Annotated in this window: 47 protein-coding genes and 1 tRNA gene (1 of these 48 running past the window's edge); 34 read left to right on the top strand and 14 right to left on the bottom strand. The window is 57.7% G+C overall.

Translation table 11 applies throughout. The features are described from left to right. The 13 genes from ABIQ96_RS02540 to ABIQ96_RS02480 all read left to right on the top strand — a co-directional run. Positions 1-21, top strand: partial view of an outer membrane lipoprotein-sorting protein gene (locus ABIQ96_RS02540; protein ID WP_348212968.1) — the 3' portion only. It extends 735 nt beyond the left edge of the window; 21 of the gene's 756 nt are visible here — the last part of the coding sequence; the start codon falls outside the window, past its left edge; the stop codon is at positions 19-21. 156 nt (positions 22-177) lie between these two features. Beyond that, a complete protein-coding gene (locus ABIQ96_RS02535) occupies positions 178-1,158 on the top strand; it encodes a hypothetical protein (RefSeq protein ID WP_348212967.1) in 981 nt (326 codons plus the stop codon). 57 nt (positions 1,159-1,215) lie between these two features. Further along, positions 1,216-2,049: an aldo/keto reductase gene (locus ABIQ96_RS02530; protein WP_348212966.1), complete on the top strand. Its 834-nt coding sequence runs from the start codon at positions 1,216-1,218 to the stop codon at positions 2,047-2,049. Continuing rightward, positions 2,046-2,198 (top strand): hypothetical protein, encoded by a 153-nt coding sequence (locus tag ABIQ96_RS02525; protein WP_348212965.1) that lies wholly within the window; start codon positions 2,046-2,048, stop codon positions 2,196-2,198. Before ABIQ96_RS02530 ends, ABIQ96_RS02525 begins: the two co-directional genes overlap by 4 nt. A gap of 69 nt (positions 2,199-2,267) precedes the next feature. Continuing rightward, positions 2,268-2,687 (top strand): preQ(1) synthase, encoded by a 420-nt coding sequence (gene queF, locus ABIQ96_RS02520; protein WP_348212964.1) that lies wholly within the window; start codon positions 2,268-2,270, stop codon positions 2,685-2,687. Continuing rightward, on the top strand, positions 2,684-3,364 hold the full coding sequence (queC, locus tag ABIQ96_RS02515) for a 7-cyano-7-deazaguanine synthase QueC (RefSeq protein ID WP_348212963.1): 681 nt from the start codon (positions 2,684-2,686) through the stop codon (positions 3,362-3,364). Before queF ends, queC begins: the two co-directional genes overlap by 4 nt. A gap of 96 nt (positions 3,365-3,460) precedes the next feature. Then, the gene (locus tag ABIQ96_RS02510; RefSeq protein ID WP_348212962.1) at positions 3,461-3,922 is read left to right on the top strand and encodes a 6-carboxytetrahydropterin synthase; all 462 of its coding nucleotides are present in this window, start codon (positions 3,461-3,463) and stop codon (positions 3,920-3,922) included. Between the two features lie 3 nt (positions 3,923-3,925). Next, the gene (gene folE2 / locus ABIQ96_RS02505; protein ID WP_348212961.1) at positions 3,926-4,729 is read left to right on the top strand and encodes a GTP cyclohydrolase FolE2; all 804 of its coding nucleotides are present in this window, start codon (positions 3,926-3,928) and stop codon (positions 4,727-4,729) included. A 61-nt stretch (positions 4,730-4,790) separates the two neighbouring features. Continuing rightward, positions 4,791-5,360 (top strand): leucyl/phenylalanyl-tRNA--protein transferase, encoded by a 570-nt coding sequence (gene aat / locus ABIQ96_RS02500; RefSeq protein WP_348212960.1) that lies wholly within the window; start codon positions 4,791-4,793, stop codon positions 5,358-5,360. A gap of 80 nt (positions 5,361-5,440) precedes the next feature. Further along, positions 5,441-5,515, top strand: a tRNA-Thr gene (locus tag ABIQ96_RS02495). A gap of 986 nt (positions 5,516-6,501) precedes the next feature. Next, positions 6,502-12,063 carry an autotransporter-associated beta strand repeat-containing protein gene (locus tag ABIQ96_RS02490; protein ID WP_348212959.1) on the top strand — a complete coding sequence of 1,854 codons (5,562 nt, stop codon included), beginning with the start codon at positions 6,502-6,504 and terminating at the stop codon, positions 12,061-12,063. An 826-nt stretch (positions 12,064-12,889) separates the two neighbouring features. After that, on the top strand, positions 12,890-13,594 hold the full coding sequence (locus ABIQ96_RS02485; RefSeq protein ID WP_348212958.1) for a hypothetical protein: 705 nt from the start codon (positions 12,890-12,892) through the stop codon (positions 13,592-13,594). A 152-nt stretch (positions 13,595-13,746) separates the two neighbouring features. Further along, positions 13,747-14,004 carry a hypothetical protein gene (locus ABIQ96_RS02480; RefSeq protein ID WP_348212957.1) on the top strand — a complete coding sequence of 86 codons (258 nt, stop codon included), beginning with the start codon at positions 13,747-13,749 and terminating at the stop codon, positions 14,002-14,004. Between the two features lie 24 nt (positions 14,005-14,028). Here the strand turns inward: ABIQ96_RS02480 and ABIQ96_RS02475 are convergent, their stop codons facing one another. From ABIQ96_RS02475 to ABIQ96_RS02455, 5 genes are all read right to left on the bottom strand, one after another. After that, a complete protein-coding gene (locus tag ABIQ96_RS02475) occupies positions 14,029-14,631 on the bottom strand; it encodes a hypothetical protein (RefSeq protein WP_348212956.1) in 603 nt (200 codons plus the stop codon). Positions 14,632-15,097: 466 nt separating this feature from the next. Continuing rightward, positions 15,098-15,241: a hypothetical protein gene (locus tag ABIQ96_RS02470; RefSeq protein ID WP_348212955.1), complete on the bottom strand. Its 144-nt coding sequence runs from the start codon at positions 15,239-15,241 to the stop codon at positions 15,098-15,100. Positions 15,242-15,266: 25 nt separating this feature from the next. Further along, a complete protein-coding gene (locus tag ABIQ96_RS02465; RefSeq protein WP_348212954.1) occupies positions 15,267-16,715 on the bottom strand; it encodes a hypothetical protein in 1,449 nt (482 codons plus the stop codon). A 169-nt stretch (positions 16,716-16,884) separates the two neighbouring features. Beyond that, the gene (locus ABIQ96_RS02460; RefSeq protein WP_348212953.1) at positions 16,885-18,333 is read right to left on the bottom strand and encodes a hypothetical protein; all 1,449 of its coding nucleotides are present in this window, start codon (positions 18,331-18,333) and stop codon (positions 16,885-16,887) included. Between the two features lie 71 nt (positions 18,334-18,404). Beyond that, a complete protein-coding gene (locus tag ABIQ96_RS02455; protein ID WP_348212952.1) occupies positions 18,405-18,764 on the bottom strand; it encodes a hypothetical protein in 360 nt (119 codons plus the stop codon). 488 nt (positions 18,765-19,252) lie between these two features. Here ABIQ96_RS02455 and ABIQ96_RS02450 point away from each other — a divergent pair, with 488 nt between their 5' ends. From ABIQ96_RS02450 to ABIQ96_RS02385, 14 genes are all read left to right on the top strand, one after another. Continuing rightward, positions 19,253-19,615: an iron-sulfur cluster assembly accessory protein gene (locus tag ABIQ96_RS02450; RefSeq protein WP_348212980.1), complete on the top strand. Its 363-nt coding sequence runs from the start codon at positions 19,253-19,255 to the stop codon at positions 19,613-19,615. 49 nt (positions 19,616-19,664) lie between these two features. Beyond that, positions 19,665-22,355 (top strand): hypothetical protein, encoded by a 2,691-nt coding sequence (locus ABIQ96_RS02445; protein ID WP_348212951.1) that lies wholly within the window; start codon positions 19,665-19,667, stop codon positions 22,353-22,355. A gap of 76 nt (positions 22,356-22,431) precedes the next feature. Beyond that, the gene (locus ABIQ96_RS02440; RefSeq protein ID WP_348212950.1) at positions 22,432-23,628 is read left to right on the top strand and encodes a phosphoglycerate kinase; all 1,197 of its coding nucleotides are present in this window, start codon (positions 22,432-22,434) and stop codon (positions 23,626-23,628) included. A gap of 36 nt (positions 23,629-23,664) precedes the next feature. Next, positions 23,665-24,453, top strand: coding sequence for a triose-phosphate isomerase (gene tpiA / locus ABIQ96_RS02435; protein ID WP_348212949.1), 789 nt, complete (start codon positions 23,665-23,667; stop codon positions 24,451-24,453). A gap of 108 nt (positions 24,454-24,561) precedes the next feature. Then, complete coding sequence (locus ABIQ96_RS02430) at positions 24,562-25,245, top strand: hypothetical protein (RefSeq protein WP_348212948.1); 684 nt, start codon at positions 24,562-24,564, stop codon at positions 25,243-25,245. A gap of 28 nt (positions 25,246-25,273) precedes the next feature. After that, positions 25,274-26,284: a biotin synthase BioB gene (gene bioB, locus ABIQ96_RS02425; RefSeq protein ID WP_348212947.1), complete on the top strand. Its 1,011-nt coding sequence runs from the start codon at positions 25,274-25,276 to the stop codon at positions 26,282-26,284. A 104-nt stretch (positions 26,285-26,388) separates the two neighbouring features. Further along, positions 26,389-26,652, top strand: a complete 264-nt coding sequence (locus tag ABIQ96_RS02420; protein ID WP_348212946.1) for a type II toxin-antitoxin system HicB family antitoxin — start codon at positions 26,389-26,391, stop codon at positions 26,650-26,652. A 15-nt stretch (positions 26,653-26,667) separates the two neighbouring features. Continuing rightward, positions 26,668-26,874, top strand: a complete 207-nt coding sequence (locus tag ABIQ96_RS02415) for a type II toxin-antitoxin system HicA family toxin (RefSeq protein WP_348212945.1) — start codon at positions 26,668-26,670, stop codon at positions 26,872-26,874. A 466-nt stretch (positions 26,875-27,340) separates the two neighbouring features. Then, positions 27,341-29,500 (top strand): SUMF1/EgtB/PvdO family nonheme iron enzyme, encoded by a 2,160-nt coding sequence (locus tag ABIQ96_RS02410; RefSeq protein WP_348212944.1) that lies wholly within the window; start codon positions 27,341-27,343, stop codon positions 29,498-29,500. Positions 29,501-29,542: 42 nt separating this feature from the next. Next, positions 29,543-29,743, top strand: a complete 201-nt coding sequence (locus tag ABIQ96_RS02405; RefSeq protein ID WP_348212943.1) for a hypothetical protein — start codon at positions 29,543-29,545, stop codon at positions 29,741-29,743. Between the two features lie 35 nt (positions 29,744-29,778). Next, the gene (locus tag ABIQ96_RS02400; protein WP_348212942.1) at positions 29,779-30,093 is read left to right on the top strand and encodes a transposase; all 315 of its coding nucleotides are present in this window, start codon (positions 29,779-29,781) and stop codon (positions 30,091-30,093) included. Continuing rightward, positions 30,090-30,464 (top strand): hypothetical protein, encoded by a 375-nt coding sequence (locus ABIQ96_RS02395; RefSeq protein WP_348212941.1) that lies wholly within the window; start codon positions 30,090-30,092, stop codon positions 30,462-30,464. The genes ABIQ96_RS02400 and ABIQ96_RS02395 overlap by 4 nt, the downstream gene beginning before the upstream one ends. Before the next feature lie 88 nt (positions 30,465-30,552). Next, on the top strand, positions 30,553-31,485 hold the full coding sequence (locus ABIQ96_RS02390) for a peptidylprolyl isomerase (protein ID WP_348212940.1): 933 nt from the start codon (positions 30,553-30,555) through the stop codon (positions 31,483-31,485). 210 nt (positions 31,486-31,695) lie between these two features. Continuing rightward, on the top strand, positions 31,696-32,568 hold the full coding sequence (locus ABIQ96_RS02385) for an FKBP-type peptidyl-prolyl cis-trans isomerase N-terminal domain-containing protein (RefSeq protein ID WP_348212939.1): 873 nt from the start codon (positions 31,696-31,698) through the stop codon (positions 32,566-32,568). Positions 32,569-32,645: 77 nt separating this feature from the next. Here the strand turns inward: ABIQ96_RS02385 and ABIQ96_RS02380 are convergent, their stop codons facing one another. Further along, positions 32,646-33,311, bottom strand: a complete 666-nt coding sequence (locus tag ABIQ96_RS02380) for a DR2241 family protein (protein WP_348212938.1) — start codon at positions 33,309-33,311, stop codon at positions 32,646-32,648. A gap of 32 nt (positions 33,312-33,343) precedes the next feature. Then, the gene (locus ABIQ96_RS02375; protein WP_348212937.1) at positions 33,344-34,171 is read right to left on the bottom strand and encodes a CbiX/SirB N-terminal domain-containing protein; all 828 of its coding nucleotides are present in this window, start codon (positions 34,169-34,171) and stop codon (positions 33,344-33,346) included. A gap of 369 nt (positions 34,172-34,540) precedes the next feature. Between ABIQ96_RS02375 and ABIQ96_RS02370 the strand changes: the two genes are divergently transcribed. The 6 genes from ABIQ96_RS02370 (at position 34,541) to ABIQ96_RS02345 (ending at position 44,073) form a co-directional block, all read left to right on the top strand. Next, a complete protein-coding gene (locus ABIQ96_RS02370) occupies positions 34,541-34,939 on the top strand; it encodes a hypothetical protein (RefSeq protein WP_348212936.1) in 399 nt (132 codons plus the stop codon). A 381-nt stretch (positions 34,940-35,320) separates the two neighbouring features. Further along, positions 35,321-36,484: a PAS domain S-box protein gene (locus ABIQ96_RS02365; protein WP_348212935.1), complete on the top strand. Its 1,164-nt coding sequence runs from the start codon at positions 35,321-35,323 to the stop codon at positions 36,482-36,484. After that, the gene (locus ABIQ96_RS02360; protein ID WP_348212934.1) at positions 36,441-36,893 is read left to right on the top strand and encodes a response regulator; all 453 of its coding nucleotides are present in this window, start codon (positions 36,441-36,443) and stop codon (positions 36,891-36,893) included. The genes ABIQ96_RS02365 and ABIQ96_RS02360 overlap by 44 nt, the downstream gene beginning before the upstream one ends. Then, entirely contained in the window at positions 36,890-41,647 is a 4,758-nt protein-coding gene (locus ABIQ96_RS02355; protein ID WP_348212933.1) for a GAF domain-containing protein, read from the top strand. Before ABIQ96_RS02360 ends, ABIQ96_RS02355 begins: the two co-directional genes overlap by 4 nt. 92 nt (positions 41,648-41,739) lie before the next feature. Continuing rightward, positions 41,740-43,089 carry a sigma-54 dependent transcriptional regulator gene (locus ABIQ96_RS02350; protein ID WP_348212932.1) on the top strand — a complete coding sequence of 450 codons (1,350 nt, stop codon included), beginning with the start codon at positions 41,740-41,742 and terminating at the stop codon, positions 43,087-43,089. Between the two features lie 72 nt (positions 43,090-43,161). Further along, the gene (locus tag ABIQ96_RS02345; protein ID WP_348212931.1) at positions 43,162-44,073 is read left to right on the top strand and encodes a hypothetical protein; all 912 of its coding nucleotides are present in this window, start codon (positions 43,162-43,164) and stop codon (positions 44,071-44,073) included. 12 nt (positions 44,074-44,085) lie between these two features. On the opposite strand, the gene ABIQ96_RS02340 is transcribed toward ABIQ96_RS02345, so the two are convergent. The 4 genes from ABIQ96_RS02340 to ABIQ96_RS02325 all read right to left on the bottom strand — a co-directional run bounded on the left by ABIQ96_RS02340 (position 44,086) and on the right by ABIQ96_RS02325 (position 50,328). Further along, positions 44,086-46,296, bottom strand: a complete 2,211-nt coding sequence (locus ABIQ96_RS02340; protein ID WP_348212930.1) for a nitrate reductase — start codon at positions 46,294-46,296, stop codon at positions 44,086-44,088. Positions 46,297-46,422: 126 nt separating this feature from the next. Next, positions 46,423-47,868, bottom strand: coding sequence for an SGNH/GDSL hydrolase family protein (locus tag ABIQ96_RS02335; RefSeq protein ID WP_348212929.1), 1,446 nt, complete (start codon positions 47,866-47,868; stop codon positions 46,423-46,425). Between the two features lie 109 nt (positions 47,869-47,977). Further along, positions 47,978-48,187: a DUF4870 domain-containing protein gene (locus ABIQ96_RS02330; protein ID WP_348212928.1), complete on the bottom strand. Its 210-nt coding sequence runs from the start codon at positions 48,185-48,187 to the stop codon at positions 47,978-47,980. A 212-nt stretch (positions 48,188-48,399) separates the two neighbouring features. Beyond that, on the bottom strand, positions 48,400-50,328 hold the full coding sequence (locus ABIQ96_RS02325) for a choice-of-anchor tandem repeat GloVer-containing protein (RefSeq protein ID WP_348212927.1): 1,929 nt from the start codon (positions 50,326-50,328) through the stop codon (positions 48,400-48,402). 684 nt (positions 50,329-51,012) lie between these two features. Here ABIQ96_RS02325 and ABIQ96_RS02320 point away from each other — a divergent pair. Beyond that, positions 51,013-51,240 (top strand): hypothetical protein, encoded by a 228-nt coding sequence (locus ABIQ96_RS02320; protein ID WP_348212926.1) that lies wholly within the window; start codon positions 51,013-51,015, stop codon positions 51,238-51,240. Positions 51,241-51,565: 325 nt separating this feature from the next. On the opposite strand, the gene xdhB is transcribed toward ABIQ96_RS02320, so the two are convergent. The 3 genes from xdhB to allB form a co-directional block, all read right to left on the bottom strand. After that, entirely contained in the window at positions 51,566-55,231 is a 3,666-nt protein-coding gene (gene xdhB, locus ABIQ96_RS02315) for a xanthine dehydrogenase molybdopterin binding subunit (protein WP_348212925.1), read from the bottom strand. Next, positions 55,212-55,949 carry a (S)-ureidoglycine aminohydrolase gene (gene allE / locus ABIQ96_RS02310; RefSeq protein ID WP_348212924.1) on the bottom strand — a complete coding sequence of 246 codons (738 nt, stop codon included), beginning with the start codon at positions 55,947-55,949 and terminating at the stop codon, positions 55,212-55,214. Before allE ends, xdhB begins: the two co-directional genes overlap by 20 nt. 97 nt (positions 55,950-56,046) lie before the next feature. Then, positions 56,047-57,327, bottom strand: coding sequence for an allantoinase AllB (allB, locus tag ABIQ96_RS02305; RefSeq protein ID WP_348212923.1), 1,281 nt, complete (start codon positions 57,325-57,327; stop codon positions 56,047-56,049). Positions 57,328-57,671 lie beyond the last annotated feature (344 nt).

The raw sequence follows: 57,671 nt of genomic DNA, 5'->3' as shown, positions 1-57,671 counted from the left end.
AATATCAACCCGCCGGGCTGATCGGCCGGGGGCCGTTCGCTCCGACATGAGAATCCGGTAATCCGGCCGGGGGGATTGTAAAATTGAATTGCGCACGCGGTCTGTGGAAGAGAGGATGCCGCCCGATCCGATAGAGAATTCGGTGCTGTCGCATTCCCAATCCAAACCACGATTGTCATGAACGATTATTCCGCGCAAACTCATCCCGTTGCTGAAATTCCGAAGCCCGCGAGGCCGCTGGCCGTTCGGTGCGTCCCTCCCGTTGCCCGGATTTTCCTGGCGGGTGTTCTGTTCCTCGCCCTGTCGTTCGTGGCCCAGGCCGGTTTGTTTGATAAACCGAATGCCGATTTCACAAACTACGAGGTGCCTCTCTATCAGCAGATCACCAACCACATCAAAGTCAAGATCCTGGCCCGCCTCGGGGAAGGGAAGAATACTCGGGATCGGTATTTCATCATTCCTTTTGCCTATCAGAACAAGGGCAATGACCCGGGCTACTCGCACTCGTTCATGACGGTGATCCGGGTGCTTGCCGACAACAAACAACCCAAGCTGATCGCAGGGATCAAGACGCGGACCTACAAGGACCGGGAATTCCAGGCGTTCACCATCAGCTGGCTGCCAGCTGATTTCTCGGCCAATCCCAATCTCTGCGTTTTCAAGGGTTTCGGGGCCCGCATTTTTCCGACTTGGAACCAGTGTCCTATGGTGACTGGGAGAAGCTTCACATTGGAGGAAACGATCAAGTTGGCCGTCAATGTGAAAAACGCGGTGTGCATGTGGGGACCTTATGAGATCAGCAAGGACGGATTTGACCTGGCCGTGAAGCGCCTGCGCCTGCTCGAAGGGGGGACCCTGAAATATCGGGCCGACGACCGGCTGACGCGGGAGAATCATACCGCTATCAATTGCTTCCACGCCATGGCGGGCCTGACCAATCTTTTTCCCAAAGGCGGAATCTTCGGAACAGGATTTAACATGTGGGGAATCAACGGAACTTCGAGGGTTTTGCTAGAGTATAACGAAACCGCGCACATCAAGGGTGTCCTGTTGGAGCCGGTCGATGACAAAAAGGACCGCTTCGGATTTGTTTACGCGCCGACACGGGAAGGCAAGTACTACGACCCGTTCAAAACCGCGTCAGCCTACCAACGATAATTTGTAAAGCGGGCGGCGTGCGCCGCCGCCTCACCCGTCTTCCCAGTAGGATATCCAATGAACACGCGCGACTTCGCAGGCACAGGCATTCAGGTTTCGGAAATCGGTCTTGGCTGCTGGCAGCTCGGTGGTGCCGACTGGGGAGCCATCGATGATCGCGCATGTTTCGATATTCTAACCGCCGCCATCGACGCGGGCGTGGATTTCTTCGACACGGCGGATGTCTACGGCTCCGGCCGTAGCGAGGAACTCATCGGCAGGTTTCTCAAACAGACGGACCGTGGGATTTTTGTCGCCACCAAGCTCGGGCGCACCGGTGATCTCTATCCGGACAAATACAGCGAGGCAACCGTGCGCTCCGCCACTGAAGCATCGCTTAAGCGTCTTGGTGTGGAGACCATTGATCTCACCCAGCTCCACTGCGTGCCCATGGAAATTCTCCGCCGCGGCGATATTTTCGAATGGCTGGGGAAACTTCGGGATGAAGGAAAGATCCGCCACTTCGGTGCCAGCGTTGAGTCGATGGAGGAAGCGCTGTTATGTTTGAATCAGCCCGGGCTCTCTTCGTTGCAGATCATTTTCAATCTCTTCCGTCAGAAGCCGATCGAGGAATTGTTTCCACAAGCCTTGGCGAAAAACGTCTCGCTCATTGTGCGACTGCCGCTAGCCAGTGGCGTGCTTGCTGGAAATTTTTCCACCCGCACCACGTTCCCGGAAAGCGATCACCGGAACTACAATCGCGACGCCAGGCCTTCAATGTCGGTGAGACTTTCGCCGGGATTCCCTACGAGAAGGCCGTCGTGCTCGCCGACGCCCTCAAGCCCCTTTTGCCCCCCGGACTCACGATGGCGCAGATGGCGCAGCGCTGGATTCTCGATCATCCGGCCGTGACCACCGTCATCACCGGTGCCAGCCGTCCGTCGCAAGTCACCGCGAATGCCGGAGTTTCCTCGCTTCCTGTTCTTTCTCCCGAGCTCCACGCGACCTTGCGCGAATTTTACCAAAGCGAGGTCCGGGCGCATATTCGCGGTCCCTATTGAGAAATCCGCGGCGTCGGATTCCGGGGAAAAAGGAATCGACCTTTCGTGCTGGAGTTTCAGAATCCGGCCATGCCCGGTCGCGAAGATCTTGAGAAATTGTCCCTGCTTGGGAAGGAAAGCCGCCTGCCCGCAAGCCCGGATGAGGCGAAGTTGGAAATTTTCCCCAATCAGCGTCCCGGCCGGAAGTATTGGATCACGCTCAACACTTCGGAATTCTCCTCGCTGTGCCCGGTGACCGGCCAACCGGACAGTGCGAAAATCGAGATCCGCTATGTGCCGGGCGAGACGATCGTGGAAACGAAGAGCCTGAAATACTACCTCGCCTCGTTCCGCAACCAACCGTCCTTCAACGAGGAAATCGTCAACCGCATCCTTGACGATCTGGTGGCCGCGCTGAAGCCGCGGCAGCTCATCGTGCGCGGTGAATTCGCACCGCGCGGCGGCATCCAGCTCACGACCGAGGCGACTTACCCGGAAGAAAGTCCATGAAAGTCTGCGTGCTCTTGAGCGGCGGGATGGATTCGGTCGCCGCTTTTTACGAAGTGCTCGGGACGCACGAGGTGGTGGCTTGCCTGTCTTTCGACTACGGTTCCAAGCACAATGCGAAGGAAATCCCGTTCGCAAAACTGCATGCTGATAGAAACGGCATCCCACATCATGTGATCCCGCTGGATTTCATGAACACGCTCTTCAAATCCGACCTTCTCAAATCCGGCGGCGACATCCCGGACGGCCACTACGCCGAGCTGACAATGAAGCAAACCGTCGTCCCGTTCCGCAACGGCATCATGCTCGCCATCGCCGCCGGCTACGCGGAAAGCGTCGAAGCGGAAGGTCTGGTCATCGCCGCGCACTCCGGCGACCACGCGATCTATCCGGACTGCCGCGAGCCTTTCATGCGAGCCATGGCCACCGCGATGGGCGAGGGGACTTACGCGAAAATCCAACTCCTCCGCCCGTTCATCGATACCGACAAAACCGGCATCGCCAAACGCGGCGTCGAGCTCGGCATCGATTTTTCCGAAACCTGGTCCTGCTACAAAGGCGGCGAAATCCACTGCGGCGTCTGCGGCACCTGCGTCGAGCGCCGCGAGGCATTCATGCTGGCCGGCTTGCCGGATCCCACGAAGTATGAGCAGACTCCGGAACTTCCGACATTGAGTTGAGAGTTGAAAGTTGAGTGTTGAGAGACGGAAAAGACTTTCGCATTCAGCCATTTCTCTAACTCTCAACACTCAACCAGCCACTCTCAACTTCTTACCATGCCCTACCGAATCTGCAAATCCCTCGAAGTGGAAAACGGCCACATGCTCACCAAGCATCCGGACAAGTGCCGGTTTCCGCATGGCCATACCCGCAAGGTGGAATTCGTCATCGAGGCGGACGAGCTCGATTCGCACCAGATGGTTTGTGATTTCAAGATCATCAAGGACGCCGTCGGCGATTGGCTCGATACCTTCGATCACGCGCTGTGCATGAACACCGCGGACCCTGCCTATCAGGAGTTCAAGTCGCGTTACGGCGACCGCGTCATCGGTTTCGAAAACCAGGATCCGACCACCGAGCTGATGGCCCGCACGATTTTCGACCACACGGAGAAAGCCCTTGCCGCCTATGCCGCTCGGACCGATACCCGCTACCTCCTTGCTCCCGGCGTGCGGCTTGTCCGCGTCCGTGTTTGGGAAACGTCCTCCTCATGGGCGGAATACGAAAAAAATCTCTAACTCATGCCCAAGAAATCCACATTGCCCGACATCCAGGCGACCCCGGACACGCGGGGTCTCGACATCGACCAGGTCGGCGTCTCCGATCTCCGTTACCCGATCCAGGTGCTCGATCAGGACGGCAAACCGTTTCCCACCGTGGCCAAGATCTCGATGTCCGTGCATCTGCCGCATCATTTCAAAGGCACGCACATGAGCCGTTTCCTTGAAGTGCTGAGCAAGCACGAAGGCGAGGTGACCATGCGCACACTGCCGGACATCCTGCATGATTTGAAAAAACGCCTCGATGCCGAGGAAGCGCACATCGAAGTGGCGTTCACCTACTTCGTGACGAAGAAGGCACCCGTTTCCGGCGCACCTGCCAAGGTCGGCTGCGATGTCGTTTTTAAAGGAACTTCTAACGGTAAGGTCGATGACTTCGTGCTTTGTGTGGTCGTCCCCGTCACCACGCTCTGCCCGTGCAGCAAGGAAATCAGCGAATACGGCGCGCACAACCAGCGCGGCTACGTCACGCTCGAAGTCCGCCCGAAGGCGAAAAAGGGTGGATGGGAACTCATCCTCATCGAAGATCTGATCGCGGTCGCCGAGAAATCCGGCTCCGCGCCGCTTTACGCCCTGCTCAAGCGCACCGACGAACGCTTCGTCACCATGCAGGCCTACGACAATCCCGTCTTCGTCGAAGATGTTGTTAGAAATGCCGCGGCCCTGCTGCGCGCCGACAAGCGCGTCGCCTCCTTCACCGTGAAAGCGGTGAACCACGAGAGCATTCACGACCACAACGCCTTCGCCACCATCATCAGCAGATAAGGAGGGTGGGACTTCGGCCCACCCGGGTCGGCTGAAATCCGACCCTCCTCACTCAATCCGCATGAAGATCATCCCGCCGGAAATTCTGTTGGAAGCTTACGCGCGCGGGGTGTTTCCCATGGCGGAGAAGGGCGAAATCCTCTGGTTTTCCCCCGAGCATCGTGGGCTGATTCCTCTCGATGATCGGTTCCACATCCCGCACGGACTTACGAAAAGCCTGAAGCGCAAGCCTTTTGAAATCCGCTGGAATACCGCCTTTCGCGAAGTCATGTTAGGTTGTGCCGCGCGCGAGGAAACGTGGATCGACGAAGTCATTCTAGAAAGCTACTGCACCCTCCACGACCTCGGCCACGCCCACTCGGTCGAGTGCTGGGACGCGGACGGCCTGCAAGGTGGGCTTTATGGGGTATCGTTGCCGGGCGCCTTCTTCGGTGAGAGCATGTTTTCGCGAAAAACGGATGCCTCAAAGATTGCGCTCGTCACCTTGGTCGATCGCCTGCGTGAACAAGGCGTCACCTTGCTCGACACCCAGTGGATGACCGATCACCTGACTCAATTCGGTGGCTACGAACTCTCGCGCAAGGACTACCACGTGGCGCTCCAGAAGGCTCTTGCCAGCCGGGTGGAATAAATTCCGCGCTCCAGTTGAAATTTACGCTTTCCGCCGCCGCCTGAATGAGAATACTCCGCCCCGAGGCCGCAAGGTTTCCGGCCGGCTTAGCTCAGTGGTAGAGCAACTGATTTGTAATCAGTAGGTCGCCAGTTCGACCCTGGCAGCCGGCTCCATTGTAAATTCTGGGTTTTATGGGTTTCTGGGCAGTTGTGAGGTTCTGTCAAGAAATGGTGATTCCGCCGCGATGCGCTCATATCCGGAATAACGGTGTATTTTTGGCAACTGAACTGGCCGTTTCTCGATTCGGCATGCCTCGATCATCAGAAAACAAGCATGTGTCCACCGACCATGGGTTTGTGGTTAGAGCCCCTGTAATTTCACGCCGGAGTTGGCGGCTTCCATCGGCATCTATGTTAGATTGTTCTGTGAAAGTTCACATTTTATCAATATGACTTCAAGGAGCCGAAATCATTTGCCGGAAATTGAGCTATCCCAATCGTGTCGACAATGAAGGTGGTGGGGTTGCTTGTGGGTTAGGCTATGGAGGCCCGTTGCGGTGCGGGCGGAGCATCCGAAAGGTGGGTTTGTCACAGACCGGGTGATTGCCGGCTCGTTCGTTCACCCCACGCTAAAAGTGCGATGGGCAGGGCTGCCAAGCGGTTCGGGAAATCGCCGCGGACCAGGCGGTGTCGTGGAACCGTGAGCAGGAATGGAGTGAACAACCGAAAAAAAGGCATCCGCGAAAAAACGATGTCGGTATCCGGCCGGAAATCTCGTTTGTCGGGATAAGGGGGCTTCGGTTGCGACTCGATCCTCTCCAAACCCACCATGTATCCGCATCGCTCCGCTCGACTTCGCCCTCCTCAAAAAAAGCATTCGCAGCGGAAGAAAACTTGTCGGTTTTACACCCGCTTTCTCGCGGAGAGATATGAAAGCCCCCGTACCGCACTCCGGTCCGCTCGAAAACCCACCGCATCCAAACTCTTTTCCATGCCGTCCCGGCCGCATCTTTTCCGAATCTCGCCAGGAGCCCGCATTTAGAGGACTCCCGCGAGAATCGATCACCCATCGCAGAAAAATCAGGTTGGAGCCGAAAACACACGGCTCAACCACCCCTAAAAACCCACATCCAGTCCAACCCAAGCCCTCGATCTACCTTATGAAAGCCAAATTCCGCTCCAATCCATTCCTTCGCTCCGCCAGCCAGATCCATTCCCGTTTGAACTCCGCGACGGGTTTGTGCCTCACACTTTGCATCGCGGGACTGGCTCCGTCCGCCCTGGCGGACTCCGCGACTTGGAATATCGCTTCCGGCACCAACCTCGATTGGAGCACTGTCGCCAACTGGACGCCAAACACGACTTTCCCCAACGGGGTCGGTGAAACCGCGACCGTCACCAAAGACCTGACCGCTGCCGCAGGCATCAATCTGAGCCAGGGCATTACGGTTGGAACGCTGCTGCTGGGTGACACGGCCAGTTCAGCCTCCTACACGATCGGGTCCACCGGAGCCTTTACGTTGACCTTCGATAACACCGGAAGCACCAACGCCGTAATTAACGACTCCCCCGTGAGCGGCACGACGAGGCAGGATACGATTTCCACCAACTGCGTCCTGAACGACTCCCTCGACGTGACGGTTGGGCTCAATTCCCTTCTGCTCAGCGGGATCATCTCCGACGGCGGGTTGGGGAAAAGTCTGAGCAAAACGGGCACCGGCATGTTGATACTCTCGGGCGTAAACACCTACACAGGAACGACCTCGATCGAGAGTGGAATTCTTAGAATGACGGGACCTTCACCTTCAATCCTCGGCACTGCGACCACACCCCTCGCCTTGGGCACTGCGACTTCGATCGGTTCCAACCTCAGCCCGACACTCCAGCTCAATACGGATCTTACGAATCCCGTCACACGCGATATCACCGTGGGTGCCAGCAATTCCGCCACCACCGGCGTCTATACGATTAATACCAACAACGGTGCCACCGGCGTAAGCATGTCGGGTATCATCACTCTGAACCAGAACCTGACCGTTTCCGGTAACGATGGGGGTGGATTCAACCTTTCCGGTAACATCACCACAGGTTCTTCCGACGCTCGGGCATTGACGGTTTCAGGCAGCTCCCCTGGCATATTCACGGCTTCGGGCGTGATCGGCGGAGGCACCGGCACCATCGCTCTGGTCAAAGCCGGTTCGTCCCTGCTAACGCTCTCGGGCCCCAATACCTTCACCGGCGGCACCTCCTTCGGTGGAGGAACCGTGAACATCAATGCCGATGCCGCTCTCGGAACGGCACCAGCCAGCCCGGCCACCAATCTCACCTTCACCGCCACCAGTACGCTGCGGGGTGACGCCGCGGTCAGCGCCGTTTCCCTCAATGCGAACCGGAACATCGTGATCAACACCGGCATCACCGCCGCCTTCAATGCGGGTGCCGCGGCCAACGTCCTGACGATCAACGGCGTGGTGTCCAACCAATCCAACACCGGCATTCTCAATCTGTCGACCTCGGCAAATGCCTTCACCACGGGGACGGTGGTCCTCGCGGGCAGCAACAATTTCGCAGTCGACTCGGTCGTCAACCTGGGCGGGGGAACCAACATCGGCGGCGGCATCCTTCGGCTTGCCAACAGCAATGCCTTGGGCTCCAACGCGATCGTCGTCAACGCCACTGGCAGTGCCGGCAACGCCTTGGGAGAAGCTGCCCTCGAACTTGCCGGCGGCGTCACCATCGGCAGCAATGTGACCTACAACCTCTCTGGCCACAACAATACCGTCACCCCGGTGGGAGACCACTTGCGGAACTTTTCCGGAAACAACACCTTCAACGGTGCCATCCGCATCGCCAACACCGGCGGTTCCTATCAGATCGACTCGGCTGAGTCGGGCAGCCTGCTGACGTTTGGAGGAAGCTTCACCAACACGCTCAACAGCGGGCGAACCCTGAACTTCATCGGCGCTGGAAACACCTTGGTTTCCGCAACCTTCGCGGAAACCGGTGGCACCTCGTCCAAGACCACCCTGGTGAAATCCGGCACCGGTGCCCTGACCCTTTCCAACGCGAATACCTTCCTCGGCGGCGTCACGCTGAACGCAGGCACGCTGAATCTCAACAATGCCACCGCGCTGGGTGCGGCGGCGGGCGTGTTCACCATCAACGGTGGCACCATCGACAACACCAGCGGCACCGCCAAAACCATCACCAACAACAATCCCCAGATCTGGAACAGCGACTTCGCCTACAGCACCTCGGGAGGCACCAACGCCAACGATCTCAGCCTCGGATCCGGCACGGTCAGCCTCGGCACCACCGCCGGCACCAGCCGCACCATCACCGCCAACGGGGCCGGATTACTGACCGTTGCCGGGATCGTGTCCAACGGCACCACCGCCAACAACATCATCAAGACCGGCACCGGGGGACTGAAGCTCGACGCCGCCAATACCTACACCGGCGGCACCACACTTCAGAGTGGCGTTTTACAGCTCAGCAACAATTCAGCGCTGGGGGGCGGCACCCTCACCATCAATGGCGGCGGTCTCGTGCCGCGGATCGCATCGCGCACCATCTCCAATCCGGTCGTCGTCGGAGCCGACTTCTACCTGGGGGGCGCAAACGTCAACAATCAGATGAACTTTTCGGGAACGGTCGATCTTGGCGGTGCCACCCGTACGATCAGTGTGGTCGATACCACCGTGGCGCAGGATTCCGTCTTGTCGGGCATCATTTCCAACGGTGGTCTCACCAAGACGGGTGCCGGCACGCTGGTCCTTTCGGCCGCGAATACCTACGCCGGCCCGACCACTGTGAACCAAGGGACCCTTTTCCTGAACAACGCCAATCCTCTGGCTTCCTCCAGTTCGATCACCATCAACGGAAGCGGTGCCAAACTGATCGGTGGGAACGCGGGCAGCATCCCCAGCCCTGTGACACTCACGCAAGGGGCAGTCGATATCAGCGGAACCATTCCTTCCCTCACCGTGGCCGATCTGGCTGAAAACACGGTGGCCGCCGGGAATGGCGCCATGGCAGCGCTGACCGCGGGCACGCTGACTTTTAATGGCGCCGCGACCCTCAATCTTTCCACCACCAGCACCACTGTCGGCCAGAAACTGGTGGTGACAAATCTAGCCACGAATCCCCTGGCTCTGGTGACCGTGAACGTCACCTCCAGTACAGGACTTTGGTTGGACAACGTTGACTACCCTCTCATCACTTTCGCGAGCTATCCATCGGCAGTCGACGCATCGCATTTCTCGTTAGTTGAGCCAGCTGGCTTGAATTTCAATCAGCACGCCGCATTGGTCAGGACAGGGACGGCAATCGTGCTGCGAATCACCACCGATGCCCTCGTATGGACAGGAAATCAGAACGCCAATTGGACAACAGTTCCAGTAGGGGGGAGCCGGAACTGGACCGATAACGGCAATCCTGCCGAATACACGGACAATAGCTCGGTGATTTTCGACTCCAACTCGGGACACTATCTCGTCAACGTTGCCGAAGATGTCTATCCATCCACAGTCGTATTCAATGCCGGATCAAATGACTACACCCTGTCGAGCACCGGGGGCTTCGGAATTCAAAACGGATCGTTGACGAAGAATGGCACTGGAAAACTGACGATCACCAACAACAACCCCTACTACGACCTAACCACCATCACCGGCGGAACGTTGGAAATCAGTGGTTCGATCACCAACAGTTACCAATTCTCGATCTCGAGCAATGCCGCGCTGAGTTTTGACTTTGCGAATTCGCCCAACGTTTACGGGACCTTCATCACCGGCAGCGGAGAGGTGATCAAGAAGGGCGCGGGCTCCTTGACCCTCACCGGATCCAACAACTTCAGCGGGAACCTCACGTTGAATGCCGGAACCCTCAACTTCGACGGAGCCTCCGCGTGGGGCAGTGGAGCGGGGACTTTTGTGATCAATGGCGGCACACTCGACAACACCAGTGGGGGCGCAGTCGCCGCCAGCACGAACAAGTCACAGCAATGGAACGCGGACTTCCCGTTCACCGGCAGTAACAACCTCGATCTGGGCACCGGCACAGTGACGCTCGGCGGGACCGGTGATCGCTCGGTGTTAGTCGGTGGCGCCGGAGATATCCTGACCGTTGGTGAGATCAAGGCGTCGTCCCAAGGGCTCACGATCTCGGGTGGAGGCACGCTCGTTGCCACCAGTACCGGCGCTTTCACGGATGCCAGCAATATCGGCGGCACACTCACCGTTAACAGCGGCACCACGCTGCAAATCAACCGCAGCACTGGGAATAGCGCGGGCACGACAGGCGACTTTGTCGCGACGGGACTCGTGGGATCGGGAACGATCACCAACGGAGCCGCCGTCACCGATCGCTCGCTTCAAATCAATAACACCGCTAACTACAGCTTCATCGGCACGATCGCCAATGGTGGCGCCGCGGCACTTGCCTTGAACAAACAGGGCGCGGGCACTCTCGCCCTCACAGGCACCAATACCTATACTGGCCCAACGGTCGTGGGCGGCGGAATCCTCAGTGTGCGCAACAGCAATGCCCTAGGTAGCAGTGCGGTCAAATCGGTGACCCGCACCGGAGGAATCCAGTTGCAGGACAACATCAGCCTGCCTTCCGCGGTCACCTTCACTCTGAGCAATGACGGCACCACGGGAGCGACAGTCCCCTATGCCGTTGCCAACGTATCCGGCAACAACACCATCAATGGCGTGATCACGATGACCAGCGGTGCCGGTTCCACCATCATCCAGTCGGACAGCGGCACGTTGACACTGGCAGGGAACATCACCAGCGACCAAGCCCGCGGGCTGATCCTGCAGGGGGGCTCGTCCGGTGCCAACACCGTTAGCGGAATTATCAGCAACGGCACCTCTGGCGTGAACTCGGTGGAAAAACGCGGTCCGGGCTTCTGGACGCTGACGGGAACCAACACCCACACCGGCACTACCACCATCAGCGAGGGAACCCTGCAACTTGGCAACGGCACGACCGACGGCACCATCTCCACCACCAGCGGCGTCACTAACAATGCCTCGCTCGTTTACAACTGGGCCACCAGCCACACCGCTCCGTATGTCATCAGTGGCAACGGCTCCGTCACCAAAAACGGTGACGGCACCGCCACACTAACGGGCGTTAATACCTACACCGGAACCACCACCGTCAATGCCGGTGAGCTCGCCGTGAACGGCACTTCCATCGCCAACACGGGAACGATCGTCATCAACGGCGGGAAAGTGAACCTGACGGGTGCCGAGACCGTGGACAAACTGTATTTCGGCGGCGTCCAGCAGCCCGCCGGCACCTACAGCACCGCGGGCGACTCCACCCACTTCTCCGGTGGCGGCACGCTCATCGTCTCCTCCGGTCCTGCCGGATTCGGGACCTGGGCCGCGGCAAACGGAGCCACCGGCCAAACACCCGGCGACGATCATGACAACGACGGCGTGAAAAACGGCATCGAGTTCTTCGTCGGCGGCGGAACCGGCTTCACCGTCCTTCCAGCGGTCGTCACAAACGCCGGTGTCCGCACTGTCACCTGGCCGAAGAGTGCCGGCTACACCGGAGCCTATCAAGTGCAGGTGTCCACCGACCTCGCCACCTGGACCGCAGCCCCCGGCGGATCCGTGGTGGATAACGGCAGCAGCGTTGTCTTCACGTTCCCCGCGGGCCCGGTCATCCGCTTCGTCCGTCTGGATGTGACGCCTAACTGATCGATCCCCGCAAGGCAGGCGGCCGCTTTCCGCAGGACCGCCTGTCTTATGGGTTTTTTAACCGATTGACGAATCCGAGGGCATGATCTTCTACCGTAGGTTACGCAATCGTTAGCTGCCGGGGATTTTTTTAAAATCGATTTCCCACCAGATGATACATCCTGAAGTTTTGGGTTTCTGATGGATGTTGCTGGCGGGTTTGGAGCCGGGGTGGTGCACCGCCCCGGCTCTCCTTTTTCAACGAGTAAAGCGTGGCATCAGTCCTGGGAGACTGTCTTAAATAGGGGGTGGGGACGTCTCGTCCCCACGCATGGACGAGACGTCCATGCCCCTTATCTGCGGTTCACGCGGGAAAAAGTGGCAGGAGTGTCAACGACCGCATCCGGATTGGAATGTTCAGACCATGCTTATCCGGTTGCCTGACAAATGGCTGAAGAATTCCAATGAGGAAGGTAGGAAGATAGGAAAAGAAGCATCAGAATCTATTTTTCCTAGCTTCCTGGCTTACTCATTTATTTTTTGTCAAGCAACCGGATAAGCAGGGTTCAGACAGCCTCCGAAGCTGCTCAAAAGTCATTCGGAATGGAAATCCCCGATTTTGAGTTCCTGGAGATTCTTCGGACGCACCCCCTGGAACCGGGTCACTGATCCACGGCTATCGCAGGCAAGGCGTTTTTGTTTCTGCTGCACGTCCAGATGAGGCCCGGATTTCAGCCGGTGGAACTTTACTGCCTCACCAAGTCGGCGGAAAGTTTGAAATTGCGTCCTTCCGTTATCCTTCCAGGGATGAAATGCTCCTTGAAATTCGAAACCCATGACCCTTCCAATGACAAAACTGCTTGCCTCATTCCGCTTGATGGCGATTCCGCTCGCCGCTCTTGTTCTTTCCTCGCAACTCCAGGCCATTCCGATCCGGGTGCTCGCCTGGGATTCTGAAGTTGCGGCGATGCACCTGGCCATCCGCGACTCCAAGGGAGTGACCGTGATCGAATCGATGCACCCCTCCAAACGCACCGCGGCCTACAAGATCGCGACGGGGAAAACACCTCTCGTGGTCGAAGCCCTCGATCTCAAGGGGCCCGATGGAAAGCCCATCACGACTGAAATCAAGATCCCGGAAGGGATGAAGCAGCCGTTGCTGGTGATTCAGCCTGCCGAAAAGCCCGGTGACGGCATCCGGATCATTGTGCTGGAAGATGATGCCAAGACCTTCGACTGGGGAAGCACGCGGTTCATCAATACCACCGACAAGAAATTAGTATTCTCCTATGAAAAAGAAACGGTGGAACTGCCGCCTTCATTGGAACCGGTGAAAGTGAAACCCGGTGGCGACGCTCGCAACATGGAGGTGAAATTTTTCTCCTCCGATCAACTCGACCGACCTTTTTATTCCGGCATTTGGGAGCACGACCCCGAACTTCGCACGCTGATCTTTCTCGCGTCCGTTGAGGATACCGGGACGGGACCCGTCGCCATGAAGATGATTTCCGAAGATCGCAGGAATACCAAGGCGGCGGATGGCAAGCGGTGATCCCTCAAAGGCTCGAAAATTCCGATCCGGGTGCGGTGGATGACCCTCCTGCCACTTTTTTCCGCGTGAACCGCGGATAAGGGGCATGGACGTCTCGTCCATGCGTGGGGACGAGACGTCCCCACCCCCTATTTTAAGACAGACTCTCAGGTGTGGGCGAGATCGCCTTCCGCGCGGCCGTCGATCAATGGCATATCGACTATCCGCAACCATGTTCCAAGCCGGGCAATTGGTTGAACGGCGGGAAGGACAGGCGCGAACGATTCGTTTCCCAAGCTTCCTTCTTCTCCATCAAAAATCCAAAATCAAACCTCAACAATCATCCATCCAACCCGCGGGCCAATGGGCCGAACAGGAATCGATTGATGATTGCAGCTGAGCGGGTTCTGATAGATCATGTCTTCGGATAGGCATTTTGGGTCCGTCGCCGATCCTCAGCGCTTGCCGATGAGGATCAGTTGGCCGCTGAAAGGCCCGCCCTCCATATTACCCGAGAAGCTGATCACCAACTTGAGCTTCTTGCCGTCCACCGTGGCCGCTACGTCCGTGATCAATTTCCCGGAAAGATCCTGATCATTGAAATTCGCTTCGAACTTGATGACGATCGGCCGGGCGAGTTCCCCGCCATAGGTGCTTCCGGATTTGGTGAGGACCAGCGACGTGGGACCGGTGACCTTCGAAGTGAGGGTGAATTTCGGATCATCGGTCAGGTTTTTCACAATGTCCACGGTGGCGTTCCTGTTGAACTTCAGCGTATTGTTCTGAATGGTGAAGTTGCCATTGACCACTCCTGCCAGCTTTTTCACCACCGACAGCGGGGGATTGGCGTCCCCGCCGACGAGTTCCAGCGAGCCTTTGATGCTGGTGAACTTGTACTCGCCATCGGCCCCGGCCGCGAGGGCTTGGGGAACGGCGGCGAAAGAAACGAGGGAAACACAGGACGTCACCAGCAGCGCGCGGCCGAAGCCCGCGAGTCTGGAGGTGCCTGGAGTTCTGCTGGAGGCAACGGAAGGGTAATCGATAGCGTTGGTTTTCATGGTGTTTTTCAATAGAGCGCGTTAATCCGGTTTGGACAGGGATTTTTACCTAACGATCAATGAAAAGATCGCCCCGATTGCATCTTGCCACGGGACTGTGCAGACATCGCGAGGAGACGCCGAGGCGCAGGAGGATGCCTTCTCTCTTCCATTCAAAAAATCCAAAATCACCAATCGACAATCATCAATGGACTCCCATACGGCTTCTATTACAACCGATGGAAATCATGATCTATCAGGATTGCGGGCGGTTTTTTTTGCTGTTTCCACCCGCCTCCGGAACCCCCAGTTTTTGTAAATCACGCGATCACGTTGGCGTGTTAGAGTGTCCGGCTTGTGGCCGCTTCCAGGGATTGTGCTCCCACTTCGTCAGATTTTCGCAGCCCTCCTCGAACCAATCCATCGACCATCCGAACGAGGGGTTTTTCCGATCCGAAATCAAGGTGGAGTGACTTATTTCGGGCTTTTAATTCCTGAATGCGATTTCACCCGGGACCTTCCGTGCCTCGAATTCCTCCAAGTCCGGCAGGATGCCAAAGCCGAGGCTGACGACCAACGCTCCCAAAGGAAAAACGGTGAAATCGAAACTCTTCGAAGACCGGTATTTCATGACGGTGAAAGTGGTGATCTGCTTGTTAGTATTTCGGCACGGTGATGGGCTTGATCTTCAAATCCTCGAACTCTTTTCCGGCGGGCATGGAAAGCTGTCGCGTGGCCGGATCCCATTGATAGTCCTTGCCATAAACCGGCTCTTGCGGAATCGGCTGGCCTTCCATGATGGCGAAGGCCGCTTGGGTCATCGCGAACTTGGACTGAGAGCAATCCCAGCCTTTTCGCCAGGCACTGGCACCGATGCTCAGAATTTCCACTACTCGACGGCTTGACCGTGACAAGTGGCTGGGATCTGACATGGGAGGGAGTTCAAGTGTCGGCAAATCGGTGAGGGTTGCGGTTTCGTGGCTGCGAACGGTTTCGAGAAACCTCAGCGCATAGAAATCCAGCGCATCTCCGCCATCGGGTGGGCAATCCGGACCTTCGGCGTCGAGTAAGAATGGCAAAAGCCACTGACGATTCGAAGCACTCCACTCGCCCTTCATGAGCCGGGCAAATTCGGCGGGGCTGGAAACCGTTGGGTTCAGCACTTTTTCCCAGACCGCTGGATCGACTTGACCGGCGGGCAGGGCGGGGATGATGTCGCGGAGAACGTGATTTTCCAAATTGAGCTGCATGAGAATGTTCACCGTGGCCGCAAGAAGAGTTGGCGTTTCAATTCCGATAAAATGATCGGCCAAACCCTTGGCGGCGCGGACGGATTCCAGAGCCGCGGCCACATCGCCCTGCTCGGCGGCCACGCGGGCTTCGAGAACCAGGATTTCTTCACAGTTCTTGCCAAAACGAGCAGCGATGAATCCCCAGCGATCAATCGGGATTCCGTTCACGGATTGCTCGGGCAGAAGGCCGATGGCGTGGATTTCATCGACTAACAATTTCTGTTGAGCGAGCCATGTTTTCGCCGTCTCGGCATTCCATGCTCCTTGGTGGTTGAAGTAGTCATCGAGTTCCTTGGGGAAATCGATGCCCGGAACGACCTTCGGATTGGCGGCTTTGATTTTGTCCAACAAATCCAACCATTTGAGAAAACCGTTTTGGTCGTCGGGGATGGATTTCATCGTCACTGCCAATTCCGGAAAACGCAGGAGGAGCTTCTGATGGCATGCTTCCACCAACCGCCGGAGCTCGCTGGCCTTTGCTTGATCCCGTGGATCTTTCGATCCTAATAACTCAAAAGTATGCCCCCCGAATCCATCGGGATTCCGCTTCCACGGATTGTGTTTCCATTCCATCAGATCCTCGTAGCTCTCCTCGAACCAATCCATCGACCATCTGAACGACGTAATCTTCCGAGCTGAAACCGTGGTGTTGCCGCTGACCTCGGGCTTCGCATGGCTGAAGGTGATCTCGCCGGGAATCGGCCGAGCCTCAAATTCCTCCAACTCCGGCAGCAATCCGAAGCCAAAGGACACGACCAACGCGGCCAAAGGCAGCACGGTGAGAATGAAGCCTTTTGAGGGTCGATATTTCATATTTGTGAAATACAACCTGAGAAGCTGCCGGGGGACAACGCCTAATTTCTGGGAGAGAACCGACGGGAAATGCGTTTTTCAGGCACTGCGAGTCTCGCGAATCCAACGAATCTTGAAGACTTGGGATTCTCTTTTTTGAGAATTCGCGGGTGCCTTTCTCTTCAATCGCTCAAAGTTTCGGCACCGTGATGGGCTTGATCGTCATTCCCTCGAACTCTTTTCCGGCGGGCATGGAAAGCTGGCGGGTCGCCGGATCCCATTGGTAGTCCTTGCCGTAAACCGGATCTCGCGGAATCGGCTGGCCTTCCATGATGGCGAAAGCGGCTTGGGTCATGACGGTGGCGGATTGGCTGCGATCCCAGCCTTTTCTCCATGCTCCACCGCCGACTGATAGAACCTCCAAGATCTTACGTGACCTCAATGAGAGTTGGCTGACATCGGGATCGGAAGGCATGTTCAGCGTCGGCAGATCCGTAAGTGCCGCGCCTTCGTGAGTGCGGACGGTTTCCACGAAAAGCGAGGAATAGGCATCCAGCATGTCGCCGCCATCGGGAAGTTGATACGAATCCTCCGGGTCGAAAAGCATTGGGAGGAGATATTGGCGGGTGGTGGCGCTCCATACGCCTTTCATGTAGCGGGTGAATTCGGAAGGCTGCGAAACCGTGGGATTCAGGACGCTTTCCCAAGCGGTGGGATCCACTTGGCCAGCCGGCAGTGCGGGCATGATCTCGGTCAGCACCCGGTTTTCCAATTCGAGTTGAATCAAGATGCGTACCGTCGCGGCGAGCAAGGTGGGAGTTTCAACTTCCGTGAAATGATCGGAAAATCCCTTGGCCGCGCGGATCGACTCCATGGCTGCGGCGGCATTTCCTTCTTCGGCATAAAGGCGGGCTTCCGTCATCAGGCACTCGGCGCTTTGCTTTGCGAGGCGGGCGGATGTGAATGCCCAGCGGTCCACGGCCACATCGTTAACTGACGAATCCGGCATTAGGCCGATGGCGCGAATCTCATCCACCAAGGATTTTTGTTGGGATAGCCAGGCCCTTGCAACTTCAGCATTCCATGGGCCTCCATCGTTCAGATAATGCACGAGGTCTTGAGGGATGCCGAGATTTGGACTGTCCAATCCACTGGATTTCTTGAGCCGTTCGCTGAATTCGAGCCATTTGAGAAAGCCGTTTTGATCATCGGGGATGGCCTTCATCGTGACGGCCATTTCGGGATAACGCAGGAGCAATTTCTGATGAAATGCATCCATTCGACGCTGCATCTCCTTACCCTGAGCGATATCCGCTGGATTGCTCGATTTGAGCAACTTCCTAAAATGTTCGCCGAACTCGTCGGAGTGGTCCGTTTTCCATGGGTTATATTCCCATCTCATCAGGTTTTCGTAGCTTTCCTCGAACCAGTCAGACAGGTGAATCGGGGCGCTCCGGTGGGTGGATACTTGGGTGGTGGCTTTGAAGGTGGGCTTCTGATTTGAAAATGTAATCTCCCCCGGAATCGGGCGGGCCTCGAAACCGGGCACTTCCGGCAACAAGCCGAAGAACAGCGCGACCAGCAGCGGGCAGAAGGTCACCATCAGATAAACGAAACTTTTCGATGGCCGATATTTCATACTTCTGAAATAAAACCTGAAAGGACAGCCAGAGGCAATCATCAAGATCGGATCGTCGTTCCGGCGGGAAATCAACCGTCCCCGAAAAGGTTGAAAAAATCTTGGATCCAGCGCTTCACTCCGGTGCTTCGTCGGGGAATTTTCATGTTAGTGAGGGGAGGCGGATTTTTCAGGAATGCCCCGTCGGCCCATCTGTAGCCATCTATCCGATCGCCTGATTGAACGACCACGGATTTCAAATCATGATTCTCGCCGATCATCACATGGATGAATTTGACACCGTCATACCCCTCCGCGCGATAGGAACGGCGATTCCACTTTTCCCCGTTAGGAAGGGTCATCTCGTTGGATTCATTGGTAAGACGCTCCTCTGCCTCGCTACTCCAATGATCGAGAAGATGTAGCTCCACGAGGAGTTTCTCCCGGGTCATGGGGCCGGAAATTTGCATGATCCGGGTATCGAGCTCCGCAATGGCGATAGGGACGAGATCCTTTTCGGATTCGCTCCGATCGTCCGCTGATTCCGTTTTTTTGGGGAGCCCCGATGTGCGGAGATTTGCCGCATCGTGTTGGAAATCTCCATCCAATGGATTTGTGGCGGAAATTGGTTCGCGACGATCAGGTAGGGTTTCGTTTTTCCAAGTTGCGATCAGAAAAAGGAAGCCAGCAGCGGGCAGGAGTAACAGGAGCCAGAGGGATGATTTAGCGGGCTTCATTTTCTCTTTGAACAACGTATTCTTTCACTGGCGGCAATATTGGAGAGCTCCTCGAGCAAGGCCACACTAAGGATGACCCCGGTCTCGATCCATCGACAATCTCCAAGTATTTCCATGTGATTATGGTTTCGACCGCCGGATGGCAAGCCATGAGGCCGCCGCCTGAGGTTGACGCGGCAGGGCGGGGGATGCACCTTGCGGCCATGAACACGGCGGTGAATTACAAGATCGGCAATGAAAAGCTGGTGAAAGTGCTCGAAGGCGCGTCGTCGCACCTTCGTGGGTTGCTGGACCGGCAGGGACGGCCGGACGGAGCGCTGCGGATCGCGGTGGTCGGCGGCGGTTGCTCGGGTTTGCAATACAAGATGGACCTTTGCGATGGCCCGCGCGACCGCGACATTCTGGTGCCGAGCAATGGTGTGAATGTGGTGATCGACCCGAAGAGCGCGCTGTTCGTCAGCGGCAGCGAACTGGATTTCTCCGACGATCTGCAGCAAGGCGGATTCAAGGTGAGCAACCCGAATGCGGTGGTGACCTGTTCTTGTGGCGAAAGCTTCGCCGCGTGATTTTGATCGAGATTGATTTTTTCCTGAAATCAGGAACGTTTCCCAGCAGATGAAATTTCACAGTGTCTTGATGGTCACCAGTCTATCCGCATGGGGATGGATCGTGGCCGCCGCGCCAGAGCCCATTGTTGATTCGGCAGGGCGGACGCCGACGAAATCGGTCGAAGAGTGGGTGCGGGATTTGTCGGACGATCAATTCCGGGTGCGTGAGAATGCCACGCGGAAGATTTGGGAAATCGGCGAGGGCGCGCTTCCGGCGTTGCAAGCGGCGGCTAACGGCAAAGATCCTGAAACGTCCTACCGGGCCCGAGAACTGGTGCGGAAAATCGAATTGCACCTGACACCGGATACCGACCCGGAAGTCATGAAACTGGTGGAGCGCTATGCCAAGGCATCCACCGACGAGAAACAGACGTTGATCGATGAAATGCGGCATAAACGGGCGTGGCGGCAAATCCTCAAGCTTTTCGCCAGTGAGAAGAACACCCAACTGCAGAAGCGGATTCAAGGAACCATCGATGAAGTGGCGGTGATCGCTGCGCGTGAGTGTTTGCTGAAAGGCGATCCGGACGGTGCCCGTGAATACCTTGAAATGGCGCCCGCCGATCCGGCGGGATTAGTTGCCTTGGCGGATTTTCACCGCAGTCAGGGAACCTTGGATGCCGAGCTGAAGCGGGCCAAGACGCTGAAAGGCGAGAACTCGAATGCCTGGCAGCTCGCGCTTTACCGGGCATCCGGAAATATCGAAGCCGCGCGCGATGCCGCGACGGCTGCCGGGGAAGTCCGTATTTCCGCCGCGATGTCATTACTGTTAGGGGATCCGGTTCCGTGGATGCGGAAAAATTTAATCAACACCGACGGGGTGGCGGTTCACAAACCCTACACGGAACTCGCGATCAAACGCTGGCAGGGGAAAAAACTGCTGCCCACGGATTTGGAGCCGCTCGTCAAATCACTAAGTGCGACCAGCGTCGCAGGGCGCCGGTCGGCGATCAACTCGCTGTTCCTGTTAGGGGAGGCCGGTTTGGCCGAGGAGTCATACACCAAGATTTCGCCGGGCATGGGATTTGTTTATTTCAATGAGTTGGAACGCGTTCCCGAGGCCCTCAAGGCCTTGGGGCTCGATCCGGAAAAACCCGACTACGCGGCTTGGGTGGAGAAGCGCATCAGCAGCCTTGCCAAGGAAGATGGCGATGGCGAGGAGGAGAGGCTGGAAATGGCCACTTCCAGCGAGCTTGTCCTGCTGGCAAACTTCATGGATCGGCGGGGATTGTCGGCGGAATTCAGTGCCGCGTTCGCGAAACCGCTGGCCGCTCTGGCGGAAAAGGACGAGAAGGCATTCACTTCATTTCTGGCGCTTCTTTTTGGCAACAGCGGAAGGTTCAGCGGCGCGCCCGACATGGCGAAGCACGTGGCTTTCGAATGGGCCGGCGAAAATGGCGAGCGCTGGGAGGATATTCTCATCGCCGCGTTCGGCGAAGATCAGGAAACGAACTCGGTGTGGGAATGGCTCGCCGATCTTGATCCCAAGGCGACGCGAATCGATCGCTTTGAAGGATTGCTGGCGCTCAGCGGCGTGGGAACCGATCCGCTGCATCTCCGCGACAAATGGCTGTCTCTGGGTTGGAAATCCATCGAGCAGACCCCGGAAAACCAGCGCAAGCCGTTGTTTGCGAAAATGGCATACGCCATCGGGATGAGCCCTGATGTGACGAACAACCTGAAACTTTGGGATCTCTATCCGGCCAATGAGCGCGATGATTTTTTCAGAAACTCCTGCATTTCCGAGCTGGCCATCGCCGGACGTTGGAATGAGGCGGCGGCGTTTTTCCTCGAACAAATCGCCCGCGTTTCAAAATTCAAACTCGACCCGAGTCCCGCGACGCATGCCAGCGCCGCCGCCTGCCTGCGTAAGGCTGGCAAGGCTGCGGAAGCCGCCGTCCAGGACGAGTGGGTGGAAAAACTGTCGCTGGGACATGACGCCTACGAGATCGCTATCGGCTATCAGTTCGGAGATGATGGCACCAAGGCCGCCGAGTGGTTCGAACGGGCGCTCCGGCTGGAAGAACCGTCGGTCGCCGGAGGGTTTTCCTATGCGCTTGAAGAGCATGGCGACCGGTTGCTGGATTCGGGGAAGTGGCAGCAAGCGGCGGCGATTTTCGAAGTGAAAGCGCAGATGTTGGCCTCGCTGGCGACCGGCCTTGAGGAGCCGACCGAGAAGCTCAAGCTCAGGCTTCAGTCCGACTTGGGACGGGCGCTGGCGAATTTGAAAACGGATCATGCCGGTTCGTTAGGCTTGCTGGAACATTGCTATCAGATGTTCCCGGGAGATGGCACTCTGGCGGATTATTTTTTCCCGTCGATTCGCAAAGTGGGACTGATCAAGGAGCATGACGCGTGGTTTAAAATCTCATGGGACCGCATGAACGCCGTCGTCAAAGCCTATCCGGGGTCGAGCAACACGCTCAACACCACCGGCTGGCTGGCGGCCCGGGCGCTGCGGAATCTGGATCAAGCGGAGGAACTCCAAAACAAGGCGCTCTCATTGAAGCCGGATGAGTGGACCTATCTGGACACCATGGCTGAGATCCAGTTTGCGAAAGGAAATCGCAACAAAGCCCTCGAGTGGTCCACCCGCTCGGTGAATTTCACTCCGGGAGGAGACGGAACCGCTCAAATGGAAAGCCTGTTGTCCCGCCGCCAGCACGAGCATTTCCGCGTGGATCCGCTGCCGAAGTGAAAAATACCCGGGAGACAGTCCCGCAAACAACGCATCGCTTGACACCGGCGCTGCTCTAAGGCGGGATTCCCGCCCCATGGCCAAACTTTCGATCCGCGATCTCGATGTATCCTCCAAAGAAGTCCTCATGCGTGCGGATTTCAATGTGCCGCTCAAGGACGGCGTCATCACCGACGACACCCGCATCCAAGGCGCGATCCCATCGATCCGTCATTTGATTTCCGGTGGAGCGAAGTTGGTTCTCTGCTCCCACCTCGGTCGTCCGAAGGGCGGGTTCGAGGCGAAATTTTCGCTCGCACCTGTCGCCGCCGCCCTATCCGAAATCCTCGGCCAGACGGTGAAGCTCGCACCTGATAGCATCGGTGAGGAAGTCGCCGCTCTCCGCGCCGCACTGCAACCGGGAGAAGTGCTTCTGTTGGAAAACACCCGTTTCTATCCGGAAGAGGAAGCTAACAACTCCGACTATGCGAAGAAGCTCGCGGGCTCCGCGGAAATTTTCGTGAACGATGCTTTCGGCACCGCCCACCGCGCCCATGCCTCCACCGAAGGCGTGACCCATTTCGTGAAGCAAAGCGCTTCCGGTTTCCTGCTCGACCGCGAGCTCGAATACCTCGACGGCAAGCTACAGGCTCCCGAGAAACCCTTCCTCGTCATCATGGGCGGCGCGAAGGTTTCCGATAAAATCCAGGTTATCACCGCGCTGATGGAAAAGGCCGACGCCTTCATCATCGGCGGCGCGATGGCCAACACCTTCCGCAAGGCGCAAGGTTTCAAGGTCGGCAACAGCCGCGTCGAAGCCGACAAGCTCGACCTCGCGCTCGACATCCTCGCCAAGGCCGAAGCCAAGGGCGTCCGTTTCCTCCTTCCCGCCGACACCCGCATCACGCAGGAGTTCAAGGAAGGTGCCGAAACGAAAGTCACCGGCATCTACGGTGAAGGCGGTGAAACTCCGGACGGTTGGGAAGGCATCGACATCGGCGACGTCGCCATCGACGAATTCTGCGCGGAAATCGCCAAGGCGAAAACGATGATCTGGAACGGCCCGATGGGCGTGTTCGAGATCGAAAGCTTCGCCAAAGGCACCCGCGCCATCGCCGAAGCCATGGCCAAGAGCGACGGCGTCACCATTGTTGGCGGCGGCGACTCTGTCACTGCCGTCAATCAATTCGGCCTCGACGACCAAATGACCTTCATTTCCACCGGCGGCGGTGCTTCCCTCGAACTTCTCGAAGGCAAGGTGCTTCCCGGCGTCGCCGCTCTGACCGACGCCTGATTTTTCAAACCCTCCTAACACTCAGTCCTCAATTACATGAATCGCAAGCCGATCTTCGCCGCCAACTGGAAAATGAACAAGGGAGCTTCCGAGACGGAAGACTTCATCAAGAGCTTCCTCTCGAAACTCCAAGGTCAGGATTTCCCGTGTGAAATCGTGATCGCCCCGCCGTCCATTTCGCTGCCGAAACTCGCGGACCTTCTTCACAACGCCAACGCCGGCCAAAACGCCCACGCCATCCAGATCGCCGCGCAGAACTGCTCGCAGTTCGACTCAGGCGCTTACACCGGTGAGATCAGCGTGCTGATGCTGCGCGAGTTTTTCGTCCACTATGTCATCCTCGGCCACAGCGAGCGCCGCGCGATTTACGGCGAGACCGACGCGATCATCAACGCGAAGATCAAGAAAGCCCGCGAAGCGAATCTGAAGCCGATCTTCTGCATCGGTGAAACCCTTGCCGAACGCGAAGGTGGCAAACTGGAAAGCGTTCTCCGCACCCAGATCACCGGCGGCCTCGACGGCGTTTCCGAAAAGGATCTTGGTGAAACCGTCATCGCTTATGAACCCGTCTGGGCCATCGGCACCGGCGTCACCGCCAGCTCGCAACAGGCTCAGGATGCTCACGCCTTCGTCCGCTCCGTCATCGCCGATCTCTACGGTGCCGACGCCGCTGCCAAGATTCGCATCCAATACGGCGGCTCGGTGAAGCCCGGCAATGCCGCCGAGCTGATGGCCTGCCCGGACATTGACGGCGCGCTGATCGGTGGTGCCGCCCTGGAACCACAGAGCTTCCTGGAAATCATCCGCAACGGCTCGGCCGACTGATTTCCGCCGCCGGATATCGAATCAACGCGAGGGTCGCAAAGTGCATCACTTTGCGGCCCTTTGCTTTCCCGCTTTCCAAGCGGGGCCGGACGTTTTAGCGTCCCGCGCATGTCAGGCATCGCCCGCGTTATCGCCCTCACTTTCCTTCTGCTCGTCACCTGGACACACGCCGACCACGTCATCGTCACCGGCGGCCCGACCTTGAGAAAATGGGAAAATCTGCGCGTCCCCGACGACCAGCATGACCGCTGGTGGGCGAATTTCATCCGCGCCTCCACCGTCCGCATGGACGAGGTCCGCAAGGCCTACGGAGCGGATGCACCGGTCGTGTGGATGGTCTATCAGCCAAGCTATCAGTCGCGCGGTCGCGAGGATGGCAAGCCCTACACCTCATGGATCACCGAGCAGGCGGCCAAGCGCCGGGCGACCTTGGTCTGGTTCAACAGTTCCGGTGATTTCATCCAGAAGCTCAACTCGCGTCCGCGTGGTTCGGTCGAGACGTTTGATTTCTTCGGTCACTCGAACCGCTATGCGTTCCTGTTCGACTACGGCAATGAAATCATGGCGGCGTCCACGGCATGGCTGCATGAAAAGGACCTTCCGCGCATCAAAGCCGGTGTTTTCACTCGCAACGCTTACTGCAAAAGCTGGGGCTGCCACACGGGCGAAAGCATGAGCAAGGTCTGGAAGAGCACGCTCGGAGTTTCCCTCGAAGGAGCCAACGGCCCGACCTCCTACAGCGACGTCGGCCAAGGCACGCTGCCGGTCGTTCACGGCAGTTGGGTGCGCTGATCTCCAATTTCAAAATACATCGTTTCACATGACTCTTGCCGAACTCCAAGCACTCCACGACCTGCCGTTTTTCGATCTCCTCAAGCGTGCGCGCGAAGTCCACGAGGCGAATTTTTCCGATGGAAAAATCCAGCTCTGCACGCTGCTTTCGATCAAGACCGGCGGTTGCTCCGAGGATTGCGCGTATTGCACCCAGTCCGCCCGCTATGAGACCGATCTGGAAAACCAGCGTCTGCTCTCCAAGGAAACCGTCATGGAAAGCGCCCGCGCTGCCCGGGCCAATGGCTCGACGCGTTTCTGCATGGGAGCCGCCTGGCGCGGTGTTAGGGGTGGCACCGAACGCTTCAACCAGGTCGTCGATATCGTGAAGGAAGTGTCCTCGCTCGGCATGGAAGTCTGCGTCACCCTCGGCGAACTCGGGCCTAACGAAGCCGTCGTCCTCAAGGAAGCCGGTGTCACCGCCTACAATCACAATCTCGACACCTCGCCCGAGCACTACCCGAACATCGTCACCTCGCACACCTACGAGGATCGTCTCCGCACCATCCGCAACGTGCAGGACGCCGGCATGTCCGTCTGCTGCGGTGGCATTTTGGGCATCAGCGAAACCATCACCGACCGCCTCCGCATGTTGGAAGTCATTTCCAGCTTCAACCCGCAGCCGGAAAGTGTGCCGATCAACTCGCTCATGCCCATGCCCGGCACCCCGCTGGCGGACAACCCGCAGGTCGATCCCTTCGACCTCGTCCGCATGATCGCCTGCGCCCGCATCGCCGTTCCCGGCGCCAAAGTCCGCCTCTCCGCCGGCCGCACCCGTCTCTCTGACGAAACCCAGGCTCTCTGCTTCTTCGCCGGTGCCAACTCCATCTTCTACGGCGACAAGCTCCTTACCGCCTCGAATCCCGAAGCCCGCAAGGACCTCGAACTCCTAAAAAAGCTCGGCCTCGAAACCCTCGAACCGAACCCTTCGCTCGAAGCCCCGGAAACGGACGCCAATCTCCCCGCCAGCCCTTGTTGCTCTGCCGCCGGTTGCTGTTAAAGAGTAGCGACACTCCTGTCGCTCAAAGGAACGGCGGACTCCGGTCCGCCGAAGCCCATGAAGTGCCGATGGGATGAGGTGAACCGCTCTTCATCGGCTTTGCAATGGACCACGGCGATTCGGAGACCGCTGCTCCTTGTTCCCCAACTGCGACACTGAGCAGTCCGGATAACGGAACCAACTTTTGGCAAACAGTCTCCAATTCATCCCGCCTTGCCAAAACACCTCCCTCCAGCTTCGGCTCCAGCGAATCGGAAGCCCTCGCCAACCTCAAGGAAGCGCTCGAGCTCTTTTTCGAAGACCTTCCCGAATCCGTTACGATGCCGAAAATTTCCAACGTGACCGTTGGCGAACTGGCCATCGCTTGAACCGGTGCTCCCGACATGCCGAAGCGTCTGCCATCCGCCGATTTCATCCGCATCCCCACGAGTCACCATTTCGAGTTTGTCTCAAAGCGCGATAGCCACGCAAAATATCAGGACTCCCACGGCCACACCGTTATCGTCCCTCACCCGCGCAAGGACATCCCTGTCGGAACCCTTCGTTCCATGATCCGTCAAAGCGGTTTGCCGGACGCACTCTTCGAATAACCCAAAGAGTGGCTGGATCGTCTCGCTCCAGACCGTTGCCGGGGCGTCTCGCCGCAAGTCTTCATCTCCTTCGCTTACCATGAAGCCGCCCAAGACCGATCGATCAGGCGCAGCCGCCGGTTTGATCCCCGTTGATCGCTGGGTCACTCGATCTCGGTATCGCCCGTGACGACATTATTGCCGACGTGCGGATCCGGGGAATTCCCGAGCTCACGAGGTCGTCTGTCACTCGATTGAGGGCGATGATGCCGGAATCGCGGTTCTGAGAAAATGGATGCTGCCGCCGACCCGCCCGGAGGTCGATCCCTGCCATGGTGCCTGAAAGCAAATCAGCCGTCGCGCCCGGCTCACCACTTCATCGGCTTCCCAAAACGGCCTAATCGCTAGAGTTGACAGCCCTGATCGCTTCCGCCTAATACCCTATGAACAATCTTGGATTCTTCCTCGAAACAAAAATCCCCTCGTCATGGATGATCCATCAAAAGAGCTAAGAGTCTTCGTCAGCTACTCGCACAAGGATGCCGACCTCAAAGGGCAGTTTGACACCAATCTGAGGGTCATGGAGAGGCAGGGGATCATCCAAAAATGGACCGATGGCGAGATTCAACCCGGGGATCGCTGGGCTGAATCGATCACGGAGGCGATGAACAATTCGCAGATCATCATTTTCATGGTGAGCAATAATTTCCTGGACTCCGATTTCATCCGGAACACCGAAGCTCCTCTCGCGATGCAACGGATGAACGAAGGAAAGGCGGTGGTCGTACCCGTTCTCCTGAGAAACACGCCTGGTTGGAAACACGAAAAGTGGTATTCCTTGCAGGCTCTTCCGAGTGAGGTGAAACCGGTCGAACATGATTTCTGGAGAAACAGTGAGGAGGCTTTTGCCGATGTGGAAAAGCGCCTCCGCGAAATGGTCGAGCTATTGCCTGCAAAGTTGACCCAACAAGAGAAAGCTTACCATAATCGAGTTGCCGGACGTACCGAAGCGACCGGTCAGGACATTTCCCCGCCAGAAAAATCCGACATCGAATCGCCTCCGGCACCTCCGGGGATTCATACCTCATTCCCAAGCTTCGATGACGAGCGGGGGAAGGGGAAAACGGGAAAGGTCTGGCCCAAACTGGGGATTGCTCTTATCGCAATCGTGGCGGTTGTCGGAGGGATTTTCCTTTTCTCTCCACTCACGGGGACGGGTTCCGGCACGAACGAAAAGGAAGCGGCGATCCATCCACTTCAGCATGACTCACGCACCCCGCTGGAAAACAGCTTGGGAATGAAATTCGTCAATATCCCCGGGACCGACATCCTTTGCTCGATCTGGGAAATCAGAGTCGCGGACTTCAGGGAATTCACGGCGGAGGATCATTTCGAACCGCAGGACAAGATGTTCACTTTTGAACTGGATCCGGCCGATCAACAATGGAAATGGGGGAACTATGGGAAAAACTGGAAGAATCCCGGATTCTATCAGAGTGAAACGCACCCGGTCGTGGGGATCTCGCTGGCCACCGCGAAGCGATTTTGCGACTGGCTCACCAGACGCGAACGCCTCGCGAAAAAGATCCCCCGGGATTGGGAATATCGGATCATGAGAGACGCGGAATGGTCCCTGGCGGCAGGCGATTCGCTCTATCCTTGGAATCCCTATCAAGTCGATCTCAACAAGCGGGGCAACTACATGCGAATGGCGCTGAACATGGATTCAGGCAAGGAATACAATGACGGATACCCGAACACCGCCCCCGTGGGATCGTATCCGCCCAATCATCTGGGCATTCATGATCTTGGCGGGAACGTGCAGGAGGTGATGGATACCCCGTATGACAAAGCGCTCAACACACCCTATCTGTTGAAAAAATATCCTCAGATTGACGCTGACGCCACCGCGAGCGCCTGCTGCCGGGGAGGGGGCTGGGACACGCTCGTTGTGCCGGGTAGCGATTTTGACATCGCGCTGTCACAAATGCGATGGAGAGCTTCCGCCAACGACGGCGGTCCCGGGTTCGGTTTCAGGGCGGTCCTCTCACCCGTTGGTTATTCGGTCAACGACAAGCATGGCGATGGCCGGACCCCGATCGAGATTCCCGAATCTAGCAGGTCGTTTGTCCTGTCGAATCAATCCGATGCCGGATCGAGTTTCTTCTACAAGTTGCCAGTGGCTCCGCTGAAAGAATTCGATGCGACGATTCAATACCGGGTTTCGGCCAATTACGAGAAGGCCGGTTTCGGCATGGCGTTCATCTTCCGCAAAGGGGCCAATGCTCCCGGTGGATTCAGAGCTTATGTGAACTATCTGAAACAGCCTTCCTGGGGATCCGGTTATCACGATGCCAAAAACATCTTCCAAGGGAACCCCTGGGAGACAATCGACAAGGGCATGATTGCCGTGGATGGAACTCCCAATCGGCTCAGAGCTGTTGTCAGGGGCAATACAGTGAAAATTTACAGCAACGATTGCATGGTCGGTGAAACCGAATTCGACGCTGTCCCGCTGGCGGGCGATTTAACCGTAGCCGCCCAGTTGGTTCCTTTCGGAACCGTCTGGGACAAACCCAACGAAGTGCCCGAGTCCGGCCTGCATTTTGTTGGAATCGAAATCGAAACCATCGAATACAGCAAATAGGACGGGTTTGAGAAACCTCCCACCGCCGGTTCACGCCAAACCATGGCCAAGGACCTCCGCTCCGAGCACAATCGCTGGAACATGCCCCTCCTCTCGTGGAAAGGCGGCAAAATCGTCGCCAACCAACCCTGGAACGGAATTCCAAGTGGCTGCGGCGTTTCGCCGCAGGCCGTGCTGGGGAGCGTCCCGCTCCAAGTCTTCCTTCCCACCTTCCTCCCCATAGAGCGGCGTGAGGTGAGCTAGATTTCTGGACCAACAACCTCCAAGATCAGCCACAGATGAGTTCAAAACCACGTCAGCAATACACCGATGAATTCAAAGCCCAAGCCGTCGAGTTGCTTGAAACCGGCAAGCCCGTCTCGCAGATTGCCGAAGAACTCTGCATCAGCAGCAATCTCCTCTACAGTTGGAGACACAGCTCGCAGGGATCTCAGGTCGGTAGCGCAGGGCCGCGAGCCGGAGGCGAGAGGACCGACGCGGACGACCTGAGATCCCTGCGACGCGAAAACGCCCTCCTCAAAATGGAGAACGACATTTTAAAAAAAGCCGCGGTCATCCTCGGGACCAGACCCCAACCCAGCTCCGGGAAATGATCGAGGACATCCACCAAACCACCGGCCATGGCATCCGCCCGATCTGTGCCACACTTCAGGTGCCGCGCAGCAGCTACTATCATGCCGCAGAGCCCACCGCACCCGATGCTCCGACCTCGCGATCGGCAGCGTCATCGAAGCCGTTTTCAAGCAACACCGTCGTCGCTACGGCTATCCGAGGATCTGGGAAGAACTCGCCGACCGGCAGAGTCCGCAGAATCATGCGGGAGTGCGGCCTCAAAGCAATCAAGCCCAAGAACTACGTGCCAAAAACCAGCGATGGCCGGGCGGACAAACCCTCGCCCAATCTCCTGCTCGATCAGCCCCTCCCGGACAAACCCGACCAGGTCTGGGCGGGGGGAGAGGTGTGATAGTGATGATCATCCTGCAGAATGATTCTTTCGCATCGGCACGATCTGCGGGTTGCTTTCGGACGACGATGCGGCCATTTTTTGTTCCATGAAAACGGCCTTACTCTCCCGCACTTCGCAATCGGTGGCGTTGCTGATGATGACCTCCGCAATTTCCAAGGGAACGGAGGGACTGCCTTCGGTTGTGCATCCTCTTCCTGATATCGCGGCCGCCGCTGCCGCGAACAGCAAGGTGATCGCGCTGGACGGGGTTTTCAAACTCGACGGGATCGATGGAGACGTGGCCCGGTTCGCGACGAGCAAGGGCAACATGGATGTGGAGCTTTTTAAAAAGGATGCGCCGAAGACGGTGGCGAATTTTCTCAAATACGTGAAGCGTGGCACTTACAGCGGAACATTCATCCACTTCTCGGATCCCGATTTCGTATTTCAGGGAGGTAACTACTCATTGGTGGACGGCGAAACGACTGTAGTGATCCCCGACGCTCCTGTAGCCAATGAGTTCAAGGTTTCCAACACCCGTGGCACGATCGGGATGTCGAAATTCACCAGCGATCCGGACAGCGCCACGAATCAATGGTTTTTCAACGAATCCAACGAGAACGCCGCAAAGCTCGATCACGATAACGGAGGCTACACGGTGTTTGGCAAGATCATCGGCCAGAAGGGATTGCACGTGATGGATACGATCGGCGCGCTGCCTGTTGAAAACCTGGGATACCCGTTCGACCATCTGCCTGTGGTCAATCACAAGAAAGGCGACCCCATCACTAACAAGAATCTGGTGGAGGTGAAATCGATCAAAGTGATCCCGCTGTTGTCGGGTTCTCCAAAGGGGACGGCACTTCTCAAGCTGTCGGTCAGCAAGAACAGCAATCCCGCCGTGGTGAAAGCATCGGTTAGCGGGAAGAGCCTGATTTTGAAATATCCTGGCAAGAGCGGGAAGGCGGTAATCGACGTTACGGCGGAATACAGCGGGGGCGGAACGGCCACTGATTCGTTCACGGTGACCAAGAAATAGTGGGATCGGTCCAGTCTCCGAGGAAGGGTAAGATGGCCTCGGAGCGATCGGGCATTTCAATCGGAGAAGGAGGAGGAGCGAGGTGATGTCCGGGCAGAGGAAGGCTGCGCGAGGAGATGACCCATGAAACATGCGTGTTTTTCCCCGAAAACCCGTTCTGGACAGGGTCGATTCCCTTGCCTATTTTCCGCGCCTTTCCACCAATACATCATGATCCGCAAACTCATTCCCGGCGCACTGGCCCTCGGTCTCATCGCCACCTCATCCGCCCAGACGCCAGACGCTGCCCCGAAGCAGGAAGCCGCAACGCCAGCCGTTGAGGTTCCCGCCAAGCCGAAGCTCGATCCTGCAGTCATCAAGGCCGACTCTTCCTACGCTCTCGGTTTCCGCACCGGTGGTGGTTTCACCCAGCAATTCGGCAAATTCGGCGTCGGTGCCGCAGACCTGGACATGGACAATTTCGTCAAGGGATTCAGCGCCGCGATCAAGGGCGGCAAGCCCGAGCTCGAAGAAGCGAAGCTTCAAGCCGCCATGGAAGCTCTCGGCGAGATGCTCCAAGGTCGCGAAAAGGAAGCCGCTGTGGCCAACCTTGCCGCCGGCAAGAAGTTTCTTGAGGAAAACGGCAAGCGCAAGGAAGTCACCACCAACAAGAGCGGCCTTCAATACGAAGTGATCACCAAGGGAGGCGACGAGAAATACGTTGCTCCCAAGGAAGGTGAGGAAGCGAACAAGCAGTTCCTCGTTCATTACAAAGGCACGCTGATCGACGGCAAGCAATTCGACGCTTCCCCGGAAGGCGAGCCGGTCCCGATGACCCTGCAAGTGGTGGATGGTTTCAAAGAAGCTCTCACCACCATGCCCGTGGGCGCCAAGTGGAAACTCTTCATGCCGAGCGAACTTGCCTACGGCGAGCAACGCCGCAGCGCGGACATCGGACCGAACAGCGTCCTGATCTTTGATCTGGAGCTCGTGAAAATCGAAGACGCTCCTGCTCCCGAAGGTGGCGGCATGCCATTCCCGATGCCCCAAGGCGCACCGGGTGGTCCTCAAGGTGGCCCGGAAGGCGCTCCTGAAGGCGAGTGATTCTGCTCCAAAAATTCTGATCAAAAAGGCTGTCGGTTCATCCGGCAGCCTTTTTTCTTATTTCTTATTTCCGATTCCTATTTGCCTGCCTCGGACTCCGCCTTCGCCGTTTTCCGGCATTCCGCCACGAAATGGTTGCAGGCCTCGCGGCAGAGCAGGGGAATCGCCTCGTTTTCCGGTAAATCGCCGGGAATCCCGTTGAAGCGGCTCGCCTCGCTCTCCTCCAAGGGAGTATTGGCGTCGAGCTTCCAAAGGATCTTCTTGGCGCATTGGTGCGCCGGACCGCAGACCTCGCGGATGAGCTTTTGCGCTCCCGCATCGCTGATGGTGCGGGCGAAGCGATACATGCCGGTCTGCCGGTTGAGCTTGTCCCGAAGGTTTTCGACTTCCAGCGAGCCATTTTGCCGGGCGAGAAACAGGCCCACACCCGCCGGGTAGAATTGGTCGAGGGCGAGCCGCAGGTCCTCCTCGCTGTCCAATAGCATTACCCAGCCGCGCTTCAGATTCGTTTGGCCCTTGGTGAATCGATAAGTTCCATCCTCCGCATAAGTCGAGAGGTCGCGGGCGTCCGCCGGGCCTTGATGCACTTCCAATCCGCCGAAATCGGGGAAGGTGGAAGTCTCGGTATCCGCGAAATGGGAGAGAATGAAAGATGTGTTAAAAACGCTTGTTTGAATCTCCAGTTCGCCCATGCGGTGGGTTCCGGATTTGACCAAATTGCGGAGTTGGGAGGCAATCGACATCAATTTAATATTTGAAGTAAAAATAAGTCGGCTTAGTTTGTTTTTAGCATTTTGTGAAGCTGATCAAAATCCGCAACCTGATCTAAAATAACGTCTGCCAACAGTCGTTCGGTTCCGATAGCGGAACTGTAGAAAAGCGTCTTTCCGCGCACGGGGTGCGGGTTGTGACGGAAGATTTCCCGCTGGCTGGCGGCGGCTCCCACTTCGCTTTCGATGCCTAAAAGCACCGGGATATCCTGGTAGGAATGCAGTCCGTCGGAGATGAAAAACGGGACGACCACGACGTTGGGAGTGAGCGACATTTCGGCCCACTCGGCGATGAACGGTTGCTCTTCCATGTAGGCGTCGAGCACGGCGGCGTAACCGGCTCCGGAAGCGGCGATGAGGGTCGTTTGATCGCGGATAGCCTTGGTGGAGTTTTGGTTCAGTCCGGTGCCGTGACCGGTGATGATGAGGGTGGTCGCGGCTGGATCGATGTCCGGTGCGACCTCTTTCGCCCGTTTCAGAATCAGGTCGGTCATTGAGCGATGCACGCCGACGGGCAGGCAGTAGTGGAAGGTTTTCCCCCGGACGACCGTGGTTGGGCCGGTGAGCTGGAGTTCTCGAGGGATGACGTCTTGGGTGAAATAGCCCTCGCTGATGAAATCCGGAACGACATAGATCTCGTCGGAATCGATCAGGTAAATCGCCTCACGCATCGACGGCTCCTCTTTCCAGAAGCAGCAATGGACCTCCGCGAACAATCCGCGGCTGCGGATTTCGTCGGCGTGTTCGAAATATGGGGTCGATGAATCAGGGTTCTCGGTGGACCCGTGACCGACGATGAGAAGGGCGCTGGTTGGCTTCGGCGCGATGGACATGTCGGAAAAGTGGCGGGCCGTCCGGGGAATGCAAGGATGGGAAAGTTTTCAGTTTCCAGAATCGGCACTTCGGGCGGAAACTGCCTGCGGATGCCGGTTTTCGAAAAATTGCAGTTGTGGGTCGATCCGGTCAGGCGGGCCGGTCCGGAAGCGATGGCGGTGGATGAGTGGCTGCTGGAAACGGCTGCCTGTCCCGTCCTGCGGGTTTATTCTTGGGAGGGAAATTGGGCGAGCCTCGGGTATTTCGGGAAAATCGCTGAAGCGCGGCTGTCGTTTCCCGAGTTGAATCTGGTGAGACGGTGGACAGGTGGCGGAATTGTGGATCATCGGGCGGATTGGACTTACACTCTGGTAGCGCCCCAAAGGGAGATGCTGGCGAAATTACGGGGTGCGGAGAGTTATCGGATTGTTCATGAAATATTAAACCAATTGCTTGATGAAGAAGGGATTGTGTCTCGAATGAGTGAAGGGTGTGAAGAAACCGGCGCGGGTCTTTGCTTCGAGAATCCGGTGGGGCATGATTTGCTCGGGGTGAATGGCTACAAACTGGCGGGAGCGGGCCAGCGCCGGTCGAAATCCGGTTTATTGCATCAAGGGTCGGTCGCGATTTCAGGTGGCAATCCGCTGATTTCCAGGAAGCGATCCGAGAATTTCGCCTCGCTGTTGTCGCAGAAATGGGAGGTTTTCACCGCCCAGCCGGATCCCGCAGACTTGGCGGCGAGAGTCGACTGTCGCTACGCGCGCCGCGAATGGACGGAACGGAGGTGAATGAATCGCGTTAATTGCGGAGGTGATAATCCTGCAAATCCTGCGGGTGATTTTGGTGATCCTGCAACGATTGCAGGGAATTTTGGTTAATTTGGATTCCTTAAATATGCATGAATATTTTAATCCGCTTGTAATGAGCCTTTTGCGGCAGGGGGGCACGGCTTGGCACGCGCCATGCAAAATAGAAGGCGTTCTCCGGGGGGAGAAAAACAGGGGACTTCGGTCCCGTTCAACTAGCCAGTCTGTCGAATGAGTCAGTCTTCCAAGGAAGATTCCGTCGACAGGCTGGCTTTTGAGTTTCTGGATCTGGTGATAACGAGGGGAAGGATCGGTTGAGATATCGATTGGCTTCTCCAAAGTCTGAAAATCCGATTTCCAAAGATGACGACTGACACGGGGCAATTCCAAGAGGATTACGAGCGGTTTTTCGCCTTGTCTTCCGATCTCCTGTGCATCGCCGGAATGGATGGTCATTTCAAAAGGGTCAATCCGGCGTTCAGCCAGACGCTCGGCTACACCATGGCGGAGCTTCTGGCCAAGCCGTTTGTGGACCTTGTTCATCCGGACGACATCGCCAAGACACATGCGGAAATGGAGAAACTGGGGTCTGGTTTGCCGTCCATCCATTTTGAAAACCGTTACCGATGTCGGGACGGTTCGTGGAAATGGCTGGCATGGAGCACCCAGCCGTTCAACGAAAAGGGGATTCTTTATGCAGTCGCCCGGGATGTGACGGCCAAGAAGAACGACGAACTGGCGATCCTCCAGTTGAACGGAGAACTCCTCCGGCAGACAGTCATGCTGGGTGAATTGAACCGTGAGCTTGAGTCATTCAGCTACTCGGTTTCCCACGACCTGCGGGCACCTTTGCGTGGAATTTCAGGATTTGCCCAAGCCCTCGAGGAGCGTGCCGGCGATAGCTTGGATGCGACGAGCGCCGGTTACCTCCAGCGGGTGAAGAATGCGGCGGAGCGCATGGGGCTGCTGATCGACGACCTCATCAAGCTCTCGCGTCTCACCCGGGCTGAAATGCGCGTCGAGCCGGTCAACCTGAGCCAGGTGGCGGAGGCCGTGGGGGCCGGGTTGCGGGCTGAGAATCCGCTGCGAAGCGTCGAGCTGAGGATCGAGCCGGACATTTTGGTGTGGGCCGATCCGGCGCTGCTGGAAGTCCTGTTGGATAATCTGATAGGTAATGCTTGGAAATTCACCTCGAAAACCCTCGCTGCGGTCATCGAAATCGGGAGCCGGCGGCGCGACGACGGAACGACCTGGCATTTTGTGAAAGACAACGGGGTGGGATTCGACGAGCGCTACGGCCACAAGCTTTTCGGTGCTTTTCAACGACTGCACAGCCAGTTGGAATTTCCCGGAACAGGAATCGGATTGGCGACCGTCCAACGCATCGTCCGCCGCCATGGCGGGGAGGTTTGTGCGAAAAGTGTGATTAATCATGGCGCGACCTTCGAATTTACGCTAGGAGCGAAGGTCGTAGAAATCCCCCATGAACAACAAGATTATTCTGTTAGTGGAAGACAATCCGGATGATGAGGAACTCACCTTGATGGCCTTGGAGAAAAACAACATTCTTAACGAAGTTGTTGTCGCCCGGGACGGAGAGGAAGCGCTTGAGTTTCTGTTCGGAGATAGCCCGGGATCGTCCATCAAACGGAAAACACTGCCCGCGATCATCCTCCTCGACCTCAAGCTGCCAAAGGTGAACGGGCTGGAGGTTCTGCAGAAAATCCGTAGCCACGAGCGCACCCGGATGTTGCCCGTCGTCATTCTGACATCTTCCAAGGAGGACAAGGATTTGATTGAAAGCTACTCGTTGGGCTGCAACAGCTATGTCCGCAAGCCGGTGAACTTCGAAATGTTCGTCGAAGCCACCCGCCAACTCGGGCTTTACTGGCTGCTGTTGAATGAAGCTCCACCGGATCCAAGTTTGATTTTATGAAAGGACCGAAAACGTTGCGCCTGCTGTTGGCGGAGGATTATGACGACGACGCATTGTTGGTCTTGAACGCCTTGGAACGGCAGGGATTTGAAATCGACTGCACTCGGGTGATGACGGGGGGGCAATTCCGAACGGCGCTCCAGGCCTCCCCGTATGAGATCATCCTCTGTGATTACGCGATGCCGGGTTTCGGGGCCATCGAAGCCTTGGAAATCTTGCGCGAGTGCGACATCGATATCCCGCTCATCATCGTCTCCGGCACCATCGGTGAATCCGTCGCTGTGGAAGCGATGCGGAACGGTGCCACCGATTACATTCTGAAAGAGAATCTGATCCGCCTTGGAGTGGCTGTGGAGCGGGAAATCCGCGAGGCCGAGACCCGTCGCCAAAAGCGCTTGATCGACAGTTTCTCCATTGGTCAGACCGAGGTTTTGGAAATGATCCTCAATCGTGAGTCACTGACAGTGATTCTGGAGCGAATCATTGAGCGCGTGGAACTCCTTTCCTCGGGGAAGGTGCAATGCACCATCATGCTGGTGAATTCCGAAGGCACGCACCTGAATCTTGGCGCGGGTCCGAGCATGCCGGCCGCTTTTCTGGAGTTGCTGGACTCCGTTCCGGTCGAAGTGGGCATGGGCGCGTGCGGGACCGCGGCCGCGCTTGGGGAAACCACGATCATCGAGGATATATCCACGCATCCCTATTGGGCTTCGGTGAGCGAAATCGCCGAGAGTTGCGGTTTTCGTGCCTGTTGGTCGATTCCGGTTTTCTCATCGGACCGCCGGGTGTTGGGGACAATGAGTGTCTATCACCAAACCATCCATTCTCCCACCTCCGAGGAAATCCACTGGGTGGAATCTGCCAGCAAGCTTGTCAGCCTTGCGATCGAACGCGGACGTGCGGCGGAGAAATTGCACCAAAGTGAGACGCTTTTCCGCATCGCCAGCGACGCAGCGCGCATTGGCGGATGGACCGTTGATTTTCCCGAAAACCGGATCACGTGGTCGGATCAGATTTGTGCCATTCACGAAATGCCCGTGGGAACGGTTCCGAATCTGCCTCAAGCCCTTCGTTTTTACGCTCCGGAATGGCGCGACAAAATCACCGAGGTTTTTGAAAAATGCCGGGTGGAAGGAATCCCCTTTGACGAGGAACTGCAAATCAACACTGCGAACGGCCGACGGATCTGGGTGCGCTCCATCGGTGAAGCGATCCGCGATGAACAAGGGTTCATCAACCGCATTCAAGGAGCGTTTCAGGACATTACCGACCGCAAGCAGGCTGAGCAGGCCGAGGAAACAACGCGCTCCAACGAACTCCGCTATCTCGAACAGCGCAACGCCCTCATTTCGCTCAATGGGAACTCGTCTTCGAACAGCCGGGATTTCCCGAGTGCCCTGAGGCGAATTACCGAGGCATCCGCCCGGACACTTGATGTCGCGAGGGTCAGCATCTGGAAATACACCGAAGATCGGAAATTCATCGAATGTCTCGATCAATTCGTCTTGGCGGGTGAGGAACATTCCGCGGGTGTCCGGCTCGCGGTGGAAAACTATCCGAATTATTTCGACATCCTCAACCGTCTGGACCTCATCGCCGCGGACGACGCCCTCACCGATCCGGGCACATGCGAGTTTTCCGGAAGCTATCTGATTCCCAACGGAATCACATCGATGCTCGATGTGCCTATCCGTTTTGGCAACGAGACGAGTTACCTGCTTTGCAACGAGCACTGCGGCCCGATGCGTCACTGGACCTCGGACGAGAAAACCTTCGCCATCGCCATTGCGAATCTTATTTCACTCGCCATCGAAAGCAACGAGCGCGCGTGTGCCCAGCAGGAGGTGCTTCAGAGTCACCAGCGTTTCCAATCGGTAGCCGCGGCCACCAACGATACCATCTGGGATTGGAATCTCGAAACGGACGCCTTCTGGTGGTACGACGGTTTCGCGAATCTCTATGGCGGGTCCGCCGCCGATTCCGAAGCCAGCATCCGTGTGTGGATCCGTCAGATCCATCATGAGGACCGCGACCGGGTGGTGCGAGGCATTTATGCCGCCATCGGAAAGGGGGATACTCACTGGACCGATGAATACCGCTTCATCAGCAACAGCGGCTCCGTTGCTCATGTCAGGGATCGCGGGCAGATCCTGCGCGATGCCGGGGGCCAGGCGATCCGCATGGTGGGCGGGATGACGGATCTAACAAGCCAGAAGGCCGCCGAGCTTGAACTCACCCGTTCCCATCGTGCTCTGCTGATGCTCAGTTCGTGCAACGAGATGCTGGTCCGCGCCACTTCCGAGATGGCGCTTCTCACCGAGGCCTGCCGCCTCGCCGTGGAAATCGGCGGCTATCAGATGGCATGGGTCGGCTATGCGATGGACGATGAAAATCGGAGCGTCGTCCCGGTGGCCCATGCGGGTCGGGAACTCGGATATCTATCGGAAATCGAGGTTTCCTGGGCGGAGGATCGCCCGTCCGGCAGAGGTCCTGCTGGCAAGGCCATCCGTGGCGGAGAGGCGATACTCGTCGGGGATTTGGAAAGCGATCCATCGTTTGCAAGTTGGGCTGAAGCCGCCTTGAAACGCGGATTCCGCAGTGTGGTGACTCTGCCGCTGCGTAACAAAGACCGCGCCTTCGGAGCCGTCAGCCTCCTCAGTGGGGAGCTCCATCCGGCCAGTGGTGATGAAATGAAAATGCTCCGGCAGATGGCCAACGACCTCGCTTTCGGCATCGAGAACATCCGCAGTCGTCAGGAACGGCAACGCACCCAGGACGTCGTCATCAAGGTGGCTCAGGCCGTGTCCAGCGGCATGGGTTCGGAGTTTTTCGATCTGCTCACCCGCAACATGGTCGAGGCGATGGATGCCCTCGGCGGACTGATAGGAAGATACAATTCCGTCGGAAACTCGATCGATACCATCTCGTTCTTTTTTGATGGAAAACCGATGGACAACGTCAGCTACGGCCTCGACGGCACTCCGTGCGAAAGCGTCGCGGGTGGCGACATCTGTGTTTTTGAAAGCGGAATCCAGAAGCTGTTTCCCGACGATCATCTTCTGGTGCTTTTTGGTATCGAGGCTTACGCGGGTATTCCGCTTTTCCAGCGGGACGGCAGTGTCGCGGGGATCATGGTGGTGTTTTTCGCCAGTCCGTTGAAGGAAACCTCGCTGGTGAAATCCACCCTCCGGATTTTCGCCACTCGCGCCGCCTCCGAACTGGACCGCCAGCAGGCGGACGCGCGCATCCGCGAACAGGCGTCGCTGCTCGACAAGGCCCAGGACGCCATCCTTGTCCGCAATCTCGACAACAAGATTACTTATTGGAACAAAAGCGCCGAGCGGATTTACGGCTGGCCGGCCGAGGAGGTCCTCGGTCGCTGTGTGCTCGACGTGCTCTATCAGGATGCCGCCGCGTTCCGGAAAGCCCACGAACACACTCTGCTCCACGGCGAGTGGATGGGTGAAATCATGCAGGTCGACAGCGCCGGTCAGGAACTCACCATCGAAGGCCGCTGGACTCTCGTCCGCGATGATCAGGGCAATCCGGAAAGCGTCTTCGCCCTCAACACCGACATCACCGAGCAGCGTAAACTCGAACAACAGTTCCTCCGCGCGCAACGCATTGAAAGCATCGGAACCCTCGCCGGTGGCATCGCGCATGACTTGAACAACATCCTCGCGCCCATTTCCATGGCCATCGAGCTCCTCAAGATGCGCGTGACCGATGCGAGGTCCGGTGAGCTGCTAGATACCATCGCCAGCAGCGCCAAACGCGGTGCCGACATGGTCGGGCAGGTCCTTTCCTTTGCCCGCGGCATGGAAGGCCGCCACGTGGAAGTCCATCCGCTCCAGATCATCCGGGAAATCGAGAGCATCATGCGGGATACTTTCCTGCGGAAAATCGAGCTCGAAGTAACAGCCTCCCGCGAACTGTGGGTCATCCACGGCGATCCCACCCAGCTCCACCAGGTCATCCTCAACCTCTGCGTCAACGCCCGCGATGCCGTCGAGGACGGTGGGAAAATCATTATCACCGCTGGCAATGTCGAAATCGACGAAACCTTTGCCGCCATGAACCTCGAAGCCGAGAAAGGTCCGCACGTTTTTATCCAGGTCGAGGATTCCGGCGTCGGCATTCCAGCAAACATCATGGACCGGATTTTCGACCCGTTTTTCACCACCAAATCCGTCGGCAAAGGCACCGGGCTCGGACTGTCCACCTCGCTGGCCATTATCAAGAGTCACGGAGGTTTCATCCGCGCCTTCAGCAAACCGGGCGAGGGGAGTCGATTCCGGATTTACCTGCCCGCCTACCCGGAAATCTCCAGAAACCTTCCCAACCTCGAAAGACCCGCCCTTCCCCAAGGCAGTGGCGAGACCGTGCTGGTCGTTGACGACGAGGAATCCATCCGTGAAATCACCCGCCAGACGTTGGAGGCCTTCGGATATCGAGTCCTGCTCGCCTCCAATGGCGACGAGGCGATCTCGATCTATTCCGCGCACCAGTTTGACATCCACGTCGTCCTTACCGACATGATGATGCCCGTTATGGACGGACTCGCCACCATCGAACTCCTCATGGAAATCAATCCCCTCGTTAAAATCATCGCCACCAGCGGAATCAACGCCAACAAGGATCTTGTCAGCGCCGTCGGCAAGGGAGCCGCGAACTTTTTACAAAAGCCGTATACAGCAGAAGTCCTGCTCAAGTGTCTAAAACAGGTGACCGGTGACGAAGTGGCTGTCGGTTGAGCAGTTAGCCCGGCGCTCGGGGATTCAAACTTGCACAGCCCTCCTCAAACCGCGAAAACCGCTGACGCCAATTTTTTGATTTTTGAATCCTGATGCCCATCACCCCTGTCATTACCCCGAATCTGCTGATCGTTGACGACGACGAAACCATCCAACGCCTGCTCGTCATTGCGGCCCAGGATCTGGGATGGCGTCCCACCGCCGCGGTTTCCGGTCTGGAAGCCTTGCAGAAACTCGATTCCGGCATCGAAGCGGTCATCCTCGATCACGGCCTTCCGGGCATGAACGGTCTCCAGACTCTCGTGAAAATTCGGGAAAAATCTCCTGACCTCCCCGTGATCATGCTCACCGGCTTCAACGATGCCGAGACCGCCGTCCAAGCCCTTCGCGCCGGAGCCGACGATTACCTGACCAAGCCCTTCGAACTCAAACGTCTCTTCGACCTCCTCCGCCAAGCCCGCCTCACTCGCAAGAAATCCCCGGAGCCTACTTGGGAACGGAAGAAAATCATCTCCAAGGTCGCCCTCCACAGCGACAATCCCCACCTTCGCCAACTGCTCGGGCACATGGCCAAGGCCGCCCGCCTCGATTCCAACATTCTCCTCACCGGCGAGAGCGGTACTGGAAAATCCTTTTTTGCCCGGGAAATCCACCGTCTCAGCCCTCGGGTTGCCGAGGAATTCATCACCGTCAGTTGCCCGGCATTGCCGCGTGAACTTTTGGAATCCGAGCTTTTCGGCCACGAACGCGGTGCCTTCACCGGGGCCACCGCTTCGCGCGCGGGTCGTTTCGAACAAGCGTCGAAAGGCACCATCTTCCTCGATGAAATCGGCGACCTGCCATCGGGCCTGCAGCCCAAGCTCCTCAACGTCCTCCAAGACCGCGAATTCTTCCGCGTCGGCGGCAGCAAGCTCTTGAAGACCGATGCCCGCGTCATCGCCGCCACCAATGTCGATCTCCGTCGCCGTGTCGAGGAGGGCTCCTTCCGTGAGGACCTCTACTATCGGCTGAATATCATCGAACTCCGCATCCCCGCACTGCGCGAGAGGCGGGAGGACATCGGCGCCATCACCAGCACCATCCTCAAACAAATCGCCGCCCGCCGCGGCTCGGAAGGTTGGGATCTATCACCTGGTGCCAAGGAAGCCCTCCACGATTTCGATTGGCCGGGAAATGTCCGCCAGCTGGAAAACGTCCTCGAACGCGTCACCGCCTTCGCCGAGAAACCGCTGCTCCAAGCCGATGATTTCCTGATACTGTTGGACGGAAAACGCGACAGCGTTGCCCCGAGCGGCCGCGGCCTCACCCTCCAGGAGGTCGAGCGCGACGCCTTCATCCAGACCTACCTCCGCACCGGTAAAAACAAGGCGAAAACCGCCCGCGAACTCGGCATCTCCGAACGCTCCGTATACAACCTGCTAGGCCGGCACGGATTGAAATAACATTTTTCACAAAAAGTGCTAGAAACAACCAAGTAGGTTTACAGCATGGAACCTCGTTGATAGGCTCCATCCATGGCGTTTACCGATTTGATGTTGAGTTACCGGGGGCCGGGACTGATTGGCACGCTGATGGCTCTGTTTGTGATCCTGGGTTTCTCCCTTTTGTTCATGTTCGCATTCGACGAGGGGTTTCAAGGTGGCAATTGGTCGATCGAGAAAGTGATCGCGCATCAGGCCACGGAAATCGAAAACTACCAAGCCATGCGGGAGGATCACAGCAGGCGACTCGAACAGGCCCGGGTGCGCGTTTCCGACGAAAAGGAACTGGCCCGGATGAAGCGGGAAAGCCGATGGCAGCTTGAAAAGATCGCAAGTCTCGGGAATGCGATCGAGCTGGGGACGGAAGTCGTTTCCCGTGAAACTGAAGTGTTCGACGCCTACAAGGATCAATACCGGGCCTATGTCCGGGGACGGGCGAAGGGAGAAACCCTTGCGAAACTGGAGACCTCTTCCGGAGGCGTTTACACCAACGTCAGCATCCGTGGAGTGACGGCCGTTGGTATCGAAATCCGGCATGATGACGGCTTCAAGCGCATTCCCTTTGAAGAGCTTCCGGAAGAAATGAAGACTCGCTTCCAATTTGATCGGGAACAAAAGGAACAGGCCTTGGCTTCGGAAATCAATGCACGCGCGGAGCTCGAGGCTGCGGTCGCCATGACTGATAGAATTGTCGATCAGGAGACTGAACAGCAGCGCGTCGAGGAAGAACGGGTGCGCAGGAACAATGTCATGCGTGCCATCGGCCAGAAGGAGGCCCGCGTCGGCGCGCTAGAAGATGATATCCATCAGCTGAATCGTTCGATTCCTGACGAGAATAAAAAGACGCTCAGCAGGGCGGGCGTCATGCGGGGGGATATCTCAAACAAGCGTCGGGAAATTTCCACGCTTCGATCACAGATTGCCGCATTGCGGGGAAGTTTGTAGGAAACCGGGATTCTAACGTCCCGCCCTCACCAATGCCACGGCACACGCCTTGTAATTCGGCTGCCGCGAGTGCGGGTCGAAGGCGGAGTGCGTGAGCTTGTTCACTTCCGGATAGTGCATCGGGATGAAAATTTGTCCCCGCTGGACGGTCGGGGCCAGATAGACGGCGGCCGTCAGTTCGCCGCGGCGGGAGCGGACGGTCACGGCGTCGCCTTCCTTGAGCCGGTATTGGCGGGCGTCGGCAGGATGGATTTCCAGATAGACGTTTTCCGGATAGAGTTTTTTCAGGATGTCGGACTTGGCGGTACGCGTCTGGGTGTGCCACTGGCTGCTGGTGCCGCGTCCGGTCAGCATGAGGAAGGGAAACTCGAAATCCGGTGGTTCGGGCATCGCTGCGGGCGGTGAGAACAGGAACTTCGCCTTGCCACTCGGCGTGTAATAGATGCCGTCCTCGAACAATCGCCGCGACCGGAGGTTGGAAATGATGGGATTCGGATCGCCCATTCCTTCGGAAAACGGCCACTGGATCCCGCCCATCCGGTCGATCATTTCGTAGTCTTCGATGCCGGTGATGTCGCAGGGCCGATCCTTCGTTAAATTCCGCAACAGTTTGAAAGCGGCTTCAGGATTTGTCCACTTTGCGAACATCTCATCGCAGCCCCAGGCATGGGCGATCAGCCGGAAAATCCGGAAGTCGGAGAGAGCCTGCCCGGGTGCTTTCCGGACTGTCTTGAGCGTGCCGATGCGGCGTTCCGAGTTGATGAAGCAGCCATCCTTCTCGCCCCAACCGGCGGCAGGCAGGACGAGGTCGGCGGCCTGCGCGCTTTCTGTGGTGTGGTACATGTCCTGCACCACGAGGAATTCCAGTTTCTCGCGCAGCGCGGCGAGGCGGCCGGAGTCGATCCATGAGTGAAATGGGTTGGTCGCCACGATCCAGAGCCCTTTGATTTTTCCGGATTCCGCCGCTGCTAGAATTTCGTCGTAGGCCATCGAATAGTCGGAAGGAATCGTTTCCAGCGGGATCTCCAACAGGCTGGCCACCTTTTCGCGGTGCGCGGAGTCGGAGAAATCGTGCCCGCCGACGAGTGACGTCGTGTTGGAAAACAAGCGCGAGCCCATCGCGTTGCACTGGCCGGTGATCGAGTTCGGCCCCGTACCCGGCTTGCCGATGTTGCCGGTCATCAGGCAGAGATTGATGATCGCCTGCGCGGTTCTAACCCCTTCGTGCGATTGGTTCACGCCCATCGTCCACCACCAGGAAACCCGTTTGCCCGGCTCTGAAACCGCAAGCGCCAACGCTTCGATCGCCTCGACCGTTAGGCCCGTCTTCTCCGCCATCGCCGCGGGCGAATAGTCCTTGAGAAAATCCGCGAACGCCTCGATGCCCTCGGTTCGCGCCAACGATTCAGCGTCCACCCTGCCATCCCGCAGGACGCAGTGGGCCAGCGCGTAGAGCAGTGCCAGATCGCCCTTGGGTTTCAGCGACACATGCTGCGTCGCCGCCTGTGCGGTTTCCGTCGCCCGTGGATCGATGACGATGATTTTCGGATTGCGCGGATTCCGCATCACCCGCTGCCACAAGATCGGGTGGGCGATGCACAGGTTGGCACCGATCAGCACGATCACGTCGGACTCCTCGAAATCCGCATACGTCGCCGGCGGCGCGTCGAAGCCGAACGATTGCTTGTACGCCGTCACCGCCGTCGCCATGCATTGCCGCGTGTTCGCGTCGCAATGCAGGAAACCCATTCCAAATTTGAAAAGACACCCGAGAAAAGCCATCTCTTCGAAGGGAATCTGCCCGGTGGATAGAAATGCGACCGACTCGCGCCCGTGCTCGGCTTGGATTTTCTTGAAGCGGTCGGTGAAAACATCCATCGCCGTCGTCCAATCCGTTTCCACCAGTTTACCCGACTCGTCCCGCAGCAGCGGCATCGTCGCGCGGTCGGGAGAATCCAGTGGATCGAGCGCCTGCCAGCCTTTCGGGCAGGCCATTCCCAGATTTACCGGGTAGCCCGCTTGGGGGCTGAGGTTGATCGCGTTGCCGTTCTCATCGAGGTGGATTTTCAGTTGGCAGCCGGTCGCGCAATACCCGCATATCGACGTCGTCGTCGAACTCGGCATCAGCCGCGACGGGACTTTCCCCAACCCGAAATGACCGGGCTCCTGCACCAGATCGCGGGTAAGGGGACCGGTATGCTGTTTGAGAAATCGGGAAAGCATGGAAAGAAAATCAAGGGACTCCGCACGCAGGTTAGCACGCCCCGTGCGAGAACCCACGCACAAACCCACCCCACACCGGGAGACGACTCATGGAGCGGATGAAATCCGCTAATCTCCACTTTCGGATCAAGGAATCGTCGCTTTAACGCGGAGAAATTTCGGAGTGGCTCCGAGCGTCAACCGCGCGTGAGCAAGCCCGTCTGCTCCCGTCGTCGGCACCACTGCGAAGGGCGTGAATGGAGCTGTCAGCGTGGTGGACGACTCCGGCACCAGGGTAAACATCGCGGAACTCGGCAGGCGGATCGGATAGGAAAAATCCAATGCGCCGGCCACGATGCCGGTATTGACCAAGTCAGCGTCATTGAGCAAGGGATTCAGCCCCATCGCAAATTCCGTTCCCGCCGGGATTCCATCACCATCCGCATCGTTCGATGCTGGAAGTCCGTTCAATCCATACTTATTCATCCACGTGGCGAAGGGCATGTCGATATCCGACAATGTTTTGTTCGACAAGCTGATGAGCATTTCCGTTGCTGTCAGCGGGGGGAGTCCCGAGTGATAGCGTTTGTTGAACGCATGGATGACTTGGTTTGCGATTACCGTCTGGGCGTTGGTGTTCGGATGGAATCCGCTGCTAATGGGGCCGCTGAGCCAGACGGGGCCAAAGCCTCCGCTATTGGTGACAGTGTTGTTATACTGGATGCCGTGAATGCAAAGTTTGGTCACTCCGTCGAGCATTGGAAGGGTCGGAGTATAAATGTCGGCGTAGCCAATGTGCCTTGTCTCCGCCAGAGCAGAGAGCTGGCTGTTCAAATCGCGGAGTACAACGGATACCCGTTCGGTGTTAGTCGGATGGTAGGGGAACGCGACGTTGACCTTCGGTGTGATTCCCACGTGCGGGACGTTCACCACCACGATCTGGATGTTGGGATTGAGCGTTTGCACGCGATCAAGGATTGCCACCATGTCTGCCATGAAATCCGCGACGAAGGTTCCGGCCGAGCCGCCGTTATAGACAGTTCCGTAGATTTCTTTGATGTCATTGCCGCCGATGCAAATCGTCAAGCGCTGCGCCGTCCCCTGGATCTGGTTTTGCAAATCCGTGACGTTGAAATCCGTGGCATTGTTGAAGTCGGAATAGGTGAGGAGCGAACCCAAGGTAGAAAAATCCGAGTCCGCGCCCATCAAACTGGTGAAGGTGGCCGTTGGATCACCGGTAATGAAGCGTCTCAGGCCGTCAATTTTCAGTCCGGGAATCGCCCAGTTCTGGCTCTGGCGGAAATACAGGCTGAAGGGCGGGTTGCCCGGTGCGGTGACGGTCACATTGTCGGGGGTGCCCAGGCCGAAGGAGGAGCCGCGATACGCCGGTTTACTCAAGATCTCGATCCAGTTCTGTACCGTGAGCGGGAACCCATCGCCGATCGGGCCAAAGGGGACGACGTTTTGCGAAAAACAAAACTCCGCTTCATAAGCGAAGGTCAGTGAATCACCGAGCGTGACGATTTGCTCGGTGGCGGAAACGCTGGTGCAGGACAGGGCCAGCGCGAGAAGCAGGGGGGAGTGGGCTTTCATGGCGACCCATAATTTGCAGCGGAATCCAATCCCGGTCAATACCGCCATTGCGTGCGGAGGCAGAAGCTTGAACCGGTGGAATGCCCCGATTCCCGCGTGGGGATGCCCATCAAATGAGCCGGATCGTCAACGGATACCGGTAAAACAACCCATCGGATGCCTTGATGCAGGCCACGATGGCGAACACGACCGAGGCAAGTCCGAGAATGATCAGCATCGGGATACCAATCAAAATGAAGCAGAGGAAAAACGAAATGATCCCATACAGATAGACGCTGAGGTGGAAATTGAGCGCTTCCTTGGCATGCTCCGCCGTCACGGGGGAAATCCTGCTTTTTCACCAAATACACGATCAGCGGCAGGATGAATCCGACACCCAGCAGGAGCGAGAGGTGGCACAGAATGATCCACAGCTTTTCGTCACTGGCGACCGGGGGTACAGGGGATGGCGGAATTTCTTCCATGACGTCAAGTTGCAGGATTTTCGCCGTTTCGCCAAGTTTCAATTGATTTGAAACAACCTCCCGCCAATCAAGGCTGGGTTGAGATTTTCAACCGGCCGAAATGTTGCGGCTGATTGCCGCCGGCTTCTTCCTCGATGACCACGCGTTCCCAGTCGGCATTGATCGGAGTTACGGTTTCGGGGCCGATCAGCGGAGTCCAGTCATCCTCGGAGCCCAATTCATTGCAGCTTTGGGGGAGATAATCGAGACCGGCATTCGAGGACGCCGTGCGGCGGAGGTATTCGATCCTGAGCCGAAGGTTTCCGGCATCACCGGTGGCCCGGATGTTGGGCAGGCCGGTGATGCCGGTGTCCGCTACCACGATCGAGGTGTCGGACTGGATGGGGGAGAGGTTGAAAGCGCGCTCCAGAAGATTGGGGACGTTGTCCTGATCCGGATCGGCATTGTCGGCCGCGTTGCCGGTGTTTGGGCTTTGGTTGAAATACTGGATTCGCCAGAGATCAGCGGCCGGCGTGGATGCCGGTAGGGTGGTGAAACTCAAGATCAGGCCCGTTTGCGGGAACGGGTTTTCCGCATTGCTGGCGACGGCGCGATAGTAATAGGTGGTGCCGGGTTTCAGTCCGCTCAATTTGGCGGAGAAGGTGTTGTCACGATTGTTTCCAGACACGCTGCGTTTCGCGAACGTGGTGCTGTTGGCGAGCGTCGGACTGGTGCCGTATTGAAACCAGTAGTTGGTGGTGAACTGGCCGGGGTTGAACAATCCCTTGATAGAACAAGAGGTGGTGAGAATGGTGCCGGCCTCCTTGGTCACGGCACCCGGGCCGAAGCGGATGCGGAAAATCTGCCCGCCCTTGACGCGCTTTCCTCCGCTGGTGGTCCCGTCCGCGGAGGTGGCACCATAGAGGTTTCCATCGATTCCCACGGCCAGCGGGGCATCCGGATAGGAGCCATTGGCACCATTGAAGTTGACGATGACAGAGATTACGCCGCCGGGAGTCATCCGATAAACGGTTCCCGATTTCCCACTCCCATCTTCGTTAGTGACTGAATAGAAATTTCCATCCGGTCCGAGCGCGAGACCGGGTTGGGCATATTTTGGTCCCAGTCCATCCTTGAAACTGTAAAGGGTTGTTAGTTGGCCGGAGGGTGTCATCACGAAGGCGGTTCCGTCGCCATAGGCACCTCCGCCGTCCGTCGTGCCGTAGTAATTTCCTCCGGCTGCCTCGCCCCCTTTGACGAGCTCGGATGTGGGATAGGCACCGTTGTTCCCGGTGAAGTTGACCAGAACACTCAACGCGCCGAGCGAGTCGATCTTGAAAATGGAGCCATAATTGTTTGCTCCTCCATAAGTGGCGGTTCCCAAAAATTGAGTGCCGGACATGTTGGTGAGTCCCGCCTTGGGGTAATAACCGGTGCTATAGTTCAGACTTTGCAGGGTGGTGATGGAGCCGTTAGGAGACATGCGGAAGACGGTGCCCAGGTCGCCCGTGCCACCGCCGCTGGTGACTCCGTAGTAGTAGCCATTGTCCGCTTTCACCAAGGATCCCACCGGGAAATAGCCATCTGTGCGGTTGAAATGGTGAAGCGTGGTGCGGGTGCCGTCTTTCGTCGCTAATCTGAAAATCGTCCCCGCATTGTTCGTCCCGCCATTGCCCGATGTTCCGTAGAGATCGCTCTCAGGCCCTTGCGTCAAGGGAGACCGTGCATTCCAGATCGTGCCCAGGCTCAGATTTTCCAGAACCGTCAAGGTGCGATCGGGAGCCAGCTTGAAGAGGGTTCCGAAATTGGTCGCGCCGCCGCTGACGGTGACTCCATACAAACTTCCGTCGGCGGCTTGGAAGAGCTTCGACTCCCGCCGCAGGGTGGGGCCATCGTAGGCTTGCAGGGGTTCGAAAACAGGGCTCGCCAGCATCGCCTGAACCGTGAAATGGCAGGCGATCAGGCTGAGACTCAGGCGTCGAACAAGGGAAAAAGAGAGGACAATCGTCGAGTTCATGGTCGGGGAGGGTTTTGATTTCAGAACGATCATCCAACAGGTGAGTGAATGCAATGTAATTACCCTGTAATTCAATAGTGTCGCCCAAGTCGAGATATTTGTTCCATGGGAGGCAATTTTCGAAACCAGAGGCCGGTGGCCATTGAAGAATCATGCTCTCCTTTTTCCCGATCCCTAGCCACCGCCCCCTTGCCCCCGCATCGTTTAAAACAGCAGGCATGATGCATCCACCAGGCGTTCCAGCCCATCCGGCGTATTGCCTTGCACACATCCGTTAGGGGAGATGATCTGGCACCAACCTGATTCCATGGAAAAAATCCTCCTTCTGCCTCTCGCCGTTTGCAGCCTGTTCAGATACTATGTTTCGGAACAGACGTGACACGTGGCTGGCGGACTTTTTTTCCCAATGAATAGGTTTGGTGCGGAGGGGAGGCACTCACTTCACGTTGGTGAGACAGCCCCAAGTAGCAGACAATCTAGAGACCGGGGAACGGGGAAGATCCGGATTTCTGCGCCCAACGTTGCTCGGGGCTGGGACGGTTTTTGAGGAGCGGTGCGAAGTGCTTCTCGACCTCCCGCGGATCGAGAAAGCGGGGAGCATGGGGCTTCGGGCCGTCGCCTGGTGGGGAAGTCAATTTCCGCCAAGGATCGCGGCTTGGATGCGTTGGATGGTGTCTCTCCTCCATGCTTGAGGATGGTAGCGGAAAAATCCGGATCGTCCAGAGAGAGCTGGTGCGCTTTGACGAGGGCGAGGACATCGGACCAGTCCTTTTCAATGTTGTCGCGGGCGGGCTGGTGGATCGCGTGAAGTTTGAGGGCGATCATCGCCACGACTCCGGGTGTGGCGATGGGCTTCAAATCGGTTTTCGTGAGCTCCAGAGTTTTGAAAACATCGTCATCCACGAACATTAGGTAGAGTGGGGGCAGGGGCAGTTCGAGAGGAGCTTCAAACTGATGGAAATTCGCGGACTCGGCGGAGATCCGGTAGCGCAGTTTGAGAAGCTCGGTTTTCCATTTTCCTGCGGAAGACCGGGGAATCAACAGATCCCAAATCGAAAGTCGCGCGAGGATGGCCGAGGGCTGTCACCGCATGACCGCCGATCATCAGAGCCGGGAGGTCCTTCTCCTCAATCAGCTTGGAAATGGTGGTGAGGAAACTTTGCTTGGTCTGAACCTGGATAGAGCTGCCAGTGAAAGCCAGCGTTCCGTGAGGCCCGGATCTCCGCAGAAACCGGGTTCAATGGATCACGCCCTTCACCGTTTCCCCAGTGCAGGGCGACGGCAGGAGGAAATCCTTTTCGATTTCAAAGGCTCCCAACGCGTCGCGGATGGCTTCCCTAACGGAAATGGCGAGCATCAGCGGCGGTTCGCCGACGGCCTTGCTGCCGTGAATGGTGTTGGGTTGCTTGGCATCTTCGAGGAGCGTGACACGGAAGTCCGGCGGGGCGTCGCTGAAGGCGGGGATGGCGTACGTGCTGGCGCTGTGGGTGAGGAGCTTGCCCTTTTCATCCCATTTCAATTCTTCGGACGTGAGCCAGCCCATGCCTTGGACGAAGCCGCCTTCGATCTGGCCGCGGTCGATGGCAGGGTTCAGCGAGTCGCCGACGTCATGGAGGATATCGACGCGGCGGACGCGGTGCATGCCGGTGAAGCCGTCGATCTCGACCTCGCTAACAGCCGCGCCGAAGGCGAAGTAGTGGAACGGCTTGCCCTTGCCCACGGCCCAATCCCATTCGAGATCCGGAGTGGCGTAGAATCCGGCGGCGGAGAGCTGGATGCGGCGGATGTAGGCGGTGGCGGTTAGTTTTTCGAAAGTGATCGATTGGCCGGCAAGCGAGTGGACGTTGCCATTGCCGAAGCGGATGTCGGCAGGCGGGCATTCGAGGAGTTCGGCGGCTAGCGGGATCAGGCGTTTGCGGAGCTGGCGGCAGGCGTCGGCCACGGCCATGCCGTTGAGGTCGGAGCCGGAACTCGCGGCGGTGGCGGATGTGTTAGGCACCTTGTCGGTGCGGGTATGCATCAGCCGGATGCTGGCGGCGGGCAGACCGAGTTCGCGCATGGCAACTCCCAGAATCTTGGTATGCAGGCCTTGGCCCATCTCGGTGCCGCCGTGGTTCACCTGCACCGAGCCGTCGGCGTAAATCAGAACGAGAGCGCCAGCCTGGTTGTAATGTTTGAGCGTGAAGCTGATACCGAATTTCACCGGGGTGATGGCGATGCCGCGCTTGCGGTGCGGGTGGCTGTCATTCCACGACTTGAGCGTGGCCCGACGGTTGACGAATTCGGACGACTCCAACAGCTCGCTCCAGATCCGTGCGAGGCGGTTGCCTTCGATTTCCTCGCCATAGTGCGTGGTGTTGGTCTCGCCGCTTCCCTGATAGAAATTCAGACGGCGGACATCCTCCGGCAGCAGCTCGAGCGCGGCGGCGATGCGCCCAATGATTTCCTCGATCACCACCATGCCCTGCGGTCCACCGAATCCGCGGAAGGCGGTGTGCGAGGTGACGTGGGTTTTCGCAACCTGCCCGCGGAAACGGACGTGGGGAATGTAGTAGGCGTTGTCGAGATGGAACAGGCCGCGGTCGTTGACGGGAAGTGATAGATCGAGCGACCAGCCGCCATCGGAGTAGAGCTGGATGTCCGCGGCGTGGAGTTTTCCATCCGGATGATAGCCGACCTTGTATTTTGCAAAAAACGGATGCCGCTTGCCGGTGGACTCCATGTCGTGATCGCGGTCGAGCTGTATGCCCACGGTCTTGCCGGTTTTGAGAGCGGCCAAAGCGCAAATAGCAGCCCAGGCATTTCCCTGAGTTTCCTTGCCGCCGAATCCGCCGCCCATGCGAGGTGCCTCGACTACGATACGGTGTTTGTGAAGTCCGAGAATTTCCGCGACGATGGTCTGCACCTCCGACGGATGCTGGGTGGAGCTGGAAACATGCACGCCGCCCTCGCCATCGGGCTCGGCCCAAGCGGCCTGTGTTTCCAGATAGAAATGATCCTGGCCGCCGATGTGGAGCGAGCCTTCCAAAACATGCGGGCTTTCTGATAGCGCGGTTTCGATTTCGCCACGGACCAGGAAGTGCGGATCCGTGTGGAAGGAGTTTTCCGTGATGGCTTGCTCGATGCCGAGGATTGGAGCGAGCGAGGCGTATTCTATTTCAATGAGCTCCGCAGCAAGGCGGCAGGCTTCGAGCGATTCCCCGATGACGGCGGCGATGAGCTGGCCGTGGAACAGAATCTCATCCGTGGCGAAAAGCGGCTCGTCATGGCGGGCCGGGCCGGTGTTGTTGAGACCGGGAATATCGGCGGCAGTTAGAATCGTTTGGATGCCGGGAGCGGCGAGGGCTTTGAAAACATCGACGCGCAGCAGCTTGGCGTGCGCATGGATGGATCGCACCGGCCAGACGCTGAGAGCACCCCGGCGAAGCGCGGTGTCATCGACGTAAAGCGCCCGACCGGTAACGTGGCCGATGGCGCTCTCATGCGGCATATCATTTTCCGAATGGCTTGGGAAACGCGACTCACCGAACGGCGGAAGCACGCGGGCGTTGTTTCCGGCGATGAATTTCCGGAAGAGATCCTTGATGAGCACGCGGCGATATTCCGCCGAGCCACGCAGATCGGTGAGCGGAGAGAATTCGCTCTCCAACAGATCCAGAATCGCCGAAGTCGCCTTGAGCGGTTTGCCGATCAATGCGGCTTCTGTCTTGAGCGCGCGGGCTGGTGTAGCGGCAACACCGCCGTAAGCGAGGCGGGCTTCGGTGATTTTCCCCTTGGCGTCGGTGACAATCCGGAACGCGGCGGAAACGGTGGAAATGTCCATTTCGCGGCGTTTGGATACTTTGAAAAACTCGCAACGTCCTTGCACTGCCAGCGGAATCAAAACGGAGGTCATGATCTCGTCATCGCGCAGCACCGTCTTGCGATAGCTGGTGAAAAACTCGCAGAGCGGGACGATCCTTTCGCCGGTGAGCGAGGCGAGCACAACCGAGGCATCGAGTGCTAACAGGACGGGCGGAGTGTCGCCGATGGGGGAGGCTGTGACGAGGTTTCCCCCGAGCGTGGCGCGGTGGCGGATCTGCTTCGAGGCGAAGAGCCGGAGCATTTGATCGAGCGCCGGGTATTCACCGGCGAGTTTTTCTCCGATGTCGGTGAGAGGGGATGCCGCGCCGATCTGCCAGTAGTTGTCAGTTTTTGAAATGAGATGCAGAGCCTCGATCTGATCCAGCGAGATCAGCGTGGAGTAGCGCGTGTGGCGCTTGTTCATCAGCACTGCGAGTTCGGTGGCTCCGGCGATGAACTGGGCTTCCGGATTTTGCGATTTGATGGACAGCGCTTCCGCCATGGTGGTTGGCCGATACCAGCCGCCTGAATTTGATGGCGCGGGTGGAATATCGGAGGGTGCGGGGAGAACAGCGGCGGGTTCTTCAAGTGCCTGAAGCATCGCCTCGCGGATCGGTCGATAACCGGTGCAGCGGCAGAGATTTCCGCAGAGCTGATCGGCGATTTGCTCGCGATCCGGTTTGGTTTCTCCATGATAAGCTTCCGCCATCGAACAGATGAATCCGGGCGTGCAGTAGCCGCATTGCGAGCCATTGCAATCGACCATCGCCTTTTGAACCGGGTGCAGGGTGCCCTCGCGTTCCAGCCCCTCGGCGGTGATGATTTCGCGACCGACCAATGACGCGACGAGCGCCAAACATCCGTTGATCGCACGCGGCGTGCGATCCTTTTCCATCAGCAACAACGTGCAGGCTCCGCAATCGCCCTCGTTGCAGCCGATCTTCGATCCGGTGCGGCCGCTGTTTCGCAGGAAGTCGAGGATGCTTTGGTGGACCGGAACCCCGGAGACGTCCACCGGCGCGCCGTTGATGACGATGATGTTAGGGGAGGCGGTGGACATCTTTGTAGTAAAGGTAGCTGGCGGGTTCGTCACCCATGGCGACGAACCATTGCGGACAATAGGGAGCCATCCAGATCACGTCGCCGGCGGTGACCGGGTAGTAGCTTTCTTCCAGTCGATAAACCCCCTGACCGGAAAGCATCAGCAGCCCGTGCTCCATGATGTGCGTCTCGACAAACGGCAGCGTGGCACCGGGCTGATAGGTGAAAATGTTCACCGCCATGTCGTAGCGCGGATCGATCGGCAACAGCGTCTGCAGCAGCGCGCGGGGATTGCCGAGGAACGGCTCGCCGGGGATGCCGGACGCGGTGCCGAAAACCAGCGGTGGAGGCTCGATGCCGTCTTGGAACTCGAAAATCTTCCGGAAAAGGGTGACTCGGGTTTCATCGTTGCCGGTGATGTTGAACGAGGTGTGCCATGGAATAAAAATGTAGCCGCCATCGGTCAGAGAGATCGATTCGTCGGCGAGTTCGATTTCGCATTCTCCGGCTTCGACGTAGATCACGTGCTCGTGTTCGTCCGACGGGAAAACCGCTTTACCGGAAGCAACATCGAAGGTTACGCGGATCTGTGAGAGATCGGCTCCCATCGCGGGGGAAATCAGCACGTAAGCGGTCGCGTTTTTCCAGCCGGGGAAACTGGACGGCACATGCCCGTCCGGGGCGATGAGGGCGTGGCGTGCCGAGACGATGGTGCGGGTGTGGCCGAAGAGAGACATGGGTTTTGGGAGAGATAGGGGATCGGGGATCGTGGATGGAAGAGTGAAATTCTGTAATGGGTCTGTGTTCTGTCTATCAACTTTCAACCATCGACTCTCAACCTCTTGGAGGGCTGAGGAATTTCCCGCGGGTGTCGGTGGTGACTTTTTGGCCGCGCAGGTAGGTGGCGACCACAGTATAAGCGGATGTCATTCCGATGTAGGGAGAAATTGCGTGGCGCGTGAGAAGCTGGTCGCGGGTGATGGTGAGCGGTTGTTTTTTCAGGACCATGAAATCCGCGTCCTGCCCTGGCAGCAGCGAGCCTTTTTGCGGGAGATGGAAGCGATGCGCGACCTTCCAAGCGAGCTGCAAAACGGGTTTCAGATCCTGGCTGAGCACCAGCGGAAGGCCGTGCTGGATTCCCGCGATGCCGCCCCACATCGCGAAAATATCGCTGCCTTGCTTGAGCTCGGGGGGGGACGGCGAGTGATCGGAGCCGATGGTGTCGATTTCACCGGCGAGGAGTTTTTTCCACATGGCGGCGACGGTGGCCTTTGATCGAATCGGCGGAGCGCACTTCGCTGCGGGACCGGTGGCGATGGCCTTTTCATCATCGAGCAGAAGATAGTGAGGGCAGGTTTCGACGGTGACGCGGACGCCGCATTTCTTGGCTTCGGTCACTAGGTCGATGCCTTCGGGGCAGGTGACGTGGACGATGTGGAGGTCGCAACCGGTTTCTCCCGCCAGCGCGATGGCGATGCGGATGGCGGAGAGTTCGGCCTCGATCGGCCGCGAGTCGAGCCACGCCCGCATGTCGTTCGAAGCGGGCGGGTAGGTCAGTTGGTGTTGAATAATGACATCCGGGTCTTCCGCGTGGACGGCGACGGGAAGTCCGACGCGGGCGGCGATTTCCATGCCTTTTCGCAGCGTGGATGGGTTGGCGGATTGAAATTCGTCGAGGCCGGAAGGGCACATGAACGCCTTGAACCCGATCGCACCGGCGTCGGCCATCGCTTCCATGTGGTTGAGCGAGTCGGGGGTAAGACCGGCCCACAGCGCGAAATCGAGGCGGGATTTTTCCTCGCCGATGCGGCGTTTCTCCTCGAACGCGGTGCGGGTGATGACCGGCGGGCTGGAGTTCAGCGGCATGTCGAAAAACGTGGTGCCTCCGCCTGCCGCCAAGGCTCGCGAACCGGTGGCGAAACCCTCCCAATCGGCGCGGCCGGGTTCGTTGAAATGAACGTGCGCGTCGATCCAGCCGGGAAGGATCAACGCATCGCCGAAATCGATTTCCTCGCGGGCGGAACCCGAGGTGTAGGACCCCGAGTCGGTGATGATCCCGTCGCGGATCGCAAGCGCGCCGTGGGTGCTGTGAACGACGAGATCGTGATCACTCATGGAGCGGTAAATCTGATGATGTATCCCATTGAATGAGAAGAGCAGATGGCGGGCCGGGTTGCAAGGTCGGGGACAGTTTTAAGAGGCACTCGGCTTGCCTGTCAAAAGGGTGCGCACCGAATCCGTCGGTCATTCCAAGCCAGAAGTGGGGCCGGAATTTGCCAGTCAATCCATCGGATTTTCGCCTTCACTCGTCGCCGTGCCCAAGTCTTGCCGCTTAGACCGTTTGCCCATTGGCGTCAATTTAAGGTCTGAAGCCGTTGCCGTTTTGCTTGAGGGATTTCCGTTTTCGTTTGCAGCGACAGATGTGTCTCGGGTCGAGGGGCAGTTCTGCCGATAATCTC

It is taken from the genome of Luteolibacter sp. (genome assembly GCF_039920825.1).
Lineage (GTDB): Bacteria > Verrucomicrobiota > Verrucomicrobiia > Verrucomicrobiales > Akkermansiaceae > Luteolibacter.
This window is presented reverse-complemented; position numbering and strand designations above follow the sequence as displayed.

Bases quoted from the DNA above. Each gene is read 5' to 3' on its own strand.
- ABIQ96_RS02535 (WP_348212967.1), top strand. From the start codon at position 178: ATGAACGATTATTCCGCGCAAACTCATCCCGTTGCTGAAATTCCGAAG.
- ABIQ96_RS02530 (WP_348212966.1), top strand. From the start codon at position 1,216: ATGAACACGCGCGACTTCGCAGGCACAGGCATTCAGGTTTCGGAAATC.
- queF (WP_348212964.1), top strand. From the start codon at position 2,268: ATGCCCGGTCGCGAAGATCTTGAGAAATTGTCCCTGCTTGGGAAGGAA.
- queC (WP_348212963.1), top strand. From the start codon at position 2,684: ATGAAAGTCTGCGTGCTCTTGAGCGGCGGGATGGATTCGGTCGCCGCT.
- ABIQ96_RS02510 (WP_348212962.1), top strand. From the start codon at position 3,461: ATGCCCTACCGAATCTGCAAATCCCTCGAAGTGGAAAACGGCCACATG.
- folE2 (WP_348212961.1), top strand. From the start codon at position 3,926: ATGCCCAAGAAATCCACATTGCCCGACATCCAGGCGACCCCGGACACG.
- aat (WP_348212960.1), top strand. From the start codon at position 4,791: ATGAAGATCATCCCGCCGGAAATTCTGTTGGAAGCTTACGCGCGCGGG.
- ABIQ96_RS02490 (WP_348212959.1), top strand. From the start codon at position 6,502: ATGAAAGCCAAATTCCGCTCCAATCCATTCCTTCGCTCCGCCAGCCAG.
- ABIQ96_RS02485 (WP_348212958.1), top strand. From the start codon at position 12,890: ATGACAAAACTGCTTGCCTCATTCCGCTTGATGGCGATTCCGCTCGCC.
- ABIQ96_RS02475 (WP_348212956.1), bottom strand. From the start codon at position 14,631: ATGAAAACCAACGCTATCGATTACCCTTCCGTTGCCTCCAGCAGAACT.
- ABIQ96_RS02470 (WP_348212955.1), bottom strand. From the start codon at position 15,241: ATGAAATACCGGTCTTCGAAGAGTTTCGATTTCACCGTTTTTCCTTTG.
- ABIQ96_RS02465 (WP_348212954.1), bottom strand. From the start codon at position 16,715: ATGAAATATCGACCCTCAAAAGGCTTCATTCTCACCGTGCTGCCTTTG.
- ABIQ96_RS02460 (WP_348212953.1), bottom strand. From the start codon at position 18,333: ATGAAATATCGGCCATCGAAAAGTTTCGTTTATCTGATGGTGACCTTC.
- ABIQ96_RS02455 (WP_348212952.1), bottom strand. From the start codon at position 18,764: ATGACCCGGGAGAAACTCCTCGTGGAGCTACATCTTCTCGATCATTGG.
- ABIQ96_RS02450 (WP_348212980.1), top strand. From the start codon at position 19,253: ATGAACACGGCGGTGAATTACAAGATCGGCAATGAAAAGCTGGTGAAA.
- ABIQ96_RS02445 (WP_348212951.1), top strand. From the start codon at position 19,665: ATGAAATTTCACAGTGTCTTGATGGTCACCAGTCTATCCGCATGGGGA.
- ABIQ96_RS02440 (WP_348212950.1), top strand. From the start codon at position 22,432: ATGGCCAAACTTTCGATCCGCGATCTCGATGTATCCTCCAAAGAAGTC.
- tpiA (WP_348212949.1), top strand. From the start codon at position 23,665: ATGAATCGCAAGCCGATCTTCGCCGCCAACTGGAAAATGAACAAGGGA.
- ABIQ96_RS02430 (WP_348212948.1), top strand. From the start codon at position 24,562: ATGTCAGGCATCGCCCGCGTTATCGCCCTCACTTTCCTTCTGCTCGTC.
- bioB (WP_348212947.1), top strand. From the start codon at position 25,274: ATGACTCTTGCCGAACTCCAAGCACTCCACGACCTGCCGTTTTTCGAT.
- ABIQ96_RS02420 (WP_348212946.1), top strand. From the start codon at position 26,389: ATGGACCACGGCGATTCGGAGACCGCTGCTCCTTGTTCCCCAACTGCG.
- ABIQ96_RS02415 (WP_348212945.1), top strand. From the start codon at position 26,668: ATGCCGAAGCGTCTGCCATCCGCCGATTTCATCCGCATCCCCACGAGT.
- ABIQ96_RS02410 (WP_348212944.1), top strand. From the start codon at position 27,341: ATGGATGATCCATCAAAAGAGCTAAGAGTCTTCGTCAGCTACTCGCAC.
- ABIQ96_RS02405 (WP_348212943.1), top strand. From the start codon at position 29,543: ATGGCCAAGGACCTCCGCTCCGAGCACAATCGCTGGAACATGCCCCTC.
- ABIQ96_RS02400 (WP_348212942.1), top strand. From the start codon at position 29,779: ATGAGTTCAAAACCACGTCAGCAATACACCGATGAATTCAAAGCCCAA.
- ABIQ96_RS02395 (WP_348212941.1), top strand. From the start codon at position 30,090: ATGATCGAGGACATCCACCAAACCACCGGCCATGGCATCCGCCCGATC.
- ABIQ96_RS02390 (WP_348212940.1), top strand. From the start codon at position 30,553: ATGAAAACGGCCTTACTCTCCCGCACTTCGCAATCGGTGGCGTTGCTG.
- ABIQ96_RS02385 (WP_348212939.1), top strand. From the start codon at position 31,696: ATGATCCGCAAACTCATTCCCGGCGCACTGGCCCTCGGTCTCATCGCC.
- ABIQ96_RS02380 (WP_348212938.1), bottom strand. From the start codon at position 33,311: ATGTCGATTGCCTCCCAACTCCGCAATTTGGTCAAATCCGGAACCCAC.
- ABIQ96_RS02375 (WP_348212937.1), bottom strand. From the start codon at position 34,171: ATGTCCATCGCGCCGAAGCCAACCAGCGCCCTTCTCATCGTCGGTCAC.
- ABIQ96_RS02370 (WP_348212936.1), top strand. From the start codon at position 34,541: ATGCTGGCGAAATTACGGGGTGCGGAGAGTTATCGGATTGTTCATGAA.
- ABIQ96_RS02365 (WP_348212935.1), top strand. From the start codon at position 35,321: ATGACGACTGACACGGGGCAATTCCAAGAGGATTACGAGCGGTTTTTC.
- ABIQ96_RS02360 (WP_348212934.1), top strand. From the start codon at position 36,441: ATGAACAACAAGATTATTCTGTTAGTGGAAGACAATCCGGATGATGAG.
- ABIQ96_RS02355 (WP_348212933.1), top strand. From the start codon at position 36,890: ATGAAAGGACCGAAAACGTTGCGCCTGCTGTTGGCGGAGGATTATGAC.
- ABIQ96_RS02350 (WP_348212932.1), top strand. From the start codon at position 41,740: ATGCCCATCACCCCTGTCATTACCCCGAATCTGCTGATCGTTGACGAC.
- ABIQ96_RS02345 (WP_348212931.1), top strand. From the start codon at position 43,162: ATGGCGTTTACCGATTTGATGTTGAGTTACCGGGGGCCGGGACTGATT.
- ABIQ96_RS02340 (WP_348212930.1), bottom strand. From the start codon at position 46,296: ATGCTTTCCCGATTTCTCAAACAGCATACCGGTCCCCTTACCCGCGAT.
- ABIQ96_RS02335 (WP_348212929.1), bottom strand. From the start codon at position 47,868: ATGAAAGCCCACTCCCCCCTGCTTCTCGCGCTGGCCCTGTCCTGCACC.
- ABIQ96_RS02325 (WP_348212927.1), bottom strand. From the start codon at position 50,328: ATGAACTCGACGATTGTCCTCTCTTTTTCCCTTGTTCGACGCCTGAGT.
- ABIQ96_RS02320 (WP_348212926.1), top strand. From the start codon at position 51,013: ATGCTTGAGGATGGTAGCGGAAAAATCCGGATCGTCCAGAGAGAGCTG.
- xdhB (WP_348212925.1), bottom strand. From the start codon at position 55,231: ATGTCCACCGCCTCCCCTAACATCATCGTCATCAACGGCGCGCCGGTG.
- allE (WP_348212924.1), bottom strand. From the start codon at position 55,949: ATGTCTCTCTTCGGCCACACCCGCACCATCGTCTCGGCACGCCACGCC.
- allB (WP_348212923.1), bottom strand. From the start codon at position 57,327: ATGAGTGATCACGATCTCGTCGTTCACAGCACCCACGGCGCGCTTGCG.